52 protein-coding genes, 2 rRNA genes and 2 pseudogenes (1 of these 56 cut by a window edge) are annotated in these 56069 nt (G+C 63.8%); 31 read left to right on the top strand and 25 right to left on the bottom strand.

The genetic code is table 11. The features are described from left to right. The 5 genes from DK261_RS10070 to DK261_RS10050 all read left to right on the top strand — a co-directional run. A 23S ribosomal RNA gene (locus DK261_RS10070) occupies window positions 1-1369 on the top strand (it extends 1523 nt beyond the left edge of the window). A gap of 147 nt (window positions 1370-1516) precedes the next feature. After that, a 5S ribosomal RNA gene (gene rrf / locus DK261_RS10065) occupies window positions 1517-1632 on the top strand. Window positions 1633-1780: 148 nt separating this feature from the next. Further along, window positions 1781-2440 (top strand): paraquat-inducible protein A, encoded by a 660-nt coding sequence (locus DK261_RS10060; RefSeq protein WP_110175664.1) that lies wholly within the window; start codon window positions 1781-1783, stop codon window positions 2438-2440. After that, entirely contained in the window at window positions 2427-3050 is a 624-nt protein-coding gene (locus tag DK261_RS10055; protein ID WP_007930128.1) for a paraquat-inducible protein A, read from the top strand. Before DK261_RS10060 ends, DK261_RS10055 begins: the two co-directional genes overlap by 14 nt. Further along, window positions 3043-5346 (top strand): PqiB family protein, encoded by a 2304-nt coding sequence (locus DK261_RS10050; RefSeq protein WP_016703650.1) that lies wholly within the window; start codon window positions 3043-3045, stop codon window positions 5344-5346. Before DK261_RS10055 ends, DK261_RS10050 begins: the two co-directional genes overlap by 8 nt. A 151-nt stretch (window positions 5347-5497) precedes the next feature. Here the strand turns inward: DK261_RS10050 and mksF are convergent, their stop codons facing one another. Genes mksF through mksB form a run of 3 tightly spaced genes read right to left on the bottom strand, consistent with a single transcriptional unit; the run spans window position 5498 to window position 10315 of the window. Continuing rightward, window positions 5498-8341, bottom strand: coding sequence for an Mks condensin complex protein MksF (mksF, locus tag DK261_RS10045; protein WP_009050871.1), 2844 nt, complete (start codon window positions 8339-8341; stop codon window positions 5498-5500). Beyond that, window positions 8338-9045 carry an Mks condensin complex protein MksE gene (gene mksE / locus DK261_RS10040; RefSeq protein WP_016703649.1) on the bottom strand — a complete coding sequence of 236 codons (708 nt, stop codon included), beginning with the start codon at window positions 9043-9045 and terminating at the stop codon, window positions 8338-8340. The genes mksF and mksE overlap by 4 nt, the downstream gene beginning before the upstream one ends. After that, window positions 9035-10315 (bottom strand): Mks condensin complex protein MksB, encoded by a 1281-nt coding sequence (gene mksB, locus DK261_RS10035; protein ID WP_036985445.1) that lies wholly within the window; start codon window positions 10313-10315, stop codon window positions 9035-9037. The genes mksE and mksB overlap by 11 nt, the downstream gene beginning before the upstream one ends. A 181-nt stretch (window positions 10316-10496) precedes the next feature. On the opposite strand from mksB, the gene DK261_RS10030 reads away from it, so the two are divergent. Both DK261_RS10030 and rimI read left to right on the top strand, forming a co-directional pair. Beyond that, window positions 10497-11282 carry a hypothetical protein gene (locus tag DK261_RS10030; RefSeq protein ID WP_028684162.1) on the top strand — a complete coding sequence of 262 codons (786 nt, stop codon included), beginning with the start codon at window positions 10497-10499 and terminating at the stop codon, window positions 11280-11282. After that, window positions 11275-11727, top strand: coding sequence for a ribosomal protein S18-alanine N-acetyltransferase (gene rimI / locus DK261_RS10025; protein WP_007930137.1), 453 nt, complete (start codon window positions 11275-11277; stop codon window positions 11725-11727). The genes DK261_RS10030 and rimI overlap by 8 nt, the downstream gene beginning before the upstream one ends. Window positions 11728-11760: 33 nt before the next feature. On the opposite strand, the gene DK261_RS10020 is transcribed toward rimI, so the two are convergent. Next, window positions 11761-12156 (bottom strand): hypothetical protein, encoded by a 396-nt coding sequence (locus tag DK261_RS10020; protein ID WP_016703647.1) that lies wholly within the window; start codon window positions 12154-12156, stop codon window positions 11761-11763. A 150-nt stretch (window positions 12157-12306) separates the two neighbouring features. Between DK261_RS10020 and can the strand changes: the two genes are divergently transcribed. Then, the gene (gene can / locus DK261_RS10015) at window positions 12307-12951 is read left to right on the top strand and encodes a carbonate dehydratase (RefSeq protein ID WP_009050866.1); all 645 of its coding nucleotides are present in this window, start codon (window positions 12307-12309) and stop codon (window positions 12949-12951) included. 103 nt (window positions 12952-13054) lie between these two features. On the opposite strand, the gene DK261_RS10010 is transcribed toward can, so the two are convergent. The 3 genes from DK261_RS10010 to DK261_RS10000 all read right to left on the bottom strand — a co-directional run bounded on the left by DK261_RS10010 (window position 13055) and on the right by DK261_RS10000 (window position 17812). Then, entirely contained in the window at window positions 13055-14257 is a 1203-nt protein-coding gene (locus DK261_RS10010; protein WP_009050865.1) for a hypothetical protein, read from the bottom strand. Between the two features lie 141 nt (window positions 14258-14398). Further along, on the bottom strand, window positions 14399-16099 hold the full coding sequence (locus DK261_RS10005; RefSeq protein ID WP_110175663.1) for an acid phosphatase: 1701 nt from the start codon (window positions 16097-16099) through the stop codon (window positions 14399-14401). Window positions 16100-16393: 294 nt separating this feature from the next. Continuing rightward, complete coding sequence (locus DK261_RS10000) at window positions 16394-17812, bottom strand: short-chain fatty acid transporter (protein ID WP_009050863.1); 1419 nt, start codon at window positions 17810-17812, stop codon at window positions 16394-16396. Window positions 17813-17926: 114 nt separating this feature from the next. On the opposite strand from DK261_RS10000, the gene DK261_RS09995 reads away from it, so the two are divergent. Together DK261_RS09995 and DK261_RS09990 are read left to right on the top strand one after the other, a co-directional pair. Beyond that, a complete protein-coding gene (locus DK261_RS09995) occupies window positions 17927-18160 on the top strand; it encodes a Pathogenicity locus (protein WP_023967483.1) in 234 nt (77 codons plus the stop codon). Between the two features lie 4 nt (window positions 18161-18164). Continuing rightward, entirely contained in the window at window positions 18165-19547 is a 1383-nt protein-coding gene (locus DK261_RS09990; RefSeq protein ID WP_038575780.1) for a PLP-dependent aminotransferase family protein, read from the top strand. On the opposite strand, the gene panB is transcribed toward DK261_RS09990, so the two are convergent. Continuing rightward, window positions 19535-20350: a 3-methyl-2-oxobutanoate hydroxymethyltransferase gene (panB, locus tag DK261_RS09985; protein WP_038575781.1), complete on the bottom strand. Its 816-nt coding sequence runs from the start codon at window positions 20348-20350 to the stop codon at window positions 19535-19537. The genes DK261_RS09990 and panB overlap by 13 nt on opposite strands. 170 nt (window positions 20351-20520) lie before the next feature. Here panB and DK261_RS09980 point away from each other — a divergent pair, with 170 nt between their 5' ends. The 4 genes from DK261_RS09980 (at window position 20521) to DK261_RS09965 (ending at window position 24214) form a co-directional block, all read left to right on the top strand. Continuing rightward, the gene (locus DK261_RS09980) at window positions 20521-21843 is read left to right on the top strand and encodes an MFS transporter (protein ID WP_110175662.1); all 1323 of its coding nucleotides are present in this window, start codon (window positions 20521-20523) and stop codon (window positions 21841-21843) included. Window positions 21844-22127: 284 nt separating this feature from the next. Continuing rightward, entirely contained in the window at window positions 22128-22580 is a 453-nt protein-coding gene (locus tag DK261_RS09975) for a hypothetical protein (RefSeq protein WP_038635154.1), read from the top strand. 62 nt (window positions 22581-22642) lie between these two features. Next, window positions 22643-23191, top strand: coding sequence for a UDP-4-amino-4,6-dideoxy-N-acetyl-beta-L-altrosamine N-acetyltransferase (gene pseH / locus DK261_RS09970; protein ID WP_009050857.1), 549 nt, complete (start codon window positions 22643-22645; stop codon window positions 23189-23191). Window positions 23192-23308: 117 nt separating this feature from the next. Beyond that, window positions 23309-24214, top strand: a complete 906-nt coding sequence (locus DK261_RS09965; protein ID WP_028684166.1) for a cation diffusion facilitator family transporter — start codon at window positions 23309-23311, stop codon at window positions 24212-24214. Between the two features lie 153 nt (window positions 24215-24367). Here DK261_RS09965 and DK261_RS09960 read toward each other — a convergent pair whose 3' ends face one another. Further along, complete coding sequence (locus DK261_RS09960) at window positions 24368-25042, bottom strand: heavy metal response regulator transcription factor (RefSeq protein ID WP_009050855.1); 675 nt, start codon at window positions 25040-25042, stop codon at window positions 24368-24370. A gap of 402 nt (window positions 25043-25444) precedes the next feature. Between DK261_RS09960 and DK261_RS09955 the strand changes: the two genes are divergently transcribed. The 3 genes from DK261_RS09955 to DK261_RS09945 all read left to right on the top strand — a co-directional run bounded on the left by DK261_RS09955 (window position 25445) and on the right by DK261_RS09945 (window position 31354). Then, window positions 25445-26710, top strand: a complete 1266-nt coding sequence (locus DK261_RS09955; protein WP_110175661.1) for a TolC family protein — start codon at window positions 25445-25447, stop codon at window positions 26708-26710. 205 nt (window positions 26711-26915) lie between these two features. Continuing rightward, window positions 26916-28148, top strand: a complete 1233-nt coding sequence (locus DK261_RS09950; RefSeq protein ID WP_028684168.1) for an efflux RND transporter periplasmic adaptor subunit — start codon at window positions 26916-26918, stop codon at window positions 28146-28148. A 41-nt stretch (window positions 28149-28189) separates the two neighbouring features. Beyond that, window positions 28190-31354, top strand: a complete 3165-nt coding sequence (locus DK261_RS09945; protein ID WP_028684169.1) for an efflux RND transporter permease subunit — start codon at window positions 28190-28192, stop codon at window positions 31352-31354. 1185 nt (window positions 31355-32539) lie between these two features. Here DK261_RS09945 and DK261_RS32855 read toward each other — a convergent pair. Continuing rightward, window positions 32540-32737 (bottom strand): hypothetical protein, encoded by a 198-nt coding sequence (locus DK261_RS32855; RefSeq protein ID WP_146218526.1) that lies wholly within the window; start codon window positions 32735-32737, stop codon window positions 32540-32542. Window positions 32738-32915: 178 nt separating this feature from the next. Beyond that, window positions 32916-34244, bottom strand: coding sequence for an OprD family porin (locus DK261_RS09935; RefSeq protein WP_016703633.1), 1329 nt, complete (start codon window positions 34242-34244; stop codon window positions 32916-32918). A 333-nt stretch (window positions 34245-34577) separates the two neighbouring features. Between DK261_RS09935 and DK261_RS09930 the strand changes: the two genes are divergently transcribed. Beyond that, on the top strand, window positions 34578-34910 hold the full coding sequence (locus tag DK261_RS09930; protein WP_007928829.1) for a DUF2790 domain-containing protein: 333 nt from the start codon (window positions 34578-34580) through the stop codon (window positions 34908-34910). On the opposite strand, the gene DK261_RS09925 is transcribed toward DK261_RS09930, so the two are convergent. Beyond that, complete coding sequence (locus DK261_RS09925; protein ID WP_110175660.1) at window positions 34907-35416, bottom strand: RidA family protein; 510 nt, start codon at window positions 35414-35416, stop codon at window positions 34907-34909. The genes DK261_RS09930 and DK261_RS09925 overlap by 4 nt on opposite strands. A gap of 166 nt (window positions 35417-35582) precedes the next feature. Between DK261_RS09925 and DK261_RS33865 the strand changes: the two are divergent. From DK261_RS33865 to DK261_RS33850, 4 genes and pseudogenes are all read left to right on the top strand, one after another. After that, a pseudogene (locus tag DK261_RS33865) lies at window positions 35583-36407 on the top strand (PAS domain-containing protein); the annotation flags it as partial. A gap of 108 nt (window positions 36408-36515) precedes the next feature. Then, window positions 36516-36947, top strand: coding sequence for a methyl-accepting chemotaxis protein (locus DK261_RS33860; protein WP_232539795.1), 432 nt, complete (start codon window positions 36516-36518; stop codon window positions 36945-36947). Between the two features lie 240 nt (window positions 36948-37187). Further along, a pseudogene (locus DK261_RS33855) lies at window positions 37188-37961 on the top strand (PAS domain-containing protein); the annotation flags it as partial. Beyond that, window positions 37944-38504, top strand: a complete 561-nt coding sequence (locus DK261_RS33850; RefSeq protein ID WP_258258180.1) for a methyl-accepting chemotaxis protein — start codon at window positions 37944-37946, stop codon at window positions 38502-38504. The pseudogene DK261_RS33855 and the gene DK261_RS33850, both read left to right, overlap by 18 nt. 51 nt (window positions 38505-38555) lie before the next feature. Here the strand turns inward: DK261_RS33850 and DK261_RS09910 are convergent, their stop codons facing one another. Both DK261_RS09910 and DK261_RS09905 read right to left on the bottom strand, forming a co-directional pair. Continuing rightward, window positions 38556-39473 (bottom strand): LysR family transcriptional regulator, encoded by a 918-nt coding sequence (locus DK261_RS09910; RefSeq protein ID WP_016703628.1) that lies wholly within the window; start codon window positions 39471-39473, stop codon window positions 38556-38558. A gap of 214 nt (window positions 39474-39687) precedes the next feature. Continuing rightward, window positions 39688-40461: an SDR family oxidoreductase gene (locus DK261_RS09905; RefSeq protein WP_041984150.1), complete on the bottom strand. Its 774-nt coding sequence runs from the start codon at window positions 40459-40461 to the stop codon at window positions 39688-39690. A gap of 167 nt (window positions 40462-40628) precedes the next feature. Here DK261_RS09905 and DK261_RS09900 point away from each other — a divergent pair, with 167 nt between their 5' ends. Beyond that, window positions 40629-41243, top strand: coding sequence for a flavin reductase family protein (locus tag DK261_RS09900; RefSeq protein WP_110175659.1), 615 nt, complete (start codon window positions 40629-40631; stop codon window positions 41241-41243). Between the two features lie 756 nt (window positions 41244-41999). On the opposite strand, the gene DK261_RS09895 is transcribed toward DK261_RS09900, so the two are convergent. Further along, complete coding sequence (locus DK261_RS09895; protein WP_016703623.1) at window positions 42000-42884, bottom strand: LysR family transcriptional regulator; 885 nt, start codon at window positions 42882-42884, stop codon at window positions 42000-42002. 96 nt (window positions 42885-42980) lie between these two features. Here DK261_RS09895 and DK261_RS09890 point away from each other — a divergent pair, with 96 nt between their 5' ends. Beyond that, entirely contained in the window at window positions 42981-44390 is a 1410-nt protein-coding gene (locus DK261_RS09890) for an MFS transporter (RefSeq protein WP_110175658.1), read from the top strand. Window positions 44391-44583: 193 nt separating this feature from the next. Here the strand turns inward: DK261_RS09890 and DK261_RS09885 are convergent, their stop codons facing one another. The 3 genes from DK261_RS09885 to DK261_RS09875 form a co-directional block, all read right to left on the bottom strand. Beyond that, window positions 44584-44973, bottom strand: coding sequence for a cupin domain-containing protein (locus DK261_RS09885; RefSeq protein ID WP_009050842.1), 390 nt, complete (start codon window positions 44971-44973; stop codon window positions 44584-44586). Between the two features lie 88 nt (window positions 44974-45061). Continuing rightward, window positions 45062-45871: an AraC family transcriptional regulator gene (locus DK261_RS09880; protein WP_009050841.1), complete on the bottom strand. Its 810-nt coding sequence runs from the start codon at window positions 45869-45871 to the stop codon at window positions 45062-45064. 67 nt (window positions 45872-45938) lie between these two features. Beyond that, complete coding sequence (locus tag DK261_RS09875) at window positions 45939-46280, bottom strand: DUF190 domain-containing protein (RefSeq protein ID WP_009050840.1); 342 nt, start codon at window positions 46278-46280, stop codon at window positions 45939-45941. A gap of 154 nt (window positions 46281-46434) precedes the next feature. Between DK261_RS09875 and DK261_RS09870 the strand changes: the two genes are divergently transcribed. The 6 genes from DK261_RS09870 to DK261_RS09845 are packed head-to-tail and all read left to right on the top strand — an operon-like array spanning window position 46435 to window position 49930. Continuing rightward, entirely contained in the window at window positions 46435-46992 is a 558-nt protein-coding gene (locus DK261_RS09870; protein WP_023967450.1) for a DUF2975 domain-containing protein, read from the top strand. 7 nt (window positions 46993-46999) lie between these two features. Then, window positions 47000-47212, top strand: a complete 213-nt coding sequence (locus tag DK261_RS09865) for a helix-turn-helix transcriptional regulator (RefSeq protein WP_009050838.1) — start codon at window positions 47000-47002, stop codon at window positions 47210-47212. Between the two features lie 38 nt (window positions 47213-47250). Next, window positions 47251-47892: a LysE family transporter gene (locus DK261_RS09860; protein WP_110175657.1), complete on the top strand. Its 642-nt coding sequence runs from the start codon at window positions 47251-47253 to the stop codon at window positions 47890-47892. A 49-nt stretch (window positions 47893-47941) separates the two neighbouring features. Next, window positions 47942-48421 carry a GNAT family N-acetyltransferase gene (locus DK261_RS09855; RefSeq protein ID WP_038635125.1) on the top strand — a complete coding sequence of 160 codons (480 nt, stop codon included), beginning with the start codon at window positions 47942-47944 and terminating at the stop codon, window positions 48419-48421. Window positions 48422-48466: 45 nt separating this feature from the next. Further along, window positions 48467-49561, top strand: coding sequence for a D-alanine--D-alanine ligase (ddlA, locus tag DK261_RS09850; protein WP_016703618.1), 1095 nt, complete (start codon window positions 48467-48469; stop codon window positions 49559-49561). 15 nt (window positions 49562-49576) lie between these two features. Then, the gene (locus tag DK261_RS09845; protein ID WP_110175656.1) at window positions 49577-49930 is read left to right on the top strand and encodes a gamma-glutamylcyclotransferase family protein; all 354 of its coding nucleotides are present in this window, start codon (window positions 49577-49579) and stop codon (window positions 49928-49930) included. 10 nt (window positions 49931-49940) lie between these two features. On the opposite strand, the gene DK261_RS09840 is transcribed toward DK261_RS09845, so the two are convergent. Then, window positions 49941-50657 (bottom strand): polyphenol oxidase family protein, encoded by a 717-nt coding sequence (locus DK261_RS09840; protein WP_009050833.1) that lies wholly within the window; start codon window positions 50655-50657, stop codon window positions 49941-49943. A 108-nt stretch (window positions 50658-50765) separates the two neighbouring features. Beyond that, a complete protein-coding gene (locus DK261_RS09835; protein ID WP_009050832.1) occupies window positions 50766-51578 on the bottom strand; it encodes a GyrI-like domain-containing protein in 813 nt (270 codons plus the stop codon). 281 nt (window positions 51579-51859) lie between these two features. Between DK261_RS09835 and DK261_RS09830 the strand changes: the two genes are divergently transcribed. Further along, window positions 51860-52228, top strand: coding sequence for a hypothetical protein (locus tag DK261_RS09830; RefSeq protein ID WP_256597563.1), 369 nt, complete (start codon window positions 51860-51862; stop codon window positions 52226-52228). Window positions 52229-52261: 33 nt separating this feature from the next. On the opposite strand, the gene DK261_RS09825 is transcribed toward DK261_RS09830, so the two are convergent. From DK261_RS09825 to DK261_RS09805, 5 genes are all read right to left on the bottom strand, one after another. Further along, on the bottom strand, window positions 52262-52633 hold the full coding sequence (locus DK261_RS09825; RefSeq protein WP_016703614.1) for a type II toxin-antitoxin system HigA family antitoxin: 372 nt from the start codon (window positions 52631-52633) through the stop codon (window positions 52262-52264). Between the two features lie 5 nt (window positions 52634-52638). Beyond that, window positions 52639-52941 (bottom strand): type II toxin-antitoxin system HigB family toxin, encoded by a 303-nt coding sequence (locus tag DK261_RS09820; RefSeq protein ID WP_041984164.1) that lies wholly within the window; start codon window positions 52939-52941, stop codon window positions 52639-52641. Window positions 52942-53041: 100 nt separating this feature from the next. After that, window positions 53042-53338: a DUF3077 domain-containing protein gene (locus DK261_RS09815; protein WP_016703612.1), complete on the bottom strand. Its 297-nt coding sequence runs from the start codon at window positions 53336-53338 to the stop codon at window positions 53042-53044. A 472-nt stretch (window positions 53339-53810) separates the two neighbouring features. Further along, complete coding sequence (locus tag DK261_RS09810; protein WP_110175654.1) at window positions 53811-54305, bottom strand: GNAT family N-acetyltransferase; 495 nt, start codon at window positions 54303-54305, stop codon at window positions 53811-53813. Window positions 54306-54479: 174 nt separating this feature from the next. Continuing rightward, a partial coding sequence (locus DK261_RS09805) for a gamma-glutamyltransferase family protein (RefSeq protein ID WP_256597562.1) occupies window positions 54480-56069 on the bottom strand: 1590 nt, incomplete at its 5' end.

The raw sequence follows: 56069 nt of genomic DNA, 5'->3' as shown, positions 1-56069 counted from the left end.
TTTAGGTGACGAAGTGGTTGATGCCATGCTTCCAAGAAAAGCTTCTAAGCTTCAGATAACTAGGAACCGTACCCCAAACCGACACAGGTGGTTGGGTAGAGAATACCAAGGCGCTTGAGAGAACTCGGGTGAAGGAACTAGGCAAAATGGCACCGTAACTTCGGGAGAAGGTGCGCCGGTGAGGGTGAAGGACTTGCTCCGTAAGCCCATGCCGGTCGAAGATACCAGGCCGCTGCGACTGTTTATTAAAAACACAGCACTCTGCAAACACGAAAGTGGACGTATAGGGTGTGACGCCTGCCCGGTGCCGGAAGGTTAATTGATGGGGTTAGCTAACGCGAAGCTCTTGATCGAAGCCCCGGTAAACGGCGGCCGTAACTATAACGGTCCTAAGGTAGCGAAATTCCTTGTCGGGTAAGTTCCGACCTGCACGAATGGCGTAACGATGGCGGCGCTGTCTCCACCCGAGACTCAGTGAAATTGAAATCGCTGTGAAGATGCAGTGTATCCGCGGCTAGACGGAAAGACCCCGTGAACCTTTACTATAGCTTTGCACTGGACTTTGAATTTGCTTGTGTAGGATAGGTGGGAGGCTTTGAAGCGTGGACGCCAGTTCGCGTGGAGCCATCCTTGAAATACCACCCTGGCAACTTTGAGGTTCTAACTCAGGTCCGTTATCCGGATCGAGGACAGTGTATGGTGGGTAGTTTGACTGGGGCGGTCTCCTCCTAAAGAGTAACGGAGGAGTACGAAGGTGCGCTCAGACCGGTCGGAAATCGGTCGTAGAGTATAAAGGCAAAAGCGCGCTTGACTGCGAGACAGACACGTCGAGCAGGTACGAAAGTAGGTCTTAGTGATCCGGTGGTTCTGTATGGAAGGGCCATCGCTCAACGGATAAAAGGTACTCCGGGGATAACAGGCTGATACCGCCCAAGAGTTCATATCGACGGCGGTGTTTGGCACCTCGATGTCGGCTCATCACATCCTGGGGCTGAAGCCGGTCCCAAGGGTATGGCTGTTCGCCATTTAAAGTGGTACGCGAGCTGGGTTTAGAACGTCGTGAGACAGTTCGGTCCCTATCTGCCGTGGACGTTTGAGATTTGAGAGGGGCTGCTCCTAGTACGAGAGGACCGGAGTGGACGAACCTCTGGTGTTCCGGTTGTCACGCCAGTGGCATTGCCGGGTAGCTATGTTCGGAAAAGATAACCGCTGAAAGCATCTAAGCGGGAAACTTGCCTCAAGATGAGATCTCACTGGAACCTTGAGTTCCCTGAAGGGCCGTCGAAGACTACGACGTTGATAGGTTGGGTGTGTAAGCGCTGTGAGGCGTTGAGCTAACCAATACTAATTGCCCGTGAGGCTTGACCATATAACACCCAAGCAATTTGCTTAAGAGCGAGTTGCGGTGTGTGAAGACGAAACGAACCGAAAGTTTGCGCTGCTCACAAAAGCACCACAAAGCTATTACATACCCAATTTGCTGAAGCGTCGAAAGACGAGTCGGCACACCGAATTTCTTGACGACCATAGAGCATTGGAACCACCTGATCCCATCCCGAACTCAGCAGTGAAACGATGCATCGCCGATGGTAGTGTGGGGTTTCCCCATGTGAGAGTAGGTCATCGTCAAGATTAAATTCCGAAACCCCAATTGCGAAAGCAGTTGGGGTTTTGTTTTTGTGCGCAGAAAAACGGTTCTTATCTCCAAACAATTTTGCACAGTTATTTTCGGGACGGACCTCTAGAATAGCTCCACGCCTTTTCAGAGCCAGAGCCTTGTATGTCAGATACGGTTGACGCCCCCGGGCTGTCGGAGTTGCCGCTGGACGACCTGGTGGCCTGCCACGAATGCGACTTGCTGATGCGCAAGCCAGAGCTGGCCCACGGAGAAAAAGCCCAGTGCCCCCGCTGTGGTTACGAGCTATATGCACACCGCCATAATGTCGTGGACCGCAGCCTGGCATTGGTTATTGCCGCGCTACTGCTCTATGTCCCCGCGAACTTTTTACCCATCATGCAGCTCAATCTACTCGGACAATCCTCTGATGACACCGTGTGGAGCGGCGTCGTCGGTTTGTTTAATACCGATATGCAGGGCGTGGCGGTGGTGGTGTTTCTCTGCAGCATGGGTATTCCGCTGCTCAAGCTGATCTGCCAGTTGTTCGTGCTCCTGAGCATTCGCCTGGACATAGGTCGCAGTTACGGCCTGCTGCTGTACCGCATTTACCACCACTTGCGGGACTGGGGCATGCTCGAGGTCTACCTGATGGGCGTATTGGTCGCCATCGTCAAGCTGGCGGACCTGGCTGCCATGACGGTCGGCCTGGGGCTGGTATGTTTTGTCAGTTTGTTATTGGTTCAGGTGTGGCTGGAGGTGGTCATGTCGCCCCATCAGATATGGGATGCCTTGGCGGGGGAGGATGCGCATGAGAGCAATTGATGCGGGCATTCTGGTCTGTAACGAATGCCATGAGCTGAACAGGCAGGAACCCGATACCGATGAGCAGACCTGCACCCGCTGCGGGGCCCTGGTGCATGCTCGTCGCCCCAACAGCATCATGCGTACCTGGGCGCTGCTGATTACCGCGGCAATCCTGTACATCCCGGCCAATGTGCTGCCGATCATGACGGTCACGTCGCTCGGCCAGGGTGATCCCAGCACCATCATGTCGGGGGTGATCGTACTGGTGCAGCACGGCATGATCCCGATTGCCGCGGTGGTGTTCATCGCCAGTATTTTGGTGCCCACTTTCAAACTGGTGGGGATTGCCCTGTTGCTGTTTTCGGTCCAGCGCCACCAGCCGTTATCGGCGCGGCAACGCATTTGGATGTACCGCTTTATCGAGTTCATCGGCCGCTGGTCGATGCTGGATATCTTTGTGATCGCCATCCTGGTGGCGGTGGTGAATTTCGGTCGACTTGCCAGCATCGAGGCCAATCTCGGTGCGGTGGCCTTTGCCAGCGTGGTGATTCTGACGATGCTCGCCGCAGTAACTTTTGATCCCCGACTGATCTGGGATAACACGGAGTCGGACGACGACAATGAGTGATTTGCCTAAAGCTAAAACCCGTCCGGCTTCGAACTGGTCGGCCATCTGGGTCCTGCCCCTGATCGCGCTGGTGATCGGTGGATGGTTGGGCTGGCGTGCCTATAACCAGACGGGTATCGAGATCCAGGTGCGCTTTGAAAGTGGCGAGGGCATCCAGGCCAACAAGACCGAAGTGGTCTACAAAGGGATGTCGGTGGGCAAGGTCAAGGCCCTGGCCCTGGATGACGAAGGCAACACCAGAGGGGTGATTGCCACCGTCGAGATGAACAAGGACGTCCAGCAATACCTGAAAAGCAGCACCCGTTTCTGGCTGGTCAAGCCGAGCGTGACCCTGGCCGGGATCACCGGCCTGGAAACACTGGTTTCGGGTAACTACATCGCCATCAGCCCGGGCGAGGGCGAGAATGCGCGCAAGTTCAAGGCGCTGGCCGAAGAGCCGCCGCTATCGGATGCCAAGCCGGGTCTGCACCTGACCATCAAGGCGGATCGCCTGGGCTCACTGAACCGCGGCAGCCCGGTGTTCTACAAGCAGATCCAGGTGGGCCAGGTGAAAAGCTACCTGCTCTCCGAAGACCAGAACACGGTCGAGATCAAAGTCTTTATCGAGCCGACCTACGCCAATCTGGTGCGTAAACATACGCGTTTCTGGAACGCCAGCGGCATCAGTATCGACGCCAACCTCTCCGGTGTGAAAGTGCGTAGCGAATCCCTGGCCAGCATCGTCGCTGGGGGTATCGCCTTCGCTACCCCGGAGAATCGCCGGGACAGCCCGCCCACCGACCCGACCCTGCCGTTCCGTCTCTACGAAGACTTCGACGCGGCGCAGGCGGGCATCCGGGTCAAGGTCAAACTGAGCGATTTCGAAGGGCTCCAGGCAGGCCGCACGCCAGTCATGTACAAGGGAATCCAGGTCGGTAACCTGAAGGCCCTCAAGGTCGACCCCGATCTGTCCAGCGCCACGGCGGAGCTGACCCTGGACCCCTTGGCCGAGGATTACCTGGTACAAGGCACCCAGTTCTGGGTGGTCAAGCCTTCGATCTCCCTGGCCGGCATCACGGGTCTGGAGGCCCTGGTCAAAGGCAACTACATCGCGGTGCGTCCCGGTGACAAGGGCGGCGCTCCGCAACGCGAGTTCGAGGCGCGGCCCAAGGCGCCGCCGCTGGACCTGCGCTCCCCTGGCCTGCACCTGGTGCTGTTTACTGAAAACCTCGGTTCGCTGGAGGTGGGCAGCCCGATTCTGTACAAGCAGGTCAAGGTCGGCTCGGTGCAGAGCTACCAATTCTCGCGGACCCGCAAGCAGTTGGTGATCGGCGTGCACATCGAGAAGGAATACGAAGGGCTGGTGAACGGTTCGACGCGCTTCTGGAACGCCAGCGGCGTCACCTTGACCGGTGGCCTGACCGGCGGCATCCAGGTCAAGAGCGAGTCGCTGCAAAGCCTGATGGCCGGCGGTATCGCCTTCGACACGCCGGAACCCAATGTGCCGCTGAAAAAGCGTATCCCGCGTTTCCGCCTGTATGCCGACAAGGAGCAGGCGACGCAGAAGGGCACGCTGATCAGCATCAAGGTCGATCGCGCCGATGGCCTGCGTTCGGGCACGCCTATCCGCTTCAAGGGCCTGGATGTCGGCAAGGTCGAAGACGTTGACCTGAGCGGCGACCTGCAGTCGGTGCTGCTCAAGGCCCGGATCACCGAAGTGCCGGAGCGTATCGCGCGGGTTGGCAGCCAGTTCTGGGTGGTCAAGCCGGAGCTTGGGTTGATCAAGACCGCCAACCTGGAAACCCTGGTGACCGGGCAGTACATCGAAGTGCAGCCGGCGGCGAAGAACCTCGGCGCGCAAACCAGCTTTGTCGCCTTGCCCCAGCCACCGGAAGCCGCGGTCGCCGAGGCCGGCCTGAGCCTGGTGCTGAGCGCAGAGCGTCGGGGCTCGCTGAAGATCGGCGTACCGGTGACCTACCGTGAAGTGACGGTGGGCAAGGTCACGGGCTACGAGCTGGGCCAGACCGCCGACCGGGTCCTGATCCATATCCTGATCGAGCCCAAGTACGCGCCGCTGGTGCGTGGCGGCACGCGCTTCTGGAACAGCAGCGGATTCGGTATCGACATCGGCCTGTTCAAGGGCGCGACGGTTCGCACCGAGTCGCTGGAAACCCTGATCCAGGGCGGTATCGCCTTTGCCACGCCGGATGGCGAGCGCATGGGCAGCCCGGCGCGGCCGGAGCAGACCTTCCCGTTGTTCGACAAATTCGAGGACGAGTGGCTGACCTGGGCGCCGAAAATTCCATTGGCTAAGTAACCCTTGTAGGAGCGAGGCTTGCCCGCGATGGCGATCTGACAGATGCATCGCTATCGCAGGCAAGTCGGATCGCCATCCGCTCGTTCCTACAGAAGCAAAAAAGGCCGTGATCGAAAGATCACGGCCTTTTTGTTTTACGGCTTCGGGCGGGTTACACCTCGTCCAGCTCCGCCTCGGCTTCCGGCTCGACGTTCCGGGTGGCCTTGACCTGATCGTGACGACGGATGTACTTCCAGTCCGCCTCGTCGATGTAGATACCGTTCGGGCCGCTGCCGCCTTCCAGGTCGATGGCGACCTGGGCCGAGACCTGCGGCTTCACACTGGCCAGGATCGGCACGAAGCCCAGTTGCAGGCTGGTTTCCAGCAGCGCTGCCTGGTTCTTCTCGTCGATGTCCGCGGCCTCGTCGAGGTAGTACGGCAGGCGAATGCGCCCGGCCTGCTCGCGATCCATCAAGTGCAGCAACAGGTACATGTTGGTCAGCGCCTTGATGGTCATGGTGGTGCCGTTGGACGCCGCGCCATCGATATCGGTGTGGATCACCGGCTGGCCATTGACCTTGGTGATCTCGAACGCCAGCTCGAACAGGTCCTTCAGACCCAACTGGTTATGGTTGGCCGCTACCAGGCGCGCCAGGTATTCCTTGGCCTCTTCGTTCTTGTTGTCCTGCTCGGCGCTCTGGCTCAGGTCGAACACCGACAGGGTCTCGCCTTCCTCGTACTGGCCGGCGCTGTGGATGATCTGGTCGATGTGCTTGAGGGCTTCCTTGTTCGGCGCGAGCACGATGCGGAAGCTCTGCAGGTTGGACACCTGGCGTTTGTTGATCTCGCGGTTGAACAGCGCCAGCTGGTGCTCGAGGCTGTCGTAGTCGCTGCGGATGTTGCGCAGGGTCCGGGCGATGTCGGTGACGGCTGCGCGACGCGCCTTGCCCAGGGTCAGGGCTTCGTCGGTGCGGTGCGCATAGGCGTTGATCAGCAGTTGCAGGCGGCGCTCCATGTCGTCTTCGCTGTCGAACTTGGCCACGCCCTTGAGGCGCACCTGGGCGTACAGCGCCTCGATCTGGCCATCGACCCGCTGCAGACCCTGCCAGCTGTCCTGGTAGTCGTTGAGCAGGGGCAGCAGGTTGTCCATGGAGTCGTCCACTGGCTCCATGAACGGTGTGCCGAACGGCAGGTCCGCCGGCAACAGCTGACGACGGCGCAGGGCGTCGTCGAGGGTACGTTGCTTGGCTTCCATGTCGCTGATCTGCCGGCCTACCAGTTGCAGCTTGGCCGACAGTTGCTGGACGCGTTCGGTGAAGGCGTCGCTGGAGCGCTTGAGTTCGTCCTGGGCGGCCTCCATCTGTGCCAGCTGTTCCAGCTTCTCGCCTTCCTCGGCGCTCAGGGTCTGGGCGCGGCGGAAGTCTTCCAGGGCTTTCTGCGCATCCAGCACCTGCTGGTACAGCGCTTCGGTCTGGGTCTTGCTCGCGGCGCGGTCGGCGGCCACCGCGGCCTGGGTTTTCAACTGCTTGAGTTCTTTGTCCAGGCGCTCTTTCTGGTCGCGCAGCGCTGCGCGGTCAGCCAGGGCCTGCAAGGCCGGCGGTTCGATGTGGGAAATGTCGATGGACAGGCCCGGCACTTCGAAGCGCTCGCCCTTGAAGCCATCGAGGATCAGCTCCACGGATTTGACCCAGTCGCCGTTCTCGTCCAGGGCGATGCCGTGTTCGCCCAGCGGCAGACTGAACAATTGGCTGTTGAACAGGCGCATCAGGCGCTCGACGTCCTGCTGGGAGAACTCCTCGCGCAGGCGCGCATAGCTATTGTTGTCGGCGTTATCGAGCTGCTGCTTGACCGACTTCAGGCGTTTTTCCAGGTCGCGCAGACGCTCTTCCAGGTCCTCGGCGGAGAATTGCCGGGACTGGGCCAGGGCGCCGGCCAGTTCGTCGTGGGCATCCTTGGCCGCCAGCAGTTGCTGCTCCAGGACCTTGACGTCGTCCACCAGGGCGAAACGATGCTTGAGCACCGAGAGTTCGCCGAGCCAGCGCTGGGTGCCGGTGATTTCCCGTTCCAGGCGCATCATTTCCTGGGTGCTGCTGCGCTGGTCGTTCTGCAGCGCGTCCTGTTCGTTGCGGTAGTGCTCGGCCTGGACGGTCAGCTCTTCCTTGCGTGCACTGGCGTAGTCGGACCAGGTGCCCAGCAGCGAATCGAGCAGTGGTGACAGGCGATGCAGTTTGCCGCGCAGGATGTCGCGCTGCTTTACGCCGTTGCCCAGGGCTTCCACCAGGGGGCCCGCGGCCACCAGCGAGTTGTAGTCCTGCTCCATGCGGCGCACGTCACGGAAGGCTTCTTCGCAGGCGGCGATGTAGTCGACGCTGCCGGAGCGCAGGCTGTGCTCGAAGGCGTCGAGGAACAGTTGCTTGAGCTTGGCCGCGGTGATTTCGCGCATGTGCAGCAGGTTGATGAACAGCGCGCGGAAGGTTTTCAGGCTCTGCTCGCTGGTGGAGCGCAGCGGGATCAGGGTCAGGTCCAGCGGAATCGAGGTATGCCCGCCCACCAGCAAGCGACGCAGTTCATCCGGCTTGAGTTCATAAGCCTTCAGGCCCTGGCGCTCAAGGTTGGTGAACAGCTCTTTCAGTCGCAGGCAGGTGTCGTCCTTCTGGTAATGCGCCAGGTCCAGCGAGCCGGCATAGGCGAAGAACTGGTGACCGAAACTGCCGCCCGGACCGCGCCCGGCCACGCCGATCACGTGCGGGCCATGGGGCAGGGACACTTCCACCAGGATGTAGCTGGTATCGGTGGCGAAGTAGAAACGCCGCGATTGTTCCAGGCTGTACTTGCCGAAGCTCATGTCCGACATGCGCGCCAGGATCGGGAATTGCAGGGCGTTGATCGAAGCCGACTTACCCAGGTTGTTCGCGCCGTAGACCGACAGCGGCTCTTCCAGCGGGAACAGGCCCAGGCTGTAGCCGGCGGTGTTCAAAAGGGCAAAGCGGCGGATGCCGTAGCGTTCCTTGCTCATGCGTCGAGCTCCTGTTCTTCGGCAATGGCGCGGGCCAGTGCGTCTTCTTCACTTTCTTCGGACTCGACGAATTCGCTGAGGTCCAGCGGATCGTCGGTCTGCAGCAGTTTTTCGTCGCTGTCTTCGTCGATCAGTACCGGCGTCGGCAACGGCAGCACGCTGTGCAGGCTGGCGGCCAGGTCACGGTCCTGCTGCACCGACAGGCAGACGTCGAGGAAGCGGTGCATCGGCGGCAGGAAGCGGTAGATGCCCGGCTCCTCGCCGGCAAAACCCAGTTGGGTCATGCGCCGCATGATTTTTTCTTCCAGTTCTTCATGGGTCTGTACTTCGGCCTGGATGAACAGGTCGCGGTACTTCTCCAGCAACGACGGCAGTTCGTCGCGGGCGAGGCTGCCGCCGTCGAGCACGGCGACCGGGTCGCGGCCCTGGTCGGCCAGGTGTTCCACCAGGATGAAGGTGAACAGCGCCAGGCGCTGGGCGGTCTTGTTCACCTGGGCGGCGGCGTTTTCCGGCACGAAGTAGTAGAAGCCACGGGTGTCGCAGACCAGTTCGAAGCCCAGGGCCTTGAACAGGGTGCGGTACTGGTCCTGGAAGTTCGACAGCTGGGAATACAGCTCCGGGTCACGGCGGCTGATGTGATAGCCCTTGAACAGCTCGCGAAAGATCGGCGCCAGCTGGGACAGTTCGGAAAGATCAAGATGCATGGGGAGTGCTCGCAGAATTCTCGGCGGCGTCATCGCGGGCCGAGAGCAGGGCGAAGGAGCGCAGGCTGACCTGGTGCTCGTGGGTGTGGTAGTCGCGGCGTTCCAGACGCTCGCGCTTGAAGCGTTTTTCCCGCGACAGGCGGGAGAACCAGTACAGCAGCTCGTCGGTGGCGCCGTCCGGTTCCTGTTCCAGCAGCCAGGTCATCAGGTCCGGCATCGGCAGCGCGTCTTCGCAGCGGTCGAGCATCTCGCGCACCGTGCGCGGCGCCCGTGGCGCATCGCCACCCTTGTGGCTCTTGTGTGCCTTGGGGAAGCGCGTCGGCTTCGGCTCGAAGCTGGCCAGGGCGTAGACATAGGCCTCGACCTGGCCGGAGCTGCCGAGGAAGGTGCTCTGCGGGCGGGTGAACAGCGGCATGGCCGCTTGCGGCACGGCGTCGATGCCCTTGCGGCGGATGGCCGACAGGGCCAGGGCCGCGCCACGGGTCACGGCGTTGTGCCGGCGGGCTTCTTCACGCAGCGGCAACAGCAGTTCCCGGGCGTGACGCAGGGTCAGCTGGGCGCTGGTCTGCATTTCCAGGATCCGCGCGTGGGTGCGCAGCAGCATGTCGTCGTCCACCAGCTGGCCCAGGCGCTGCTGTTCGGTGAGCATGCGCAGCAGCACGTTCTCGACCTTGCGCACGCCTTGCTCGAAGGCGCCGTCGGCGTTCACCAGCTGGATCATCGGTTCGACGTATTCGTCCCAGGTGGCCAGTACCTCGGCGTACCGCTGGCGCAGGGGGATCTGCCGGTCGCTGGTCTTGGCCCGTTCGGCGACGGCCACCAGGGCCTGTTCGTCGTTGGCGAGCTTTTTCAGGACATCGCGCACGCGCATGTCCAGCAGGCGCAGCTGGCGGGCCAGGTCGTGGCCGTCGCGGATGTCGAAGGCGTCCTGGATATAACCGGCCAGGCGCTCGAGGTGGCGCAGGTAGGCTTCGATTTCCAGGCACAGGCCCAGGCGGTGCTCGCGCCGCAGGTAGGCGAGGAAGTCGTGGATCTGCGCGTTGAGCTCGAAACGGTTCGGGCTTTTCGCCACCGGAACCAGGATATCCAGGCGGATCCATACATCCAGCAGGCTGGTAATGTCCTGTGGCGTACTGTCAATTTGCTGTGCGGCCAGCTGTGAACGCAGTTCGGCGAGGCTCAGGGTGCCTTGGTCGAAGTGCTCGCACAGTGGCTCCAGAAGTGCCCAGTGTTCGGCGAGGGCGCGCAACACGCGCTTGGGTTCGATCATCGGAATGGCCGGCTGGTTGGCAATGAAAAGCGGCGATTGTACTGCATCGGAAGGCTGACGATTCACCCCTCGGTCTTGTCATGGGCTGGACGGGCGTTTTTTGTGGCGAATCAACTGCGGGCGATCTTCGACGAAGGACGGTAGAATCCCCCCACTTCAGTTATCCACAAGTGGCCGACCTTTGCTTATCGAGTCCCGCCGTCGCGCTTATCTGTCCGCCATGCAGGTGGTCAGCTGGCTGCCGCGCACCGAATTGCCCTTTGCGGCGCCGTCCCGTCCCGAGTTGCTGGTGATTGCCGAGCCCGTGGTCGAGGCCCCGGCAGCCCCTGCACCTGTGGCCAAAACGGTTGCCGAGCCTGTGGCCAAGCCTGCCGAACGACCGAAAATCGAAGTGCCGCGTCCCGGCAGCGCTGCCGTTCGTCCGGTCAGCAAGCCCGTGGAGGAGGCGGAGGAGGCCCCGGCACCGGTCAAGGCCCCGCCCGTGCCGCCACCGCGTTTCGCCTTGCAATTGCTGCGCGCCGGCCGTTGCCTGCTGCTGGTGGAGTTACCCACAGGCGAAGCCTTCCAGAGCCGCGACCCGGCCTACCTGCTGCTCAAGGACATGCTGCGCGCCGCCGGCCTGCCGGACAGCCCGCAGATCCTCGCCGAGCCGGTGCGCTGGCCGATGCTGACCCGCGGCAACCTCGACCAGGGGCCGGACGCAGCGCGGGATTTCGTCCAGGCCTTTGTCGGGGCGCGGGTCGAAGAAGAACCTTGCGTCTGCCTGTGGCTGATCGGCCTGCCGGCGGTACGTTTCGCGGGCGAGGCCGATGCGCAAGCCTACAACCGTGAACTCCAGGTCGAAGGCCTGGGCTCGGCCTGGGCGCTGCCCGGGCTGGAATTATTAATGGAAGAGCCACAGCGTAAGGCTGATGTCTGGCAAGCCATGCGTCGGCTGATGGCGCGTTGGAAAAGTAGCAATGAGTGACGCTTTATCGTTCCGCCAGGCCACCGAGGCGGATCTGGATGCCATCCTGAAAATCGAATACGCGGCGTTCAGCCATCCCTGGACCCGCGGCATTTTCACCGACGCCCTGAAGTCCTATGAAGTCTGGCTGATGTTCGAAGGCAGCCAGCAGGTCGGCCACGGGGTGATCCAGGTGATCATCGACGAAGCCCACCTGCTCAATATCACCGTCAAGCCGGAAAACCAGGGCCGCGGCCTGGGCCTGCGCCTGCTGGAAGAGCTGATGAAGCGTGCTTACCAGAAAGACGCGCGTGAGTGCTTCCTCGAGGTGCGCTCCAGCAACCAGACCGCCTATCGGCTGTACGAGCGCTACGGTTTCAACGAGGTCGGCCGTCGCCGGGATTACTATCCGGCGACAGGCGGGCGCGAAGATGCGCTGGTGATGGCCTGCACCCTGGTCGATTGACGAAGTATCAACCCGTTACGTAGGGCAGACGGGTCAGGGTTTGCCGTCCAGCGGGTCGCTATGGGCCAGTTCTGCTTCGTCCAGGCCATTGCCGCCGCCGATATCGTCTTCATCGACAATGCTCAGGTCCCAGTCGGCCGGCTGGTCTTCACCGGCTTCATGGGCGGAGCGGGCGCCGTCTTCGCGGATCAGGTTTTCCGGGGTCAGTTCATCGTCGTTGGGCTCCTCATCGGCGTTGCCGGTCAGGCTGGAGCCATGGATGTGCCGGTGGGGAGTACGATGCTCCACAGAGCTGGAAGCAGGGTCGCCGACCCTGGCGCCGGGTTCTTCTTCATCGAAGTCCAGCTCTTCCATGGAACCCATGCGGTCTTCGTTGTCGTCGATGGGCTCGGGCTGAGGCGCACCATAGGGACGTCGTGATTCAGTCATGACGGTTGCTCATACTTTCGGGCTTAAAGAGTGGACCCACCAGACCCTGCAAGATTCAAAGGGGTGGATAAGCGGTATCTGCATAGACGCGCGTGACCCCGATAGACGGTCGTCTGTCATAGCAACGCATCAATCCTGAGGTTTCACAGCATGAACGAACTACAAGACCTGATTGATAACAACGAGCGTTGGGCCGAAGCGATCAAGCAGGAAGATCCTGACTTCTTCTCCAAGCTGGCTCGCCAGCAGACGCCGGAATACCTGTGGATCGGCTGTTCGGACGCCCGTGTGCCGGCCAACGAGATCGTTGGCATGCTGCCCGGGGATCTGTTCGTACACCGCAACGTGGCCAACGTGGTGCTGCACACTGACCTCAATTGCCTGTCGGTGATCCAGTACGCGGTGGACGTGCTCAAGGTCAAACACATCCTGGTTACCGGCCACTACGGCTGTGGCGGTGTGCGCGCCTCGATGCAGGATCGCCAGCTGGGCCTGATCGATGGCTGGCTGCGCTCGATTCGCGACCTGTACTACGAACATCGCGAAGTGCTGGGGCAACTGGCCACCGAGGAAGAGCGGGTCGACCGCCTCTGTGAGCTGAACGTGATCCAGCAAGTGGCCAACGTCGGCCACACCAGCATCGTGCAAAACGCCTGGCATCGTGGGCAGAGCCTGTCGATCCACGGTTGCATCTATGGCATCAAGGACGGCCGCTGGAAGAGCCTGAACGCCACCATCAGTGGCTTCGAGCAACTGCCGCCGCAGTACCGCCTGCGTCCGGTCGGGGCGCTCTGAGGCGCTGAAAACCCATCGCGAGCAAGCTCGCTCCTACGGGCGATGTGCCGTTCTGTAGGAGCGAGCTTGCTCGCGATGGGGATGTACCGTTACCGCTTATCCGTCAGATATGCGGCGGTGCCTCGGTACTCATCGACGGTGCCGGCGCCTTCAACTGTTTCAGCTGGGTCTGTACCGGCTCGCTGGTGCACTTGGCCTGGGCCTGCTCCGGCGTCAGCTTACGGATCGAGGTGTAGAACAGAGCGCAGGTCTGCTCTTTGTTGGCCACCTGCCAGTTCTGTGTGCAGCTTTTGAGTTGTGCCGCCGGATCGCTGCCCGGCTTGCTGCCCATCCCGGCCTGCCAGCAGGCGGCGCTCAGGTCCTGCCCCATCACTTTCAAGCCGGCCGCATCGGCCTTGGCCTCGTCACCGTCGTAGTTCTCCGGGTCCGCCGCGTACCAGATGTAACTCGGGTGGTTGGAACCCAGCACCGGCACCTTCAGGCCCGCGCTCGGGCTGATCTGCGCCAGGCCCAGCACACTCACGGTGGCGCCGTACTGCTGCTTGATCCAGTTACGCACCGGCGCGCCGAAGGCCACCATCGGCAGGGCGCCGCCGCTGGCGTTCTGGCTGACCTGCTTGACCATGGTGGTCTGGTAGTCCTGGAAGTAGCCGTAGACGCCTTCCAGGTCCTTGCCGGCAGTGGCCGGGGCGGCGATCGGCGCGATGTCGATGATGGTCTGGTAGCCCGGGGTCTGCTCGGTGGGAATGCCATTGGTGGTGAGCAGGGTGGCCCAGCGGTCGGTGGTGGCCGATCTCAGGTAGTCCTGGGCTTGAGTCAGCGAGTAGTCCGGCGGGAAGTGCAGCAGCTCGACGCTCTTGCGGTTTTCCAGGGCCATGCCCAGGGGCAGGAACAGGTACCAGCTGTAGGTCCACTTGCCGTCGCTGTTGAGTTTGCTGGCGCCCTTGTAGGCCAGGTCGCCGGCATCCAGCAGGGCGGTCAGCGGCTTGCCATAGTCCTTCGGCACACCGCTGATGTTGGCGTACAGCTGGTTGTTATCGGTCTTCACCTTGACCTTGGCGGTGCTGTAGCCATCGCGCTTCACGCTTTGGGTCAGGTAGTGCTCGACGGTCTGTTCCAGCGTCCAGTTGCGGAAGCAGATCACGTTGCAGTTGTTGGGGTAGGAGAAGAGCTGGGTGACACGCTGGGTGTTGCCCAGCTTCAGATCGACGTTGGCCTGGGCTGCGGTGCTCAGGGTCAGGCTACTTAGGGTCAGGCCGCCCAGGGTCAGGGCGGCGAGGGGAAGGGACAATCCTGTGAGTTTCATGCTTGGCTCCTTGTCAGCGTAGGCCTCGTCTGGGCGAGGTAAGTTCCACCCTGAAACAGTAGCGGGTGACAAGGAAAAAGGTGGAATAAATCTTCATTTCTGCACCCGCAAACGGCCGCCCGGGCGGCCGCTGCCGCCGGTTCAGGCCGGGAAGTGCAGGGCATTGCTCAGGTCGCCCATGGGCGCCTGCCCCCGGGCGGTCATCGCCGCGTCCCGTTGCTTGAGGCCGTCGAGCGGTTCGAGCTGGAACACCCGGGTGATCAGCCGCAGGATCGACGCGGTGTCGTACACCGTATGGTCCACCGTGCCCTTGCGGGCGAACGGCGACACCACCAGCGCCGGGATGCGCGTCCCCGGCCCCCAGCGGTCGCCCTTGGGCGGGGCGACGTGGTCCCACCAGCCGCCGTTTTCATCGACCGTGACGATCACCACCATGTTCTGCCACTGCGGGCTTTCGCGCAGCACCTTCAGGACGCGCACGATATGCCGGTCGCCCGCGGCCACATCGGCATAACCGGCGTGCATGTTGAGGTTGCCCTGGGGCTTGTAGAACGCCACCGGCGGCAACTTGCCGGCCTTGGCATCGGCGAGGAAGCGGTTGCTGCCCGACTCATCGCCCAGGCCCGCATCGCGTAGATGGTGGTTGCGTTCGTTCGGCTGCTCGGGACCGAACTGCGCGAAGTAGTTGAACGGCTGGTGGTGGTACTGGAAGTTGGGGATCTTCGGAATCCCCGCCGAATCCTTGTAGGCGTCCAGCGTGACCTGCCAGGCGCCGGCGTACCAGGCCCAGTCGATGTCCTTGCGCGAGAGCTTGTCGCCGATGGTGTCGTGGCGTTGCGGCACCAGCACATTGGGCAGGTCGGCCTTGGCATAGGCCGGGCGCTGCGGGTCGCGGATCCAGGTCGGCCAGTACGGCGGGGCCATGGTATTGACCGCGTAGCCATCCGGAGTCAGCAGGCTCGGGCCGAATTGCGGCGGGCCGCTCATGGCGCTGGCCGGGGATGGCTCCAGCGGCTTGAGACGGCTGTCGAGCGGGTCGTCGCTCTGCAGGGTGGCGATCTGCGGCTTGGCCACCGAATTGGCCGCATCCGGATAAAACGGCACGGCGGCGCTGATCAGGTACTGGTGGTTGAGAAACGAGCCGCCGAAGGTGCCCTGGAAGAAGTTGTCGCACAGCACGAACTCCCGGGCCACATCCCACAGGCGCAGCTCATAGCGGCTCTGGGCGTAATGACCCATGGGCAGGCCGCCGGAGTCGGCCCAGGCGACGAAACCATCGTTCTTGCCGCCGTTGATCTGCATCTGGTTCTGGTAGAACACGTGCCACAGGTCGCGGGTGACCAGGCCCAGGGGCAGGTCTTGGCCATCGGGGCCCTTGAGGGCGAAGGGTGCGTTGGGCAGGTGTTCCTGGTATTGGGTGCCGACCGGGTAGGTCACGCCATCCAGGGCCTGGGGCCCGACCTGGGCGACACCGCCCCAGACCGGCGGCAAGGTCTGCAACAGGCTGCCGTCGCGGTCGCGCTGCTGATAGTCGGCGGGCTTGAGGGCCGAGAGCGGTTTTTCTAGGCCCGGGAAGTCGGCGAACAGGTTGTTGAAGCTGCGGTTCTCGGCATAGATCACCACCACGCTCTTCACGTTGTCGCGCAGCGCCCGGTCCAGCTCGGCGGGCGACAGCGGGCGCTCTACCGGTTTGCCCGGCGCCGGGTCGTTGTGGCCGCAGGCGCCGAGCGTCGCGCCGACACCCAGCACCGCTACGCCGCCGAGAAAACGCCGGCGGCTGGTGTCGGTGGGGGGCTCAGTGGCCTGGGAATGTTCTGGGTCTTTCGAGTGTTCGTCGCTCATGCCGGGTCCCTGATTACCTTTCGATCAATTCGTAACAAAGTATTTCGGCTGCACGGTAGCAACCGAATATGACGGAAAGACTACAGAAAAGGCTCTGGGACGGGGCTTAGAAGATAGTAGGGGGAGGCTGGAAAGCGTGTAGGGCTGCTTCTGTAGGAGCGAGGCTTGCCCGCGATGGCATCCATCCGGGCAATGATTTTCTCCAGGTAAAGCGCGGTGGCAGCTTTTGCGACCACTGCGCAGTCTGTCGCGAACCAGCTCGCTCCCGCAGAGAAACGAGCCGCCCGCAAAAGATTACGGCGCCACGGGTGGCATATAGCTCAGCGTGGTGCCCAATGCCCACAGCAGCACCAGCACCAGCGGCGCGTGCACCAGCAACTGGACGAAGGAAAAACCGATCAGGTCCCGCGCCTTGAGCCCCAGCACCCCCAGCAGCGGCAGCATGTAGAAGGGGTTGATCAGGTTCGGCAGCGCCTCGGCGGCGTTGTAGATCTGCACCGCCCAGCCCAGGTGGTATTGCAGGTCATTGGCCACCTGCATCACGTAGGGCGCCTCGATGATCCACTTGCCGCCGCCCGAGGGAATGAAGAAGCCCAGTACCGCCGAGTAGATGCCCATCAGCAGTGCGTAGGTGTCGTGGGAGGCGATCTGCACGAAGAAGGTCGAGATATGGTGGGCCAGGGTCTGGCCGTCGACACCCTTGACCACGGTCAGCAAGGCCGCAATGGAGCCGTACAGCGGGAACTGGATCAGCACCCCGGTGGTGGTCGGCACGGCGCGGGCCACCGCTTCGAGGAAGCTGCGCGGGCGCCAGTGCAGCAGCGCGCCGAGCATCAGGAACAGGAAGTTATAGGTGTTGAGCCCGGAAATCGCGGTGATCGCCGGCTTGGTGGCGAACTCGTGGTAGAGCCAGCCGGCCGCCAGCAAGGCCAGCAGAATGGTCAGCAGCGGGCTGTATTCCAGCCACTCGCCGGGGCGCGTGCGCGGTTGTGGCTTGGGCATGCTGAAGCTCGGGTCGATGCCGCAGGCCTTGGCGTCGCGCGCCGAGTTCGGGCCGGGCGCGGTGGCGTAGGCGATGACCAGCGAGACCACGACCAAGGCCAGCAGCAACACGCCGGACTGCCAGAGAAAGATGGTCTGGGTGAATGGAATCACCCCGGTGATCGACAGGATCGACGGCGGCAGGCTGCCGGGGTTGGCCTGCAATTGCGCGGCGGACGACGACAGGCCCAGGGCCCAGACCGCGCCCAGGCCCAGGTAGGCCGCGGCGCCAGCGGCGCGGTAGTCCATGCGCAGCTCGGTACGCCGGGCCAGGGCGCGCACCAGCAAGCCGCCGAACACCAGGGACAGGCCCCAGTTGAGCAAGGAGGCGACCATGGAGATCAGCGCTACCCAGGCCACGGCGGAACGGCCGTTCTTCGGGATGCGCGCCAGTTTGTCGATCAGCTTCACCGCCGGCGGCGAGCTGGCGACTACATAGCCGCCGATGACCACGAAGGCCATCTGCATGGTGAAGGGGATCAGGCTCCAGAAGCCGTCGCCGAAGGCCATGGCGGTGTCGGTGGGCTTGGCGCCCATGGCCATGGTGGCCAGGGCGACTATGACCACCGCCAGCGCGGCGAACACCCAGGAGTCGGGGAACCAGCGCTCGGCCCAGTTCGAGCAGCGCAGGGCAAAACGGGCGGAGCGGCTGTCTTCAATGTCTGTGGACACGTCGATACCTCAAGTCTTTTTATGATTGTCAGGAGGTCGGTCGCCTCAGGCTGGGGCGGCCGAAAACTGTGCAAGAATGCGGCAATTGGTACCCACTGCAAAGGATTGAAGTACATGCCATTCCCGCTCGAAGAACGCCAGGCGCTGCTCAAGGTCAAGGGTGTCGGCGAAACCGTGGTCGCCCGCCTCGAACAACTGGGCATCGATTCCCTCGCCCGGCTGGCCCGGGCCGATGCCCTGGATATCGTCACTCAGGCCTCGGCCCTGGTCGGCTCCAGCTGCTGGAAAAACAGCCCCCAGGCCCGCGCGGCGATCCAGGCGGCGATCGCCCTGGCCAAGGGCGCCTGAGGCGGTGAGCCGCGAAACGCCTTTCGCCTATCAGGCCGTCTACCGCTACCTGGTGGAGTGGCTGGATGGCGCCAGTGCGGCCGAGCAGCGCCTGCCGTCATTGCGCGCCCTGGCCCAGCGCCTCAAGGTCTCGGTCTCCACCACCAAGTACGCCTACGCTTTGCTCGAAGATGAAGGGCGGATCTACGCCCGGCCCAAGCAGGGCTACTTCAGTCGCCCCGTGCCGGCGCCAGGGCTGGCGCCGGATACGCACTTGCTGGACAGGGTCTATGCCTACGCCCGCCAGCCCGGAATGCTGGCGCTGTGCAGCGATGCGCCGGCGATGTTGCTGTCCCTGGACAATCCCCTGTTGACGGCCGAGCGCGAGCTGGTGCGCCAGTACCCGCGCTCCCAGGCGCCGCTGTACCAGCCGTTTGGCGAGGCGGAGCTGCGCACGGCGCTGGCCGAGCGTTACACCCGCTCGACCACGGATTACTGGCAGGCCGAACAGGTGTTCCTCGGCACCGACCTGCGCGCGGTGCTGGCGTTGTCGCTGGATGCCCTGGAGCTGAATGGCAGCGTCGCCCTGGTGGAGTCGCCTTGTTCCTGGGCGATCCTGCGGCAATTGCAGGCGGCGAAGATCCGCGTGATCGAGCTGCCGCTGGATGCCGAAGGGCGTTTCGATCGCCAGCGGCTGCATGAGGTGCTGCAACGCGAGCCGGTGCGCCTGGCGCTGCTGTCCTCGACCTTGAATACACCCCACGGCAGCCTGATGCCCGCGGCGGATAAACAGCAGCTGTGCCGCTGGCTGGGGGAGCGCGGCATCTGGCTGTTGGAAAATGACAGCTATGGCGAGTTCTGCTTCACCCCGGAGCCGGCGCGGTATCGCGATTACGCCGATCCCGAGCGGCTGCTGGTGTTTTCCACCTTCGACAAGCTGATCGGTTCCGAGGCTCCCTTCAGCTATGTGCTGTGTCGGGGCCAGGGCGCGCGCTTGCAGCGGCATTTTCTCGAGCGCGCGTTCCGCCTGTCACCGATCCGCCAGAAGGCCGTGGCCAAGCTGCTGGGCAGTGGTCGTGTCGATCAGCATCTGGTTCAGTTGCGTGGCCTGCTGCGCGAACGCCTGGGGCAGATGCAGGCGCTGCTGGCCGAACACGCCGCCGAGCAGCTGCGCGTGGTCACCCCGGCCGGCGGCGCGACCCTGTGGGCCGAGGCCACGCGCCCGGTGGATATGGCCCAGGTCTATGAACAGCTGCTGGGCCAGGGCATCGTCATCGCCCCGGGGCAGATGTTCAGCCAGCAAGGGCTCTGGCGCCATCACCTGCGCCTGAGCTTCACCCTCGACTGGCGCCAGGACATCGCTGGCGCCGTGCAACGGCTGGCCCGGGCCATCGATCAAACGCCGTAGCAGTGCCGCGCCTCGGGGAAGCGGCCGTCGCGCACCTCGGCGGCGAACTGCTCGCAGGCCTGGCTGATCAGCGCGCCGACATCGGCGTACTGTTTGACGAAGCGCGGCACCTGGGGCCCGCCCAGGCCCAGCAGGTCTTCGGTCACCAGCACCTGGCCGTCACAGGCGGGGGAGGCGCCGATGCCGATGGTCGGCATCGGCGAGAAGTCGCTGATGCGCCGCGCGAGGTTTTCCGCCACCCCTTCCAGCAGCAGGCTGAACGCCCCGGCTTCGAGATGGGCGCGGGCGTCGGCCTCGATGGCCTGGGCGGTGGTGTCGTTCAGGCCCTGGGCCTTGAAGCCGCCCATGACATTCACGTACTGGGGCATCAGGCCGATATGGGCCATCACCGGAATCCCGCGCTGCACCAGGAACTCCACAGTCGGCGCCAGGGCCTGTCCACCTTCGAGCTTGAGCGCATCACAGCCAGTGCGCGCCAGCACCTCGGCACAGTTGCGGTAGGCCTGTTGCGGCGATTCCTGGTAACTGCCGAACGGCATGTCGGCGATCACGCAGGCCAGCCGGGTACTGGCGACCACGGCGCGGGTGTGGCCGATGATCTCTTCCAGGCTCATGTCCAGGGTGGAGGTGCGGCCGTAGCCGACCATGGCCGTGGAGTCGCCGATCAGCACGAAATCGACGAACGGGTCCATCAGCCGCGCCATGTGGCTGGTGTAGGCGGTCAGGGAGACGATCTTCTGCTGGCCTTTCATGGCCACCAGTTGCGGCACGGTCAGGCGTTTGCTGCGGGTATGGATGCTCATGGCGGCTTTCCTGTTGCGGGTGGGAAAGTCGCCGATTATTGGCGTCCGCGGCGCCGATTCAATGCACAGGAAACCCCTAAAAACCGACCCAGGAGGGTGTTGCGGTTGTCCCTCGCGGCGTTTGCGTAGACCATGGGCGCCTTGAATTCTGCCCAAGATCGAGTGGCTTTATGTCCTTCACCCCTGACGCGCGGCCGGCGCCGTTTTCCCGGTCCGACTACAAGACCCTGGGCCTGGCGGCACTGGGCGGCGCCCTGGAAATCTACGATTTCATCATCTTCGTATTTTTCGCCCTGACCCTGAGCCAGCTGTTCTTCCCGCCGGAAATGCCCGAGTGGCTGCGACTGTTGCAGAGCTTCGGGATCTTCGTCACCGGTTACCTGGCGCGGCCGCTGGGCGGCATTCTCATGGCGCACTTCGCCGACCGCCTGGGGCGCAAGAAGGTGTTCAGCCTGAGCATCCTGATGATGGCCCTGCCGTGCCTGCTGATCGGCATCATGCCGACCTACGCGCAGATCGGTTATTTCGCGCCGTTGTTGCTGCTGGCGCTGCGGGTGCTGCAAGGCGCGGCGGTGGGCGGTGAGGTGCCGAGCGCCTGGGTGTTCGTCGCCGAGCATGCGCCGGCCGGCCATCGCGGTTATGCCCTGGGCTTTCTGCAGGCCGGGCTGACCTTCGGCTACCTGATCGGCGCGCTGACCGCGACCCTGCTGGCGCAACTCTTCACCCCGGCGGAAATCCTCGATCACGCCTGGCGTTATCCGTTCCTGCTCGGTGGGGTGTTCGGCGTGATCGGCGTCTGGCTGCGCCGCTGGCTCAGCGAAACCCCGGTGTTCATGGCCATGCAGGAGCAGCGCGACAGCGCCGTCGAGCTGCCGCTGCGCACCGTGCTGCGCGAGCATCGCCTGGCGCTGTTGCCGGCGGCGATTCTCACCTGCGTGCTGACCTCCGCGGTGGTGGTGTTCGTGGTCATCACCCCGACCATGATGCAGAAAACCTTCGGCATGAGCGCCAGCCACACCTTCGCCCTGAGCAGCCTGGGCATCGTGTTCCTGAATCTCGGTTGCGTGCTGGCCGGGCTGGTCGTCGACCGCATCGGCGCCTGGCGCACGGTGATGCTCTACAGCCTGCTGCTGCCGCTGGGCATCGGCCTGCTCTACGGCTGCCTGATCGGCGGCGGCGACTGGGTCGGCCTGGCCTACGCCATCGCCGGCCTCGGCTGCGGCGTGGTGGGCGCGGTGCCGTCGGTGATGGTCGGGTTGTTTCCGGCGCGGATCCGCGTGTCCGGCATCTCCTTTACCTACAACATCGCCTACGCGCTGTGGGCGAGCACCACGCCCTTGCTGCTGATCGGCCTGATGCCCTGGAGCCCGTGGGTCTGCGTGATGTACTGCGCGGTGATGGGCGCGGTCGGGGTCATCAGCGCCGGGTATTTCGGGGCGCGCATGCCGAGGCTGACGGGGAGTGCGGTGCCTGGGGTTTGTGCGGGGTCCTGAGGCTCTTTCGCGAGCAGGCGAGCGCTCCCGCAGGGGAAAAATTTCACCTCCGGAAATACCTGCAGGCGCCGGCGCGCGCGGGCTAGAGCCTTCGCCGCCAGCCTGCGGTTTAACCCGGGCAATACCGTTGAATGTTGTGCTTAGCCAAGGCCCATTTACCCGCTAATCTCTCGAAAAAAAGCGCGCGGTCCACGCGCCAGTTTTCGGGAGCTGCCTTGATCCGGTCCGTCCTTTGTTCCCTGCGTGATTTCTCCACGCTGCCCCCGCTGCTGCAGGCGGCATGGTTGTCCTTTGCCATTGGCCTGTTCATGACCCTGCTTCAGCTGTGGATCTTCAACTTTGTCGACTATGGGTTGGAGGGTGCCAACATCGAATCCCTCAGCGGCAAGGTGCTGTATGCCGACCGTGGCGGGATGCTGATAGAGGATGCGGACAGTGGCGAATACACCCGGCTCAAGGTGGTTCGTGGCATCAGCTATCTGAACGTCGGCCATGACCAGATCCTGGGGCGCACGCTGAGCTTCACCCACCTGCGCGATGCGGTGCTGAGCTGCACCCTCGATGGCGAGGAGCTGTGCATCGCGCAATGCGCCAACGCCATGGAATGCCTGGACAGCCGCCGCGAGCGCGAGACGCCGCAGGGCATATTGATCATGGCGTTCGGCACCAGCCTGGTGTGCCTGGGCCTGCATGCGCTGCGCCGGCGCAAGTCCGCGCCGGGTAGCGGGATCTTTTGAATTGCCGCCGGGCACCGTTGCCCCTAGGCTGTGCGGCATCCGTTTCAGACCAGGAGCCCCGCATGCAGGTCGTGCCGATACTCGAAACTTGCGCACAGGTGCAGGCGCGTGTGCGCGAGCTGCGCAACCAGCCGGACGTGCGCAAGTACATGTACACCTCCCACGAGATTTCCGAGGCCGAACACCGTGCCTGGCTCGACTCGCTGGTGGGCAATCCGCGGCAGTCGGTGTTCGTGGTGCTGCAAGAGGGAGTCGCCTGCGGCGTGGTGTCGCTGAACGCGATCAATGCCCTGCACAAGAGCGCCGACTGGGCCTTCTACCTGGACAGCGGCTTGCAGGGCAAGGGCCTGGGCAGCCAGCTGGAATTCTGGTTGCTCGACCATGCCTTTGGCGCGGCCGGCCTGGAAAAGCTCAACTGCGAGGTGCTGGCGCTGAACCAGGCGGTGATCCGCCTGCACCAGAAGTTCGGTTTCACCCTCGAGGGCGTGCGCCGGCAGAACGTCGAGAAGGACGGCCAGCGCATCGATGTGATGCTGCTCGGCATTACCCGCGAAGAGTGGGCCGCCCAGCGCCCGGGCATGCTCGCGGTGATGGCGCGCCTGGGGCGCTGAAAGCCGTTACGCATAACGCTCAGATGGCAGCGGCATGACCATTGCGTCATTTTGCCGGGGGGCGCTGCCCAGGCCGGCTATCATCAGCCACGACGATTTTCACAGGCGGGGGCTTTCATGGGCGCAGGGCACAGTCACGGACAGGTTCGGGCCGGACACGAACGCACGTTATGGATGGCCCTGGGGCTGACCGGCAGTTTCATGATCGCCGAGGTGATCGGCGCCTTTATCACCGGCAGCCTGGCGCTGCTGTCCGATGCCGCCCACATGATGACCGATGCGCTGGCGCTGGCGATCTCCCTGGTGGCGATCCAGGTTGGCAAGCGCGCGGCCGATCGCAAGCGCACCTTCGGTTATGCACGTTTCGAGATTCTCGCCGCGGCGTTCAACGCCATCCTGTTGTTCGTGGTCGCTTTCTACATCCTGTTCGAGGCCTGGCAACGTCTGTCCGCGCCGGCGGAAATCCAGTCCACGGGCATGCTGGTAATCGCGGTGCTGGGGTTGATCGTCAACCTGATCTCCATGCGCCTGCTGGCCTCGGCGAGCGCCGAAAGCCTCAACGTCAAGGGCGCCTACCTGGAGGTCTGGAGCGACATGCTCGGCTCCATCGGTGTGATCGTCGCAGCCTTGGTGATCATGTACACCGGCTGGGGCTGGGTCGATTCGCTGGTGGCCGCGGCCATCGGTTTCTGGGTGCTGCCGCGCACCTGGATGCTGCTCAGGGAGAGCATGAACGTGCTGCTGCAAGGCGTGCCGGACGGCATCGATATCGATGAGGTCGAGCAGGGCATCCGCGCCATCGACGGGGTGACCGAGGTGCACGACCTGCACCTGTGGGCCCTGACCAGCGGCAAGAACGTGATGAGCACACACCTGGTGGCCGACCTGGGGCGGCGCAGCGAACAGCAGATCCTCGCCGAGGTCACCGAGCTGATGCACGAGCGCTTCGATATCTCCCATGTGACGGTCCAGGTCGAACAGGCCGGCTTCCACGAACAGGGGCACGAAGAGCACGTTCATTGATTCCCCGGCGTATCGAGCTCCATACCCTGTAGCCGCTGCCGAGCCTGCGAGGCTGCGATCGACTGCGAAGCAGGCGCCGCTCTTGGGTGCGCCGGAGGTCCTGCGACCAGCGTGGCCCGGACCATCGCAGCCTGCGGCAGCGGCTACAGCGCTTCAGTCGCGCTCTTCGAGCACGTAGCCGACGCCGCGCAGGGTGTGGATCAGTTTGCTTTCGAACGGGTCGTCGATCTTGGCCCGCAGGCGGCGGATCGAGACTTCCACCACATTGGTGTCGCAGTCGAAGTTCATGTCCCACACGAACGAGATGATCTGGGTCCGCGACAGCACCACGCCGCTCTGGCGCATCAGCAGGTGCAGCAGGGCGAACTCCTTGGTGGTCAGGTCGATGCGCTGTTTGCCGCGAAACGCCCGGTGGCGGCCCTGGTCCAGTTCCAGGTCGGCCACCCGCAACACATCGGGCGTCGGCGACTGCTCGCTGCGCCGCAACAGGCTGCGCACCCGCGCCAGCAGCTCGGGGAATTCGAACGGCTTGACCAGGTAATCGTCGGCGCCCAGGTCCAGGCCCTTGATCCGGTCCACCAGGCGCCCCTGGGCGGTGAGCATCATGATCCGCGTATTGCTGTTCTGGCGAATGCGCTGCAGCACCCCCCAACCGTCCAGCTCCGGCAGATTGACGTCGAGAATCACCAGGTCGTAGGCGTGCTGGCGGGTCAGGTGCAGGCCGTCGGCGCCGTTGCTGGCGCAATCGACGACGTAGCCGCTTTCGCTCAATCCCTGATGCAAGTAGTCGGCGGTTTTCGGTTCATCCTCGATCACCAGAATGCGCATGCTGAATTAGCCTCGGTGTTTAATGCAGTGGGGAAGTCCAATAACTTCGTTGGAAGTAACGGGCTGGATGATTCAACGTTCAAAGTTCTTGATTTAAAACTTTCGAAGTGTCGTGCGGGGAGAAGTTGTTTCTCTATATTTCAAGTTGTTGGTTTATTGCACTTGCCCTCGGGTCGATGGCCCGGATGTTAATACACAAGCCCGTGCCAGAGCGTTTGCTAACGGATTTGTAATCTTTGCGCCACCCTGTCGATAAGTACCGACGGCTACATTTGGCCGGCACTAAATACTCACCTGTTAGTTGTTTTATGGGTGGAGTGTGGATGCGTCGTGCCGGTTCAATTTCCTCGCGCCGTCCAGCCTCCGCCGTCACTCTGTACCGGTAAGGGGCCAGAAAGCGTTATGCCAACCACCATCAAAAAACTTGCCTGGATAGTCGGGGCATTGTCCGGCGTCCTGTTGTTGGCCAGTGCCTCGCTGCAGGAAGCCGCGGCGGCCGAGAGCCGGGTGCTGAGCCTCGACAACGCCCTGGCAAGTGCCTTTGCCAACAACCCCGAACTGGCGGCCGCGCGCTGGGAAATCGACATCGCCCAGGGTGGCCGGCAGCAGGCGGGATTGATCCCCAATCCGGTGTTGTCCTGGGACGCCGAGGACACTCGCCGCAGCTCGCGCACCACCACTGTCAAGCTCAGCCAGACCCTGGAACTGGGCGGCAAGCGCGGCGCGCGCATCGATGTCGCCAGCCGTGCCCAGGACGCCGCGGCGCTGGAGCTGGAGCGCCAGCGCAACCAGCTGCGCGCCGATGTGATCGCGGCCTTCTACGGTGCCTTGCGGGCCCAGGAACGCAGCGACTTGGCCGGGCGCTCCCTGGCCCTGGCCGAGCGCGGGCTGACGGTGGCCAAGGGGCGGGTGAGTGCGGGCAAAGCCTCACCCGTGGAAGCCACCCGCGCCCAGGTTCAGCTCTCGGAAGTACGCCTGGAGCTGAGTCGCGCCGAGATGGATCGGGCCAACGCCTATCGGCAGCTGGCGACCGTGACCGGCGCTGCCACCACCGACTTCAGCGCCGTCGCGGAGCCGGCCAGCGGGCTGCCCTCGCTGCCGCCTTCGGCGCAATTGCTGGCGCGCCTGCAACAGACCACCGAACTGCGCCTGGCCGAAATTCAGGTGGTGCAGCGCGAAGCGTCCCTGGGGCTGGAAAAGGCCCAGCGCATTCCCGACCTCGATATCAGCGTGGGCAGCCAGTACGACGCCAGCGTGCGTGAGCGGGTCAACCTGGTCGGGGTGTCGATGCCGATTCCACTGTTCAACCGCAACCAGGGCAATGTGCTGTCGGCGGCGCGCCGTGCCGATCAGGCCCGGGATTTGCGCAACGCCGCGGAGCTGCGCCTGCGCAGCGAAACCAAGTTGGCGCTCGATCAGTGGAGCACCGCCAGCAACGAAGTGCAGTCGTTCAACCAGGTGATCCTGCCGGCCGCGCAAAACGCGGTGGATACCGCGACCCGCGGCTTCGAGATGGGCAAGTTCAACTTTATCGAGGTGCTCGACGCCCAGCGCACGCTGATCAGCGCCCGCACCCAGTACATCGCCGCGGTGGCCCAGTCCACCGACGCCTGGGTGCGCATCGAGCGCATCTACGGCGATCTCGCCGGCCCCGATCGCACGCTGTGAGAACCGCGTTGTTCGTCTTGCTGTGCCTGGGCGCACTGCTGGTCACCGATTGCAGCGGGCCAGTGCCGGGCCGGGTCGAGGAGGGCTCGTCCCACTGGTGCCTGCATGAGCTGCATCGAGCGCTCGGCGATTTCTTTTTTCCACAGACCTCATGACGCGCCGGTTTACCGGATGGCGTGTCGGGTCGATTTTTTCAGGAGCATTCATGGACAAGAAACGAAGCACAGCCCTGGCATTGGCCGTGGCGGTCGCGCTCGGCGTGGCCGGGTTGATGTGGCAGGACCTGTTCCAGGGGGCACCGGTGGCCGCGCAGGCGAAACCCGCGGCCAAGGCGGACACGCACCAGGACGGCGAGGCGCATCAGGAAGGTGAGGAAGGGCAATCGGAAGGCGAGGGGCATGCCGAGGAAGAGGGCAAGGTCGAGCTCAGCGCCGAGCAGATCAAGGCCGCCGACATTCAGCTGGCCGAGGCCGCCCCGCGCAATCTCAGCAGCTTGCTGACGCTGCCGGGGGAGATCCGCTTCGACGAAGACCGCACCTCGCACATCGTGCCGCGCGCGGCCGGGGTGGTGGAGTCGGTGGCGGTCAATCTCGGCCAGACGGTGAAGAAGGGCGAGCTGCTGGCGGTGATCGCCAGCCAGCAGATCTCCGACCAGCGCAGCGAACTGGCCGCCGCCGAGCGCCGGGTCGAGCTGGCGCGCACCACCTTCCAGCGCGAGCGCCAGCTGTGGGTCGACCAGATCTCCGCCGAGCAGGATTACCTGCTGGCGCGCCAGACCCTGCAGGAAGCCGAAATCGCCCTGAACAACGCCCGGCAAAAGATGAATGCCCTGAGTGGCAGCGCGGTGCTGGCGGGCGGCAACCGTTATGAGATGCGCGCGCCGTTCGACGGCGTGGTGGTGGAAAAACACCTGAGCGTCGGCGAGGTGGTCGGTGAGACCAGCGCCGCCTTCACCCTGTCCGACCTGTCCCGGGTCTGGGTCACCTTCGGCGTGTTTCCCAAGGACCTGAACAAGGTCCGGGTGGGCAAGCCGGTCCGGGTGCAATCCACCGAGCTGGGCACCCAGGTGCAGGGCACGGTGGCCTATGTCGGCAGCCTGCTGGGCGAGCAGACCCGGACCGCCACGGTGCGGGTCACGGTGCCCAACCCGGACGATGTCTGGCGACCGGGGCTGTTCGTTTCGGTGCAGGTGGCGACCGACACCTACCAGGCCGGTGTCACCGTGCCGCAAGAGGCGATCCAGACCGTGGAGGACAAGCCTTCGGTATTCGTGCGCGTCGCCGACGGCTTCCAGGCCACGCCCGTGGTGCTGGGCGGCAGCGAAGGCGGCTTCGTCGAGATCCGCGAAGGTTTGCCGGCCGGGGCCCAGGTGGCGACCTCCGGCAGCTTCATCCTCAAGTCCGAACTGGGCAAAGGCTCGGCCGAGCACGGCCATTGATCCGCCTCATTCGCGAGTGCTTCCCAGGAGAGTGATTTCCCATGTTTGAACGCATCATTCAATTCGCCATCGAGCAGCGCATCATCGTGCTGCTGGCGGTGCTGCTGATGGCCGCGGTGGGCGTCGGCAGCTACCAGAAACTGCCGATCGACGCGGTGCCGGACATCACCAACGTGCAGGTCCAGGTCAACGCCAGCATGCCCGGCTACTCGCCGCTGGAGACCGAGCAGCGCATCACCTATCCGGTGGAGGTGGCCATGGCCGGCCTGCCGGGCCTGGAGCAGACCCGCTCGACCTCGCGCTCGGGCCTGTCCCAGGTGACGGTGATCTTCAAGGAAGGCACCGACCTGTACTTCGCCCGGCAACTGGTCAACGAGCGCCTGCAAGTGGCCCGCGAACAGCTGCCCGAAGGCGTGGAGGCGAGCATGGGGCCGATCTCCACCGGCCTCGGCGAGATCTTCTTCTGGACGGTGGAAGCCGAGCCGGGCGCGCTCAAGGAAGACGGCACGGCCTACACCCCGACCGACCTGCGGGTGATCCAGGACTGGGTCATCGCCCCGCAATTGCGCAACGTGCCGGGGGTGGCCGAGATCAACACCATCGGCGGCTTCGCCAAGCTCTATCAGATCGCCCCGGACCCCAGGCGCCTGGCGGCCTACAACCTGACCCTGGGCGACCTGATGACCGCCCTGGAGCGCAACAACGCCAACGTCGGTGCCGGCTATATCGAGCGCAACGGCCAGCAGTTGCTGATCCGCGCGCCGGGGCAGGTCAAGTCCATCGAGGACATCGCCAACATCGTGATCAACACCGTGGACGGCACGCCGATCCGCATCAGCAACGTGGCCACCGTGGACATCGGCCGTGAACTGCGCACCGGCGCGGCCACCGAGAACGGTCGCGAAGTGGTGCTCGGCACGGTGTTCATGCTGGTGGGGGAAAACAGCCGCACGGTGTCCCGGGTGGTGGCGGAAAAACTCGCCGAGATCAATCGCTCGCTGCCCAAGGGCGTGACCGCAGTCACCGTGTACGACCGCACCAACCTGGTGGACAAGGCCGTGGCCACGGTGAAGAAAAACCTCATCGAAGGCGCGCTGCTGGTCATCGCCATTCTGTTTTTGTTCCTGGGCAATATCCGCGCCGCGCTGATCACCGCCATGGTGATTCCGCTGGCCATGCTGTTCACCTTCACCGGCATGTTCACCAACAAGGTCAGCGCCAACCTGATGAGCCTCGGCGCGCTGGACTTCGGGATCATCGTCGACGGCGCAGTGGTCATCGTCGAGAACGCCATCCGCCGCCTGGCCCATGCCCAGCAGCACCACGGGCGCATGCTCACGCGTTCCGAACGCCTGCACGAAGTCTTCGCCGCGGCCAAGGAAGCGCGACGGGCGCTGATCTACGGGCAACTGATCATCATGGTGGTGTACCTGCCGATCTTTGCCCTGTCCGGGGTGGCCGGGAAGATGTTCCATCCGATGGCCTTCACCGTGGTGATCGCTCTGCTGGGGGCGATGATCCTCTCGGTGACTTTCGTGCCCGCGGCGATCGCGCTGTTCGTCACCGGCAAGGTCAAGGAAGAGGAAAACTTCGTCATGCGCGGTGCCCGCCGTGGCTACGAGCCGGTGCTGCGCTGGGTGATGAGCCATCGTTCCCTGGCCTTTGCCCTGGCCTTCCTCAGTGTGCTGGTTTCGGGCCTGGTGGCCAGTCGCATGGGCAGCGAGTTCATCCCCAGCCTCAGCGAAGGCGACTTCGCCCAGCAGGCGATGCGCGTGCCCGACGCCAGCCTCACTCAGTCGGTGGAAATGCAGAAGACCCTGGAGAAGACCCTGCTGGCGCAGATCCCGGAAATCGAGCGGGTGTTCGCCCGCACCGGTACTGCCGAGATCGCCTCGGACGTGATGCCGCCGAACATCTCCGATGCCTACCTGATGCTCAAGCCCAAGGAGCAATGGCCAGACCCGGGCAAGTCGCGCGAGGCGATCATTGCCGACATCGAACGGGTCAGCAACAGCCTGCCGGGTAACGTCTACGAGCTGTCGCAACCGATCCAGCTGCGCTTCAACGAACTGATTTCCGGGGTGCGCAGCGATGTCGCGGTGAAGGTCTTCGGCGATGACATGGAGGTGCTGAACAAGACCGCCGAAGAGATTTCGCAGACCTTGCAGAAGATCGACGGCGCCGCCGAAGTGAAGGTGCAGCAGACCACCGGCCTGCCGGTGCTGACGGTGAATGTCGACCGCGACAAGGCGGCGCGTTTCGGCCTCAACGTCGGCGATGTGCAGGACGCCGTGGCGATTGCCGTGGGCGGGCGCAAGGCGGGCATCCTGTACGAGGGCGACCGGCGCTTCGATATGCTGGTGCGCATGTCCGATGCCCAGCGCACCGATATCGACGGGCTGTCGCGCCTGCTGATTCCGGTGGCGGCGGCCGCGGGCAGCGTCAACGGGCAACTGGGTTTCATCGCCCTCTCGGAGGTGGCCAGCGTCGACCTGGTGCTCGGTCCGGCGCAGGTCAGCCGCGAGAACGGCAAGCGCCTGGTGATCGTCAGCGCCAACGTGCGTGGGCGCGACATGGGCACCTTCGTCGAAGAAGCGACCCGGGCCATTGGCGACCAGGTGCAGATTCCGACCGGCTACTGGATCACCTGGGGCGGCCAGTTCGAACAGTTGCAGGAAGCCTCCAAGCGCCTGGAAATCGTGGTGCCGGTGGCGTTGCTGCTGGTGTTCGGCCTGTTGTTCATGATGTTCAACAACCTCAAGGACGGGCTGCTGGTGTTCACCGGGATTCCCTTCGCCCTGACCGGCGGGATCATGGCCCTGTGGCTGCGCGACATCCCGCTGTCGATCTCGGCGGGGGTGGGCTTCATCGCGCTGTCGGGGGTGGCGGTGCTCAACGGCCTGGTGATGATCGCCTTTATCCGCAACCTGCGCGAAGAAGGGCGGATGCTCGCGGCGGCGGTCAACGAAGGCGCGCTGACCCGCCTGCGCCCGGTGCTGATGACGGCCCTGGTGGCATCGCTGGGGTTCATCCCCATGGCCCTGGCCACCGGCACCGGCGCCGAAGTGCAACGGCCGTTGGCCACCGTGGTCATCGGCGGCATCATCTCCTCCACCGCCCTGACCCTGCTGGTGCTGCCGGCGCTGTACCACTGGGCGCACCGCAAGGAGGAAGAACAGGAGCTGCAAGACCTGCTGAACGACTGACCCGCGATAGGCCTCACCCAACCCCGCCTGCGTCATGCGCAGGCGGGGTTTTGTTTATGTGGCCCCCGTAGCCGCTGCCGAGCACCGCGAGGCTGCGATCAACCGCGAAACGGGCGCCGCTCTTGAACTCGCAGAAGGTCCTGCGGACCTATCGCAGCCTGCGGCAGCGGCTACACCGATCGCGTGCACCGAACTATCGGGTTGCACCTCTGTAGCCGCTGCCGAGCCTGCGAGGCTGCGATCGACCGCGCAGCGGGCGCCGCTCTTGGGTGCGCAGGAGGTCCTTCGGACCTATCGCAGCCTTCGGCAGCGGCTACATCGACTGCGTGTACCGAACTATAGGGTCGTTCCCTGTAGCCGCTGCCGAGCCTGCGAGGCTGCGATCGACCGCGCAGCGGGCGCCGCTCTTGGGTGCGCCGGAGGTCCTGCGGACCTATCGCAGCCTTCGGCAGCGGCTACACCGATCGCGTGCACCGAACTATCGGGTTGCCCCCCTGTAGCCGCTGCCGAGCACCGCGAGGCTGCGATCGCCTGCGAAGCGGGCGCTGCTCTTGGGCGCGCAGGAGGTCCTTCGGACCATCGCAGCCTTCGGCAGCGGCTACATCGACTGCGTGACCGGGCTATTGGGGCTATTTATTCCCCTGTAGCCGCTGCCGAGCACCGCGAGGCTGCGATCGACCGCGAAGCGGGCGCTGCTCTTGGGCTCGCAGAAGGTCCTGCGGACCTATCGCAGCCTTCGGCAGCGGCTACACCGATTGCGTGCACCGAACTATCGGGTTACCCCCTGTAGCCGCTGCCGAGCACCGCGAGGCTGCGATCGACCGCGAAGCGGGCGCTGCTCTTGAGCTCGCAGAAGGTCCTGCGACCATCGCAGCCTGCGGCAGCGGCTACACCGATCGCGTGTACCGAACTATCGGGTTACCCCCCTGTAGCCGCTGCCGAGCACCGCGAGGCTGCGATCGACCGCGAAGCGGGCGCTGCTCTTGGACGCGCAGGAGGTCCTGCGACCAGCGTGGCCCGGACCATCGCAGCCTTCGGCAGCGGCTACATCGACTGTGTGACCGGGCTACAGGGGGCGTCGGGGCAAAAAAAAGCGCCCCATGCGGGACGCTAAAAATTCATCTCTTTCCAAAGGAGCATTCGAAAAAACGCTTCAGAGATGAATGTGCTCGGGGTGGGCCGGTGTCAGCGGGAGGCTGTGCACGCCTGGGGCCCTGGGGTTCTGTGGGGGGCGGCGTTGGTTGCGCCGTCGTGGTTCTTTTCGCCGTTGTACTGTTGCTGGCCGAGCCAGAATTGTTCCAGGGCATGCCTGGCGCGTTCGCTGCCGTTGTCGCTGGGGAGCGTGCTGGGCTGGCCAGGCGGAGTCAGGTGGGCAGGCTTCAAGACATGATCTCCCGCAAGTGGCTGGCCGCTAGCGAAGCGCTGTCGGCTCGGGCATGGGGGCAAGTATACGAAGGCCAACCTGACGAGAAGGTGAGGGCGATATTACAGTTCTGAAAGATGGGCGTCTGTGAAGAAGTTTTAACGTCGGGCGGGCCTCGCACCCGCCCGGCGCAAAGGTTTAAAGAATGGCCAGCGGGTACTCGACGATCAGGCGGAATTCCTCCAGGTCGGACTCGAAGCTGCTGGAGCGTACGGTGGCCTGGCGGATGCGCAGCGACAGGTCCTTGAGGGTGCCGCCCTGCACCACGTACTTGGCTTCGATATCGCGTTCCCAGCGACGCTGGTCGGTCAGCGGATTGCCGTCCGCATCACGGCGCATGTAGACCGCGTTGGCATTGCTGTAGTCGGCGTCGCTGCCTTTGCCGTAGCGGGTCATGAACGACAGGCCGGGAATGCCCAGGGGCTGCATGTCGAGGTCGTAGCGGACCATCCACGAACGCTCCTTCGGCGAGTTGAAGTCGCTGTACTGGATCGAGTTGTCGAGGAAGATCGAGTCCGACTGGCGCAGGTAATCGAAGTCGTCGTCGCCGTTGTTGCGCTGGTGCGACAGCGACAGGGTGTGGGCGCCATAGGTGGCGCCGACCTTGGCGCTCCAGATGTTGTTATTGAACTCGCCGAGCAGCTTCTTGCCCTCGTCCACCGCCTTGTAATAGTTGAACCCGGCAAACAGCGAAAGCTCGTCGGAGATCGGCCAGGTGGCCGCGGTGCCGAAGTAGTACTGGTCCCAGGCATCCTTCAGGCGGCTGCTGTAGAGGCTGACGCTGAGGTGCTTGTTCAGGCTGTAGTCGCCGCCGAAGTAGGCGACCCAGGGCGAGTCGACCTTGCCGGCATAGAAAGTGGCGAAACCGTCGCGCAGGCTGCTGCTGTCGGGCTGGCTCATGCTGTGCAGGCGTCCGCCCTGGACACTCAGGCCGTCGATGCTGGTGTTCTCGAAGGTGGCCCCGCGAAAGCTCTCCGGCAGCAGGCGCGAATCACCGTAGTGCACCACCGGGGTTTTCGGGAAGACGTCGCCGACCTTGATCACCGTGTCGAGCAGGCGCATTTTCGCCGCGCCGCCGACCTTGCTGTAGTTGTCGGCCGGGTGGTTGTCGCTGTCCACCGGCAGCATGTTGAAGGATCCGCGTCCGCCGCTGCGGCCGGTGCCGGAGTCGAGCTTGAGGCCATACATGGCAAAGGCATCGAGGCCGAAACCGACGCTGCCCTGGGTGAAGCCGGATTCGAACTTGCCGATCAGCCCCTGGGCCCAGGCTTCGGAATAACCGTTGCCGGTGGGGCTGGACTGGCCCTTGCGATCGTCGCGATTGAAGTAGTAGTTGCGGGCCAGCACGTTGAGGCTGCTGCCTTCGATAAAACCTTCGGGCTGGTCGTCTGCCGCGTTCACGGCCAAGGGGCCGAGCCCCAGTACCGCGGAAAACACGGACAGGGACCAGCGGGTTTGAATGCGCATGTTGTTTGCTCCTGGATATGGGCAGCTATCAGCTGTTATGTCGCCTGGGGCGTTCTTGTTAGTTGTACTCGCGAACCGTCTGGTTAACGGCTGGAGTCAACATCGATAGTTGCAAACAACAGATAACGCGGAGGTGACCCGCTTATTACAATTCTGCAAGGATAAAAGTTGTAAGTTGTTCTTTGTTTTGGCTGGAGGCCTTGTTTTATATGGGGTTTGCTCAAGGGTAAGAAGTGGTCTGGGTTTTATTACATATAAGTAATGTACGCGTGATCTTCCTGACAGGGTCGTCTGGTTATCCTCGTTGCAACTAACCAAAACGAGGAAGCAGTCATGAAGTTATTTAAATTGAGTATCGCCGCGTTGGTACTTTCCATTTCGTCCCTGGCCATGGCCGAGGGCGGCGGCGACCGCACCTTCGACCGCGCCATGCAGGCGAACGAGAAGGCCATGGCGGCCTACGCGGCGAAGCAGGGCAAGGAGGCGCCGGTGGTGGAAAACTATCGCTACGGCATGCCCCTGGACATCCAGAAGGTGGTCAACGTGACGCCGCCGGCCAAGGCCTGCAATCCGGTGCCGTCACGCATGACCTATGAGGATTCGGCCGGACAGCTCAAGACCGTTGAGTATCAGGTGATGGGCCAGTGCCGCACCAATGGTAGTTAATCCTCGGTGTCCTCATGGGGCGCGGGAAGCGGTTCGAGGGCGACGATCATGTCGATTTCCACCGCGGCATTCTTCGGCAGTTGATAGACCCCGAGGGACGTGCGGGTGTGCACCCCGGCCTCGGCAAAGATCGAATAGAGCACTTCGGAGGCCGCGTCGGCGACTTCACTCTGCTGGGTGAAGTCGGCGGCGCTTTGCACATAGACGTTGAGCCGCAGGACTTTTTTCACCCGCTGCAGATCACCCAGCAACTGAGCGAGGATCGCCAGGGAGCGCATGGTGCAAATACGTGCGGCATATCGGCCGTCCTCCAGCGACACATCGCCACCGACCCTCCCGGTCACCCTTACGCTGTTGTCGATGCGCGGGATCTGCCCGCTGACGTATACCTCGTCGCCGTTCTGCACCGCGGGCACGTAGTTGCCGCCGATGCGCATTTCACCGTCGAAAGCGTGTCCCAGGCGGGCCGCCACCTGGTCGAACAGGGCCTTGCGTGAAGCCTCCATGGATTGCACTCCGTCGATTGCCGTTGATTTTCCAGAGCACGACTATAGCCCCTCTTCCGAACCTTTGAGCATGGGTTAAAGCCCAGCAGGGCCGGGGCCTGAGGCGTTTCAAAGTTTTTTGGTCGGATATGTCTTATAGGGTCTTCAGAAAAATACCCGAGCGCCGATGGCTAGAGACAATGCTGCCCACTATTACTGCCCATCGGTGCATCCCATGTTCAACAAAAGCTTGAAGCAAGAGCTGTCGGCTCTACGCGAAGAACTCTCGAGCCTCCAGCAAGTGAAGGACAGCCTCGACAGCGAGATGCTGGTGCTGATTCTCGATCCCGATGGACGCATTCTTTCGGCCAACGACAACTTCAACCAGGAAATGCTCTACAGGGGCAGCGAACTGGTCGGCCGCCACATCGAGGACATCGTGCCGGCCCACGTCAAGGCCGATGAGTTCCACCACCGTTTCAAGGCGACGCTGACCCGTGGCGAACACTTTGCCGGCGCAGTACGCCTGCTGCGCGGCAACGGCCAGGAAGCCTGGCTGCGCTCGATCTCCCAGCCGGTCCGCGATTCCCAGGGGCGGATCAAGCATTTTTCGATTTACTCCAGCGACCTGACCCGCACCATCGAAGCGTCGCGCGAGCACGAGAACCTGATCGGCGCGCTGGTCCGTTCCACGGCGGTGATCGAGTTCGACCTCAACGGCAACGTGCTGACGGCCAACGAGCGTTTCCTCAACGCCATGGGCTACAACCTGGCGCAAATCCAGGGCAAGCATCACCGCACCTTCTGCGAACCCGAGGAATACAACAGCGCCGAGTACCAGGCGTTCTGGAAGCGCCTGAACGCCGGCGAGTTCGTCGCCGGGCGGTTCAAACGCATCGACAGCTACGGTCGCGTGGTCTGGCTCGAGGCCTCCTACAACCCGGTGGTCGATGCCAACAACCGGCTCTACAAGGTGGTGAAGTTCGCCACCGTGATCACCGACCAGGTGAACCAGGAGCAGGCCGTCGCCGAGGCGGCGAACATCGCCTACAGCACCTCGCTGCAAACCGACAACAGCGCCCAGCGCGGCACCACCGTGGTGACCGAGGCGGTGAACGTGATGCGCGACCTGGCCAAGCACATGCAGCAGGCCGGCGAAGGCATCGAGGCGCTGAACGAGCAGTCGCTGGTGATCGGCACCATCGTCAAGACCATCAGCGGCATCGCCGAGCAGACCAACCTGCTGGCGCTCAACGCGGCCATCGAAGCAGCGCGCGCCGGTGAACAGGGGCGCGGCTTTGCCGTGGTGGCCGACGAGGTCCGGCAACTGGCCTCGCGCACCAGCAAGGCCACCGACGAAATCGTCGGCGTGGTGCGCCAGAACCAGGACATGGCGCGCGAGGCCGTGGCCCTGATGACCGATGGCAAGGCCCAGGCCGAGCAGGGCCTGGCCCTGGCCGCCGAAGCCGGCACGGTGATCGTCGAGATCCAGGACGGCGCGCAGAAGGTGGTGAATGCCGTCGGCCAGTTCGCCAGCCAGCTGTCGAACTGAGTCTTGTCCCTGATCCGGCGTCAGGCCTGTTCCAGGCCGTGACGTTGGGGGGCAAGTGGCCGCCAGGTCGGTGGCCACGATCTGCCCCGATGCCTGTGCGCTTTGCACCGGTGTGCCGTTAGGAAGTTTCCTGTCTCTATGGGAGACAAATCCTAAAGAGCCTTGAGCGCGTCAAGAATACTTCCCCAACGCCGATGGTGAGGCTCCAGCAGTCTCCAATCACGGGCTATCGGTGTATCCATGTTCAATAAACGTTTGAATCAGAAGCTCCTCGCGTTGGGCGAAGAGTTTCGTGCACTTGAGCAGGTCAAGGAAGGTTTCGAGCGCACCCTGCTCAGCATCGAACTCGATGCGCAGCGCCGGGTCCTGGTGGTGAACCGCAACTTCACCCAGTGCATGCAGTATTCCTCCGAGGCGCTGCTGGGCTCGCCCATCGACAAGCTGTTGCCGGACGATGCCCGGCCCGAAGAAGCACACAGGCGTTTCATGACCGCGCTCGCTTGCAGCGAGCCTTTCGACGACACCCTGCGCCTGCGTCGCGGCGACGGCCATGACGCCTGGCTGAGGGTGATCCTGCAGCCGATCTTCAACACCGAGCGGCAACTCAGGTCCTTTTCCCTGATCGCCAATGACCTGACCGAGACCGTGGAAACCACCTGCGAGCACGGCAACCTGATCGCGGCGCTGCTGCGTTCGACCGCGGTGATCGAGTTCGACCTCAAGGGCCGGGTACTGACCGCCAACGAGCGGTTCCTCAGCTGCATGGGCTACAGCCTCGAACAGATCCTGGGCCAGAACCACAGCCTGTTCTGCGAGTCGCAGGAGTACAACAGTCCGGGTTATCAGACATTCTGGGCGCGGCTGAACGCCGGCGAATACGTCGCCGACCGCTTCAAACGCATCGACAGCCACGGCCGCGTGGTCTGGCTCGATGCCTCGTACAACCCGGTGGTCGATGCCAACGGCAAGCTCTACAAGGTGGTGAAATTCGCCACGGTGATCACCGAGCAGGTCAAGCAGGAGCAGTCCGTCGCCGAGGCCGCGGAAATCGCCTACACCATCTCGCAGCAGACCGACAGCAGCGCCCAGCGCGGTTCCTCGGTGGTGACCGAGGCGGTGGAGGTGATGCGCGACCTGGCCACGCACATGCAGCAGGCCAGTGACGGCATTGAGGCGCTGAACGAGCAGTCGCGGGTGATCGGCAGCATCGTCAAGACCATCAGCGACATTGCCGAGCAGACCAACCTGCTGGCGCTCAACGCGGCCATCGAAGCGGCCCGCGCCGGTGACCAGGGGCGCGGCTTCGCGGTGGTCGCGGACGAGGTCCGGCAACTGGCCTCGCGCACCAGCAAGGCCACCGACGAAATCGTCGGCGTGGTCCGGCGCAACCAGGACATGGCCCGCAACGCGGTGGTGCTGATGGCCGACGGCAAGACCCAGGCCGAGCAGGGCCTGGCCCTGGCCGCCGAAGCCGGTACGGTGATCGTCGAGATCCAGGACGGCGCGCAGAAAGTGGTGAGCGCCGTCGGCCAGTTCGCCAACCAATTGTCCAGCTGATGTCCAGGCTGCCTCGGCCGGCGTGGGCGTCATGACCGGGCGGGGCGGTTGTCAGCCCTGCCGGTCGTTTTCGAGGTGGGGGGCGACCAGGGTTTCGAACCATTCGATAAAGGCGTTCAGTCGGCGCGAGCGATGGTTGCGATTGGGGTAGAGCGCGGAGATTGCCATGGACGCAGGGCGAAAACCGGGCAGGACTTCCACCAGCTCGCCGCTGTCGAGCAGGTACTGCACGTCGAAGCGCGGGATCTGGATCAGCCCCAGCCCGGCCCGGCAGCAGGCGATGTAGTTTTCGGCGTTGTTGACGATCACCCGGCTGGGCAGGTTCAGTTCCAGCTCGTGCCCGTCGGCCAGGTATTCCCAGGGCTGTTCGCGGCCCGTGCTGGGGGAGCCGTAGCCGACCATCCAGTGACCATCGGCCAGGTCGCCCGGGGTTCGCGGCTGGCCGTGCTCCGCCAGGTAGGCGGGGCTGGCGCAATTGATCAGGGCCAGGTGGCCCAGGCGCCGGACGATCAGGCTGCTGTCGCGCAGGGTACCGACGCGGATCGCGCAATCCACACCCTCCTGCACCAGGTCGATGGAACGGTCGGTGGAGCCCAGCGCCAGTTTCAGGCTGGGGTAGCTGGCGAAAAGCTCGGGCAGGGCGGGGGCGATCAGGCGCCGGGCGATCCGGCTGGGTACGTCGACATTGAGGCGGCCATAAACGTCCAGCTGACGGGTGTGAAACAGCTGCTCGAGTTCCACCGCATCGCTCAGCAACAGGCGCGCGCGCTCCAGCAGGACCGCGCCGTCGGCGGTCAGTTGCACCTGGCGCGTGGTGCGGTGCAACAGGCGCGTGGCGAGGGCGGTTTCCAGTTGCTGCACCGCTGCCGAGACGGTGGCGCGGGGCAGTTCCAGGGCATGCGCGGCCTTGATGAAACTGCCCATGTCGGCGACCTGGATGAACACACGGTATTGCTCGAGCTTATCCATGGATGGGGCGGGGTCCGAAGCGTGCGGTGCGTGTTTTTCGTAGGAGCGAGGCTTGCCCGCGATAGCGTTGTATCAGACAGACCTTGATCGCGGGCAAGCCTCGCTCCTACGGAATCATCTCGCACCTGATGGCGATCTTTTCCAGACGCCAATCTACCTCGCCCCTTGGCGGATTACTCGGGTCGATGACAACCGTCGATCAGAAGGCCGGGCCTCACTTGGTGGTGTAGCCGCCGTTGATCAGCAGGGTCTGGCCGGTGATCCACCAGCCGTCGGTGACCAGATGACGGATGAAGGGCACCACGTCCCCGATGTCGGTCAGGCCGGTCTTGCTGAAGCCGGACAGCGCCGCGGCGGTCTTGTGGTAAGCCACGGCGTCCGCGCCTTCGGCCGGGTAGAAGAACGGTGTGTCCATCGGTCCCGGGCCCACGGCGGTCACCGAGATACCGCGGGCGCCGAACTCCTTGGAGGCGGCGCGGGTGAAGTGTTCCACCGGGGCCTTGGCCCCGCCGTAGGCGGCATAGAACGGCGTGTAGGCGCCTAGCAGCGAGGTCACCAGTGTCACCAGCTTGCCGTGGTCCTCCAGGTGTTTGCCGGCTTCCTTGATAAAGAAGAACGCGCTCTTGGCGTTGACCGCGAACATGTCGTCGTACTCGGCCTCGCTGATCTCGACTATGGGTTTTTTCAGGACCTTGCCCACGGTGTTGATGGCGATGTCGATCTTGCCGAAACGGGCCTTGGCGTCGCTGAAGAGTTGCTCCACGGCCGCGGCGGTGGTCAGGTCGGCCTGCCAGGCATGGGCGTCGACGCCCAGGTTCTTGATCGCCGCCACGGTCTGCTCGGCGTCGGCCTTGCTGGCGCTGCTGTTGTAATGCACGGCGATGGCCTGCACGCCGTGGGCGGCCAGGTCCCGGGCGATCAGGCCGCCCAGGTTCTTCGCGCCACCGGCGATCAATGCGACCTTGTTTTTCAGAGAGTGGTCTGCCATGGGAAAGCTCCTTCAGCCTGTGAGGTGAAGGCCCAGTCTAAGCAGCCGCGAGTCAGGGATAAGCCCGGTCAATCTGGATGGATTGTCCAGGAAAAATGCCCAATCCCGGCTGCTGCCCAGCACCGGGATGTCGCTACAATCGACTCTTTTTCCCCGGAGCCTTACCCATGAGCGCATCCCATCGTCGCCCGGTTTCCCTGGCCAAGGCCTATCGCCTGCTCAACCACGGGCCGACCGTGCTGGTCAGCGCCACCCATGGCGGCCAGCGCAACATCATGGCCGCGGCCTGGGCCATGCCGCTGGATTTCGATCCGCCGAAAGTCGCGGTGGTGCTCGACAAGTCCACCTGGACCCGCCAGTTGCTGGAGGCCGCCGGCACCTTTGTGCTCAACGTGCCGTGCGCCGCCCAGGTCGATATCGTGCAGACCGTGGGTTCCACCTCGGGCCTGGAGCTGACCCGTGACCAGGGCCGCGACAAGTTCGAGCGGTATGGCCTGCCGACCTTCGCCGGCGAGCAGGTCGACGCGCCGTTGCTCGATGGCTGCGTGGCCTGGCTCGAATGCCGGCTGCTGTCGGAGCCGGACAACCATGAACGCTACGACCTGTTCCTCGCCGAAGTCATCGCCGCCCAGGCCGATGACCGGGTGTTCAGCGAGGGCCGCTGGCATTTCACCGGGCACGATGCCTTGCGCACCTTGCATCATGTGGCGGGCGGGCATTTCCTGACGATTGGCGACTCGCTGGATGGCAAGACCCTGCCATCCCCTCAAGAAATGTCGTAACCCTGTAGCCCTGTAGCCGCTGCCGAGCGAAGCGAGGCTGCGACAGGTCCGAAGGACCTCTTGCGAACTCAAGGGCGGCGCCTGCTGCGCAGTCGATCGCAGCCTCGCGGTGCTCGGCAGCGGTTACAGGGGCACACGATCGATGTAGCCGCTGCCGCAGGCTGCGACAGGTCCGAAGGACCTCTTGCGAACTCAAGGGCGGCGCCTGCTGCGCAGTCGATCGCAGCCTCGCGGTGCTCGGCAGCGGCTACAGGGGCACACGAACGATGTAGCCGCTGCCACAGGCTGCGATAGGTCCGCAGGACCTCTTGCGGACTCAAGGGCGGCGCCTGCTGCGCAGTCGATCGCAGCCTCGCGGTGCTCGGCAGCGGCTACAGGGGCACATGATCGATGTAGCCGCTGCCGCAGGCTGCGACAGGTCCGAAGGACCTCTTGCGAACTCAAGAGCGGCGCCTGCTGCGCAGTCGATCGCAGCCTCGCGGTGCTCGGCAGCGGCTACAGGGGCACACGATCGATGTAGCCGCTGCCGCAGGCTGCGACAGGTCCGAAGGACCTCTTGCGGGCTCAAGGGCGGCGCCTGCTGCGCAGTCGATCGCAGCCTCGCGGTGCTCGGCAGCGGCTACAGGGGTACACAATCGATGTAGCCGCTGCCGCAGGCTGCGATAGTTCCGAAGGACCTCTTGCGAACTCAAGAGCGGCGCCTGCTGCGCGGTCGATCGCAGCCTCGCGGTGCTCGGCAGCGGCTACGGCGGCTGCTTACCAGCTGACGGTGTTCAGGGCGTCGGCGAAGACCTTGAGTTTGGGCGAGTACTGGCGCGACGGCGGGTAGACCAGCGACAGCGCCCGGCTGCGTCCGGAAAAGGCCTGCAGGATTGGCACCAGGCGGCCATCGGCGAGGGCGTCCTCGACGGCGAAGTTCATCAGTTGGGCGATGCCGAAACCTCCCAGCACACCGTCCACCAGCGCGTCGCCGATATCGAAGATCAGTCGGCTGGGCACGCTGACATCGCGCACCTTGCCGTCGAGCATGAACTGCCAGTCCACCAGGCGCCCGCTGCGCAGGTTACGCACGGTCAGGCAGTTGTGCTGTTGCAACGCCTCCACTGTCTGCGGTGTGCCATGGCGCGCCAGGTAGGCCGGGGACGCCACTGTGACCCAGCGCAGCGGCGCCAGGGGCCGGGCGATCAGGCGCTGGTCCTGGATCTCGCCGGTGCGCAGGATGGCGTCGAAGCCTTCGTCGACGATGTCCACCAGGCGATCGGTCATTACCGCCTCGATGCTCAGGTCCGGGTATTGCTCGGTCAGGCGGCCGATCAGCGGCATCACCACCTTGCGCCCGAACAGCGACGGCGTGCTGATCTTCAGCAGCCCGGTGGGCGAGTCGCGGCGGTCCAGCAGCAGGCGTTCGGTCTGCGCCAGTTCGGTCAGCAGCGGTGTGGCGCGCTCCACCAGCAACTGGCCGTCCGGGGTCAGGCTGACGCTGCGGGTGTTGCGTTGCAGCAGGCGCACGCCCAGTTGCTGCTCCAGGCGAGAAATGGCCCGCGACAGGCCGGACTGGGTCAGCCGCAGATCGCCGGCGGCACGGGTGAAGCTGCGGGTCTCGGCGACCCGGACCAACAAACGAACGGCGTTCAGATCAATGATTAAAGTCATCACTGAAAGAGCAATGACGGTATTTATCATCAAATTGGCATCAAAGAAACTGAGGGCCCTTTATTCACGCAAGGACTCGACACGATGCCCGCCACCTCTTCAGCCAGGCCATCCGGCTGGATGCTGCTCCTGCTGGCCAGCGCGCAGCTGATCATTGCCCTGGACGCGACCATCGTCTTTGTCGCCTTGCCGGAGATCGGCAGCCACCTGGGTTTTTCCGCACAACAACTGCAATGGGTGGTCAGCGCCTACAGCGTGGCCTTCGGCGGCTTTCTGCTGCTGGGAGGCCGGGCGGCCGACCTGCTGGGCAAGCGCCGTTTCTACATCGTCGGGCAAAGCCTGTACGCCATGGCTTCGCTGGCCGGCGGCCTGGGTGGCAGCTCGCTGCTGCTGGTGCTGGCGCGGGCGGTGCAGGGTGTCGGCGGGGCGATGCTGTTCCCGGCGACGCTGGCGCTGATCAACAGCCATTACCCCGAAGGGCCGGCGCGCAACCGGGCGTTCGCGGTGTGGAGCGCGGCCTCGGCGGCGGGCCTGGCCCTGGGCGCGTTGCTGGGGGGCGTGCTGACCCAATGGTGGGGCTGGGAGGCGGTGTTTCTGGTCAACGTACCCTTGGCTGGCGCTTGTGCCCTGTTGGCTCGGCGCTGGATTCCGGCCGATGGCGAGCGCGAGCGTGGCCGGCGTTTCGACCTCAGCGGCGCCTTGACCGTGACGGTGGGCGGCACGCTGCTGGTGTTCGCCATTGTCCAGGGCCCGGAATGGGGCTGGAGCGCACCGGCGACCCTGGGCTGTGGCGCGCTGGCGCTGCTCCTGCTCGGCGTGTTCGCCTGGATCGAACAGCGCGGCCACGACCCGCTGATGCCGCTGCGCCTGTTGGCCCATCGCGAGCTGCGCCTGGCGATGTTTCTCACGGCTTTGTTCATGAGCAGCTTCGGCGTGCAGTACTACTTCCTCGCGTTGTACTTCCAGCAGGTCTACGGCTATAGCGTGCTGCAAAGCGGCGTGGCGTTTTTGCCGGCGACGCTGCTGTGCACCGTGGGCATCTGGCTGGCCGAACGTTCGTTGCTGCGCTTCGGGCTGCGGGCGACCCTGGTCAGCGGTCTGCTCCTGGGGGCGCTGGGCATCGGCGGGGTGTATGTGGCGCTGCCCGACGGGGCGGGGTTCTGGAGCCTGATGCCGGGCATCGTGGTGCTGAGCATCGGCCAGGGCATGACCTGGACTGCCATGTGGGTCTCGGCCGGCCAGGGCATCGCGCCGGGCGAGCAGGGCGTGGCGGCGGGCATGGCCTCCACCAGCCAGCAGATCGGCGGGGCGCTGGGGCTGGCGCTGCTGGTGTCCCTGGCCAATGCCGGGCTGGGTGGCTCGCAGGCGGCCGGCATCGAACAGGCGGTGGGCGCCAGCGCCTTGCTCGCCCTGCTGGGGGCGTTGCTGGCCTTGCGTTTGCGGGGGCCGGCGTCTGGCTCCGAGGGCCTGGCGGCAACTGCCGAGCGCGGCTGAGGGGCAGCCGATGACGGTGTACCTGTAGCCGCTGCCGAGCACCGCGAGGCTGCGAACGAGGACGCAGTCCTCGCCAAACCTGCGCATGCGGTTTGCCTTGAGGAACGTATTGTCCGCCTTTACGGCCGCTGCGCTGCCGATCGCAGCCTCGCTTCGCTCGGCAGCGGCTACAGAGGCTCAACCCCGGGGCAACTCAGATCCACACATCATTGGCCGCCGTGCGTTCGCCGCCTTCTTCGCCGGTGTTGCGCACGCCCTTGGGTTCGATCAGCAGCAACTTGACCTCCTGCTCGGCGTACGGCTTGTGCTTCATGCCCTTGGGCACGACAAACATCTCGCCCTGGTTGATCGTCACCTGGCCGTCGGCAAAGTCGATGCGCAACTGGCCTTCGAGGACGATAAAGGTCTCGTCGGTGTGCGGGTGGTCGTGCCAGATGAAGTCCCCTTGCAGCTTCACCAGCTTGAACTGGTAGTCGTTCATTTCGGCGATGACACGGGCTTGCCAGTGATCGTCGAACAGGCTGAGTTTGTAGGCGAAGTTCAGGCTCTGGTAGGGGATGGGCGTGGTGCTGGCCGGGTTCATGGTGCGGCTCCGTAAAGAGGTGATCGGGCCTCTACGGTAATCAGCGCGGTGCTGCGGTTCTTGTACGATTGTGCGTGCCGGGCGGCGTTCAGCGGCCGTGCATTTTCAGCCAGCGGGCCGGCGGCAGGCCGTAGGTCTTGCTGAATTGCCGGGTCATGTGGCTCTGGTCGGTGAAGCCGGCCAGCAGCGCCGCGCTGACCAGCGACTGGCCTTGCAGCAGCAGGGCCCTGACCAGGTCCAGGCGGCGCATGGTCAGGTAGCGATAGGGGCTGGTGCCGAACAGCAGGCGAAAGTCTCGCGACAGGCTCCAGCGGTCGCGACCGCTGTGGGTGGCCAGTTCGTCGAGGGTGATGTTCTGGTCCAGGGCGCTGTGCATGTATTCCCGCGCGCGCTCCGCGGCCTGATAGTCAAAACGCTGCGCCGGCCGGGAAACCCCCGACACGGCATTCAGCGCATGGGCCAGGTCGAACAGCGCGTCTTCCTGTTCCAGCGGGTCCAGCGGGCTTTCCATGCTGCGCAGCAAGGTGTCGGTGGCGGCGAACAAGCGTGGGTCGGTGGACAGGCCGTTCTTGATGAAGGGCAGCGGCTGGCCGCCGAGGATCTGCTGGATCAGCGCCGGCTCGATATAAAGCATGCGGTAATGGAAGCCGTCCTGGGTGCCGGCTTCGCCGTCGTGGACTTCATCCGGATGCAGGACCATGGTCCCGCCCGGCAGGTTGTGGCGCCAGCCGCCGCGGTACTGGAAGCTCTGCACCCCCGACAGCGTGCGGCCGATGGCGTAGGTGTCGTGGCGGTGCAGGTCGTAGCCATGACCGGCGAAAAACGCCTCGATACGCTCCAGCCCCCGGGTGGGAGGCGCGCGGTGGACCCAGTCTTTACGGGGGGCGGGCTTGCCCATGGAGCTGTCCTCGACACAACGTCAGGCCCGTACGGTAACCCAGGCGCGTGCGACTGTCTTCAGCGCGTCATCCGCCCGCGTCCGCTTTCTTGGCCTCTTTGCCAAGGGTGCCGAACTCGATCGGCGTCTTGATGTAGAACAGCGCAATGTCCTCGTCCTCCAGGCGTTCGAACAGCCGGGCTGACTCCTCTTCGGTGAGTGCCAGGCGGACCTCGATGGGTTGGTCGGCGAGTTCGAAAAAGTGTGCGGAGTGCAGCCGGCCGGTGTGGCCGAAACCTTCGATGGCGGTGCTCATGGTCGCGCCGCGCAGGCCCAGCTCGTTGGCCAGGTCGACGAGCCAGTCACCGACCATCTTGCCGTGATAGCGGCGATTTTGCTGGGTGAAGAAAATCACCAGGAAACCGTTCATGAGCGTTCTCCAATGGCCTCCATTACTTTCAGCATAGCCCCGGGGGTATTGCTGGGCTTATGAATTAAATGATCGAAAAGCAGAAATTAATTATTGTTTTACGATAATTAATTCTTTATGGTTTCTCCCACATTCCTTCCTCTGGAGCCTTCCCATGACGTCCCAAGGTCTTGCCCGGTTCAGCCAGCGCATGTCGGCTGTCACCCTGTTATTGATCATTGCCATGTTGCTGCTCAACGCGGCGCTGTGGCTGTTTCCGCAGTTGAGCGCGGAAAGTGGCTACGGGTTCGGTTTTGGCCTGAGCAATAGCCTGTCGAGCTATCTGGCTGCCGGTGCTGTCTTTCCCTGGTGGCAAACCCTGGGCGGCATTCTGCTGTCGAGCATCCCCCTGCTGGCGCTGGCCTTTGGCTTGAGCCATCTGCGCCAGTTGTTCCAGAGCTATGCCCGCGGCGAGTACTTTTCCAGCGCGGCGGCGGTGCATTTGGGCAAGGTCGGGCGGGGCGTGGCGTTGTGGGTGTTGCTGGACTTTCTCTGCGAGCCGCTGCTCAGCATCTGGGTCACCCTGAACGCGCCGGTGGGCGAGCGCCTGATCAGTCTCAGCATCACCGCCCCGACCTTTGTCGCGCTGTTTTTGGCTGCGTGTATTTCCATCATCGCGCGTATCCTCTGGCAGGCCAGTGAAGTGGATTCGGAAAACCGCGCCTTCGTGTGAGATCAGTATGTCAATTGTCATTCAACTGGACGTGATGCTGGCCCGACGCAAGGTCAAATCCAAGGACCTCGCGGCGGCGATCGGCATCACCGAGGCCAACCTGTCCCTGCTCAAGCAGGGCAAGGTCAAGGGCCTGCGGCTCGCGACCCTGGACGCGATCTGCCAATACCTGGAGTGTCAGCCGGGCGACCTGTTGATCCATGAGCCCGAGGTGGAGTAGCGTCGGCCTCCCTTAACGCGATAAAGGCGGTCTGTGTCATGGCGCTCGAACATTTGCTGTATGCCGGCCCGCTGCTGTCGCTGGCGCTGCTCTGGACCGTGGCCGTGGTCACGCCGGGGCCGAACTTCTTTACCACGGCGCAATTGGCCGCCAGCTGTTCGCGTCGCCATGGCATGATCGCCGCGCTGGGCGTCGCCACCGGCACGGTGCTCTGGGGGCTGGCCGGCGGCCTGGGGATCAAGTCGCTGTTCAGCGCCGCCCCGGCCCTGTACCTGGCCTTCAAGATCGCCGGTGGCTGCTACCTGATCTACCTGGGCCTGAAGCAGTTCAGGCGCAAGCCGGCGCCGACCGGGGCGGGCAACGGTTTGCCTGGCGAGTCGGGCCGCAGCCTGTTCTCGGCCTATCGCCTGGGCTTTCTCGGCAACATGACCAACCCCAAGTCGGCGCTGTTCGTCGCCACCATCTTCGCCACCTCGATGCCGGCGTCACCGCCGCCGTTGCTGCTGGTCCTGGCCGTGCTCACCATGGCCTCGTTGTCGTTCACCTGGTACTGCTGCGTCGCGCTGTTTTTCGCCAGCAACCGCATGGCTGCCGTCTATAGTCGTTCGCGCAAATGGCTGGACCGCTTTGCCGGCAGTTGCTACCTGCTGTTCGGCGCCCATCTGGTGGCCAATCGCTGAAACCGGGGCCGGGCGCACGCCATGGATTTCCAGGGTCAGGAGACAGGACATGAGCTTCACTTTTCGCCCCGTGCAGGATCGGGATATTCCACGGATCTGCGGTTTTGCCGGTAATCCCGAGGAGCTGTTTTTCTTTTTCCCGGCGGCCAGCTGGCCGCTGACTCATGAGCAACTGCGCGACTCCATTGCCCAACGCTGCGATTCGACAGTGATCGAGCGAGACGGCCAGGTACTGGGTTTCGCCAACTTCTACCGGTGGGAAACCCACGGCACCTGCACCATCGGCAATCTCATCGTCGATCCCGAGGCCCGCGGCGCGGGCGTCGCCGGGCAGTTGATCGGCGAGATGCTGCGCATCGCCCGGGACAAACACCAGGCCGCACAGGTGACCCTGTCCTGCTTCAATGACAACGTGGCGGGCCTGCTGCTGTATCCGAAGCTCGGGTTCGTGCCGTTCGCCATCGAAGAGCGCCGGAACAAACAGAATCAGCGGGTGGCTGTGATTCACCTGCGACATCAGCCGGCTTGAGCGGTCCGATACAAGCGCTGAACCACTTTTTAACGGGAACAAACCATGAGCAAGCTGCGGGTCGGGATTATTTTTGGTGGCCGTTCGGCCGAACACGAAGTGTCGCTGCAATCGGCGCGCAACATCGTCGATGCGCTGGATCGCGAGCGCTTCGAACCGGTGCTGATCGGCATCGACAAGAACGGCCACTGGCACCTCAACGACACCTCGAACTTCCTGATCAACCAGGAAAACCCGGCGCTGATCGCCCTCAACCAGTCCAACCGCGAACTGGCGGTGGTGCCGGGCAAGGCCAGCCAGCAACTGCTGGAAACTTCCAACCAGGAACTGCTGGGCCACGTCGATGTGATTTTCCCCATCGTCCACGGCACCCTCGGCGAAGACGGTTGCCTGCAAGGCCTGCTGCGCATGGCCGACCTGCCGTTCGTGGGCTCTGACGTGCTGGGTTCGGCGGTGTGCATGGACAAGGACATCAGCAAGCGCCTGCTGCGCGATGCCGGCCTGGCGGTGACGCCCTTTATCACCCTGAACCGAGCCACCGCGGCGCGCACCGACTTTGCCCAGGCGCAAAGCAAGCTGGGCCTGCCGATGTTCGTCAAACCGGCGAACCAGGGCTCGTCCGTGGGCGTGAGCAAGGTCACCAGCGAGGCGCAATACCACGCGGCCATCGAGCTGGCGCTGGGTTTCGATGAAAAGGTCCTGGTGGAGTCGGCGGTCAGTGGGCGCGAGATCGAGTGTGCGGTGCTGGGCAACGACCAGCCGATCGCCAGCGGTTGCGGGGAAATCGTCGTCGGTAGCGGTTTTTATTCCTACGACAGCAAATACATCGACGACCAGGCGGCCCAGGTGGTGGTGCCGGCGGACCTCAGCGAAGAGGTCAGCGAACGCATTCGCGCCCTGGCCGTCGAGGCGTTCCAGGTGCTGGGCTGTTCGGGGCTGGCGCGGGTCGATGTATTCCTGACCCAGGGCGGCGAAGTGCTGATCAACGAGATCAATTCGCTGCCCGGCTTCACCCGCATCAGCATGTATCCGAAGCTGTGGCAGGCCGCGGGCATGACCTACAGCGAACTGGTCAGCCGCCTGATCGAGCTGGCGCTGGAGCGCCATGCGGCGCGCCAGGCGTTAAAAATCAGCCGCTGACTTCTGGAGGGAAAAATGAGCGTTACCACTGGAGCGTCGCAGTATCTGTTTTCCTACGGCACCTTGCAGGACAAGGCCGTGCAACTGGCCAATTTCGGTCGCGAACTGCAGGGGAGCGCGGACGCGCTGCCGGGTTATGAACAGGCCTGGGTGGAGATCACCGACCCCGAGGTACTGGCCACCAGCGGCAAGACCCATCACCCGATCCTGCGCCCGGGCAGCGCGGCCAGCGCGCCTATCCCGGGGACGGTGTTTCGCATCACTGCCCAGGAACTGGCCGCGGCGGACAGCTACGAGGTGGCGGACTACAAGCGCGTAAGCGTGGTGCTGCAGTCCGGGATCGAGGCGTGGGTGTATGTGAGCGTTTGAGGCGCCGGGCTCAGGCCCGCCCTATCCAGGAATACTGAAAGGATTTTTCCTCTCCCCGGTGGCCGCGTCGGCGATAGCTGGCCAGGGTCGCGCTGGAACAGTAGGTGCAGTGCTCGCAGTGTTCGATCTGTTCATCGCTGATACCCGCCGCGCGTAACAGGTGCAGCGCATAGCCGCTCAGGTCGAACCACAGCGAGTCCGGCCGGGTCGGTGGTGGCGGGGCAATTTCTGGCGGCAACTGTGGCGTGGGGCGTTCGTGGCTCCAGGGTGCCTGCTCCTCTGGCCACAGGTGACCCTGGGTGGCCGACAGGGTGTCGATGAACTCCGGGCTGACTTCGTAGCAGCAAGGCTTGATCGAGGGGCCGAACGCCACGCGCAACTGAGGGGCAGCGATGCCCTTGGCAGCGAAGTGTTGCAGCACGTTGTCGATGATGCCGCCGTGCAGACCTTTCCAGCCGGCATGGACCGCGGCGACCCACGAGGCGTCTTCACTGCTGATCAGCAGCGGCAGGCAGTCGGCTGTCATCACCGCTATAGGCCGGCCGGTGCGGGTGAACACCGCATCGCCGCGGATGATGCCGCTCGGCAGCGTGGTGCTGGCCTCGACCACCTCGCCGGTGTGGGCCTGGGAGCAGAAGAACAGGTTGGCAGGCAGTGGTGCCCCGATCCGAGAAAACTCGTGACGGATGCCTGGTATCTGTTTCAACACTGGCGCCTGGAAACTCATCGGACCTTCGCTCTGTTGCTGTGGATTAGCTACAGAGCATAGCGGGATCATGAGTCCTTTTGCTGACAGAGACCTGTCATCTGGTCGGCTGCTTGTCCGATCGGGGCATCAGCTTTTCAGCGGGATATAGAGTTCGACCACGCTGTCCGGGTGCATCGGCCCGAAAAAACGCTCCCCGGTATATTCGAATTCCACCCCCTCATCGGCCCGCATCCCTGCGGCCGGCAGCCATTCGCTGTAGGCGGCGCGGAAGGTTTCCGGCAGGGTCTGCACCGTGCCCCGGTGCTCGACCCGGGCGTACTGGCGGGCGGGGATTTCCAGTTCCACCATACCCTCGACCAAGGGCGCCTCGGCGCTGACCGGCAGTCCGGCGACGTAACGCCACTGGCCGTCGCTCAAGGGCTGGCAAATACCGTAAGTGCCGACCGGTTCGGCCAGGCGCTGGATCTCCTGCTCCCGTGGTTCGAAACGCTGCCACAACTCGGCAATCGAGCCCTGGTCATCCTGCTGCCAGGCCATGCCGATGATGCGCTGCGCCGCCAGCGTCACCCGCACCGGCGTCTGCGGCGCCGGCAGGCTGCGCTCGGGCTGCGCCAGATAACGCTGCAACTGGCCGAGCACGTTCTGGCTGCGGGCGATCTGCGTTTCCAGCTCACCGGCATGGGCCTGCAACGCCTGGCGCAGACTCAAGACACTGTGCAGCGCACCGCTGTCCGCCAACCCGCGAATCTCCTCCAGCCCCATGCCCAACTGCCGCAACCAGACAATGCGCCCGAGGATGCCAATCTGCTCCGGCTTGTAATAGCGATAGCCGTTGTCCTGCCCGGTCAGTGCCGGAGTGAACAGACCGATGCTGTCGTAGTGGCGCAAGGTCTTGGTGGTGAGGCCATGGCAGCGAGCCATTTGACCGATGGTGAGCATGCAAACGTCCTTTTTTGTGGTGAGGTCGAGCGGCACTTTAGGGGTTTACCTAGGGGCAAGCTCAAGGCTGTTCCACGGTATTTTTTAAGTGTCCAAGAATCTTTCAGAGAAGTCTGGAGGGTAAATAGGCGCGGGATGACAGCCAGGTTAGATGGGTAAATCTATAAGGCAGAGCTGCCGAGAAGAAGGCTCGGCGCCAAGTAAGGAGCGGTAATGTTTTTTTCAGGAAGCTGAGCCGGACCCGGATCTGGCAGTTTTGGGGCGGGCTCGATGCGCTCTATTTGTTGTGGTACGTCACGAGCAGTGTACGGCTGGGCAAGACCCCGTTCTGGGATGACCTGACTGTGGCGACTGAAGTGCTCAAGGATCATGGAACCACTGCTGTGGTTATGGTGATGATCAATTGGGGTTTGCAACTATCGATAGTCGTCAGCGCTTTCCTGTTTTTGTTTCAGCGCAAAGAAGCCAAGTGGCTGGGGCTTGCGCAAATCCCTTTGCGTTTGGTGTTTGTCGTGCCGTCTTTTTCCGTGCTTCTGATCGGCGCGTATTTTTTTCCGAACTGCAACCCGCTGATGATGCTGGGGATGATTGTGCTCTCTGAAATCACCAAGGGCTGGAGTTTATGCGCGATCAGGAATGACCCCCGCTAAGGGCGAGGGTGCAAGGCCTGAATCAAGAACCGCTCAGACCGATTTCACCGGCTTGATCAGGCTCTCGGCGGGGATGCCGAACAGCTGGTGCAGCTTCCAGATCATTGGCAGGGTCAGGGCGCGTTTGCCGTTGAGCACTTCGTAGACCCGGTTGGTTCGGCCGATGGCCGGGGCCAGGTCGGCGGCCGAGAGGCCCGATTGCTCCATGCGGAACTTGATGGCATCGATCGGGTTGGGCAGGTCGATGGGGAAGTGCTTGGCTTCATAGGCTTCGATCAGGGTGACCATCACGTCGAAGTAGTCGCCTTCGGCGGTGCCGGGTTCGGGCTCGTTATCGAACAGCGCCGACACCTGCTTGAGTGCCGCGCGGTAATCCTGGTCGGTGTGAATGGGGCGAATCTGCATGCTCGTTACTCCATTTCAACGCTGTCGGCGTCGATGGCATCGTACTGCTGGTGAGTGCCAACGAACTTGATGTAGAGGGCGCCAAAGCGGTAAGCCACGGCGACTACCAAGCGGTAGTCATTGCCTTTGATGTTGAACACCACGCGACGGCTTTTAAGAAGGCTCGCGCTGCAAAACTGGTCCTTGATCTGCGCCGGGGTGGACCAGTTGGCATTGCGTGCTTCATCGATCCAGGCCAGAAGCGGTTGTTCGACATCCGGGTGCTTGTCCCAGAACGTCTTCAAATGACTGACGGCGATAATCCTCATGGCTCGAAATCCTAGTCCCACCCTGGGACTTAAGCAAGGGAGTGAGAGAGGAAGGCGATGGACGGACAGCCATCGAGGCTACCCGTCCCGCAGGTGCGGCTCAGTGTCGATCAGCACCTGCTGTCATCGCGGTGTGCACATCATCCATCACCGCTTTACCCATCTCACCCAGGTAATGTGCCGCCCAAGCATAGCGGTCCGCCTGCGGTTCCATGGCCGCATCCAGGGTCAACTGTTTTGCCAGATGTAGCAGCAGCGAGGCGTGTTCCAGGGCATCGGCCAGGGGGACGTCGGCATTGACCCGCAGCAGCGGGCGTTTGCCTTCGCCACAATTGGCAAAGGTTATTTCGCCGAGGGTATGCAGGGAGGAAGGGGACGGATTGAGGGTGTGTTTCATGGTGACGAATCCTTTCGTTTGAGGGGATCACCACCGTCTGCCGCCAAGCAGGTTAGGGTGGCGAATTGCACAAGGTTGGCGGACCGGCACGAAAGGAACCGGCACCCCCGAAGGGGTCCCTGCGCAATTCGCCATGACACAGAAACGCGGGCACAAAAAAAGCGCCTGCATTCGTGTTTTGGCGCTGTTGCGCCTTTCGTGGTTCGGGCCGCCAAGCCCGTTCGCTGATATTGCAGCGACGGGGCGAAGAATAGCGGGCGGGGAAGAGCGTCGCAACGGCATTGCTACGACATTCTGTGACTATGAGAGAAGGGCAGGCCAGCCATGGAAAAATGCATTGGCCGAAGGTACGTGGGTCCCTGTAGCCGCTGCCGAGCCTGCGAGGCTGCGATAGGACCGAAGGTCCTCCAGCGGTCGCAAGATCCCTGCGCCCCCTGCGGGGTCGATCGCAGCCTCGCAGGCTCGGCAGCGGCTACAGAATCAGAACCTTCGCCATTTCCGTGGTGGCCGCCCAGCCCAATCCGGCATACACCGGCTTGCCCACTTCGGTGGCATGCAGCACGGCGAAGCTCAGCCCGCGCTGGATGAATTCGGCTTGCGCCAGCTTCATCAGGGCCGAGGCCAGCCCCCGGCGCCGGTAGGCGGGTTCGACGTAGACGTTGAGCACATAACCGCGCTGGTCCTGGGTCGGATGGGACGGGTGGGGCGGCCAGTCGATGCTCATCAAGCCAATGGCCGCCACCGGTTGCTGGCCGTCCAGCAGGGCAAAGCCGTAGTAGCGGCCATCGGGCAAACGCTCGCGCAGCCAGGGGCGAAAGTGCTCGGTCATCCGTTGCAGGGCCGCGGGTTCTCCTCCGGCTTCGAGGAACATCGCCTCGCGGTGGCGGCAGACCAGTTCGAGGTTGTCGGCCTCCAGCCTACGCACGGCCAAACCTGAAAAATCGATACCGCCGGGAATCTCGTTCATCGCCTGCCCCTCGGCCAAAAAAGTGATGCTAGGAGGGATCAAAAGATCGCGTCAGACACAGAGCGCCGTAAAAATCGGCATACAGCCTTGGCCCCGCATGCCGGTGCTTCTTTGGCGTGAACAATAAAAAGGGCCTGCCTAGCGGCAAGCCCTTCTGGTTTTCCGGCGTTGGCCTCAATCCCCCAACGCGGCCCCTTCACGGCGTGGGTCGGCGCCACCGGCCCACGAGGTTTTACCCTGGGCATCGCGCACTCGCACGATCGCCTGGGTGCCGCTGGTCATGTCGATGTCGGTCAGCTCATGCCCCTTGGCTTTCAGCGCCGCTTTCAACCCAGGTGTGAACTGGCCTTGCTCCAGTTCGGTCGGGCCGTTGCGGCTGCCGAAGTTGGGCAGGCTGATGGCGGCTTGCGGGTCGAGGTTCCAGTCGAGCATGCCGATCACCGACTTGGCCACGTACTCGATGATCTGCGAGCCACCCGGCGAGCCGACGGTGGCCAGGAATTCACCGCTGTTGCGGTCGAAAATCAGGGTTGGCGCCATGGACGAGCGTGGGCGCTTGCCCGGCTGCACACGGTTGGCCACTGGCTGGCCGTTCTCCTCGGGGATAAAGGAGAAGTCGGTCATCTGGTTGTTGAGCATGAAGCCCTGGACCATCAGATGCGAGCCGAAGGCGGCTTCCACGGTGGTGGTCATGGACACCGCGCCGCCCTGGTCATCCACGGCCACCACTTGCGAGGTGGAGATGCGCATCGGTGAGCGATCCGGGGCGTAGGCCACCTGGATGCCCTGGGGCTTGCCGGGCTCGGCCTTGGCCATGCTGCGCTCGCCGATCAAGGCGGCACGCTGCGCCAGGTACTGCGGGGCGACCAGGCCGGCGATCGGCACCGGGGCGAAGTCCGAATCCGCCACGTACAACGCGCGGTCGGCGTAGGCCAGGCGCTCGGCCTCGGCGATCAGGTGCACGGCTTCAGGCGCCGGTTCCAGGCCGGCCAGCAGGCTGGTCTTGACCGGTTTCAGCGGTGGCAGTGCATAACGCGGGTCGCGGGCTTCCAGCGCCTGCAGGGTGCCGAGGATCTGCGCCATGGCGATCCCGCCCGACGAGGGCGGCGGCATGCCACAGACCTGCCAGCGCTTGTAGTCGGTGCACAGCGGTTCGCGCTCCTTGGCGCGGTAGCCTTGCAGGTCGTTGAGCGACAGGCTGCCCGGGTTGGCGTGGCCTTGCACCTTGGCGACGATTTCCCGGGCGACCGGGCCTTGGTACAAGGCGTTCGGGCCTTCTTTGGCGATGCGCTCGAGCACCGCGGCCAGCTGCGGGTTTTTCAGCAGGGTGCCGACGGCTTTCGGCGTGCCATCGGCATTCAGGAAGTAGGCCGCCATGTCCGGCGATTTCGCCAGGTACGGGTCGGCGACGATCATGCTGTGCAGGCGCGGGGAGATCGGGAAGCCCTGGTCCGCCAGGCGGATCGCCGGCTCGAACAGCTGCGCCCACGGCAGGCGGCCGTGTTTTTTATGGGCCAGTTCCAGGGCCCGCAACACCCCAGGCGTACCCACCGAGCGGCCGCCGATCTGCGCCTGGGGGAACGGCATGGGTTTGCCGTCGGCCTGCAGGAACAACTTCTCGGTGGCCCCGGCCGGCGCGGTTTCGCGACCGTCATAAGTGCGCACCGCCTTGCCGTCCCAGAGCACGATCAAGGCCCCGCCGCCGATACCCGACGACTGCGGCTCCACCAGGGTCAGCACCGCTTGCATGGCAATCGCCGCATC

The organism is Pseudomonas sp. RW409, assembly GCF_003184125.1.
In the GTDB taxonomy this organism is placed as follows: domain Bacteria; phylum Pseudomonadota; class Gammaproteobacteria; order Pseudomonadales; family Pseudomonadaceae; genus Aquipseudomonas; species Aquipseudomonas chlororaphis_I.
Note: the sequence above shows the minus strand (reverse complement) of the source record. Positions and strands in the feature narration are given on the sequence as shown.

Coding starts and splice junctions, on each gene's coding strand:
- DK261_RS10060 (WP_110175664.1), top strand. CDS start 1,781: ATGTCAGATACGGTTGACGCCCCCGGGCTGTCGGAGTTGCCGCTGGAC.
- DK261_RS10055 (WP_007930128.1), top strand. CDS start 2,427: ATGAGAGCAATTGATGCGGGCATTCTGGTCTGTAACGAATGCCATGAG.
- DK261_RS10050 (WP_016703650.1), top strand. CDS start 3,043: ATGAGTGATTTGCCTAAAGCTAAAACCCGTCCGGCTTCGAACTGGTCG.
- mksF (WP_009050871.1), bottom strand. CDS start 8,341: ATGAGCAAGGAACGCTACGGCATCCGCCGCTTTGCCCTTTTGAACACC.
- mksE (WP_016703649.1), bottom strand. CDS start 9,045: ATGCATCTTGATCTTTCCGAACTGTCCCAGCTGGCGCCGATCTTTCGC.
- mksB (WP_036985445.1), bottom strand. CDS start 10,315: ATGATCGAACCCAAGCGCGTGTTGCGCGCCCTCGCCGAACACTGGGCA.
- rimI (WP_007930137.1), top strand. CDS start 11,275: ATGAGTGACGCTTTATCGTTCCGCCAGGCCACCGAGGCGGATCTGGAT.
- DK261_RS10020 (WP_016703647.1), bottom strand. CDS start 12,156: ATGACTGAATCACGACGTCCCTATGGTGCGCCTCAGCCCGAGCCCATC.
- can (WP_009050866.1), top strand. CDS start 12,307: ATGAACGAACTACAAGACCTGATTGATAACAACGAGCGTTGGGCCGAA.
- DK261_RS10010 (WP_009050865.1), bottom strand. CDS start 14,257: ATGAAACTCACAGGATTGTCCCTTCCCCTCGCCGCCCTGACCCTGGGC.
- DK261_RS10005 (WP_110175663.1), bottom strand. CDS start 16,099: ATGAGCGACGAACACTCGAAAGACCCAGAACATTCCCAGGCCACTGAG.
- DK261_RS09995 (WP_023967483.1), top strand. CDS start 17,927: ATGCCATTCCCGCTCGAAGAACGCCAGGCGCTGCTCAAGGTCAAGGGT.
- panB (WP_038575781.1), bottom strand. CDS start 20,350: ATGAGCATCCATACCCGCAGCAAACGCCTGACCGTGCCGCAACTGGTG.
- DK261_RS09980 (WP_110175662.1), top strand. CDS start 20,521: ATGTCCTTCACCCCTGACGCGCGGCCGGCGCCGTTTTCCCGGTCCGAC.
- pseH (WP_009050857.1), top strand. CDS start 22,643: ATGCAGGTCGTGCCGATACTCGAAACTTGCGCACAGGTGCAGGCGCGT.
- DK261_RS09965 (WP_028684166.1), top strand. CDS start 23,309: ATGGGCGCAGGGCACAGTCACGGACAGGTTCGGGCCGGACACGAACGC.
- DK261_RS09960 (WP_009050855.1), bottom strand. CDS start 25,042: ATGCGCATTCTGGTGATCGAGGATGAACCGAAAACCGCCGACTACTTG.
- DK261_RS09955 (WP_110175661.1), top strand. CDS start 25,445: ATGCCAACCACCATCAAAAAACTTGCCTGGATAGTCGGGGCATTGTCC.
- DK261_RS09950 (WP_028684168.1), top strand. CDS start 26,916: ATGGACAAGAAACGAAGCACAGCCCTGGCATTGGCCGTGGCGGTCGCG.
- DK261_RS09945 (WP_028684169.1), top strand. CDS start 28,190: ATGTTTGAACGCATCATTCAATTCGCCATCGAGCAGCGCATCATCGTG.
- DK261_RS09935 (WP_016703633.1), bottom strand. CDS start 34,244: ATGCGCATTCAAACCCGCTGGTCCCTGTCCGTGTTTTCCGCGGTACTG.
- DK261_RS09930 (WP_007928829.1), top strand. CDS start 34,578: ATGAAGTTATTTAAATTGAGTATCGCCGCGTTGGTACTTTCCATTTCG.
- DK261_RS09925 (WP_110175660.1), bottom strand. CDS start 35,416: ATGGAGGCTTCACGCAAGGCCCTGTTCGACCAGGTGGCGGCCCGCCTG.
- DK261_RS33860 (WP_232539795.1), top strand. CDS start 36,516: ATGCGCGACCTGGCCAAGCACATGCAGCAGGCCGGCGAAGGCATCGAG.
- DK261_RS09910 (WP_016703628.1), bottom strand. CDS start 39,473: ATGGATAAGCTCGAGCAATACCGTGTGTTCATCCAGGTCGCCGACATG.
- DK261_RS09905 (WP_041984150.1), bottom strand. CDS start 40,461: ATGGCAGACCACTCTCTGAAAAACAAGGTCGCATTGATCGCCGGTGGC.
- DK261_RS09900 (WP_110175659.1), top strand. CDS start 40,629: ATGAGCGCATCCCATCGTCGCCCGGTTTCCCTGGCCAAGGCCTATCGC.
- DK261_RS09890 (WP_110175658.1), top strand. CDS start 42,981: ATGCCCGCCACCTCTTCAGCCAGGCCATCCGGCTGGATGCTGCTCCTG.
- DK261_RS09885 (WP_009050842.1), bottom strand. CDS start 44,973: ATGAACCCGGCCAGCACCACGCCCATCCCCTACCAGAGCCTGAACTTC.
- DK261_RS09880 (WP_009050841.1), bottom strand. CDS start 45,871: ATGGGCAAGCCCGCCCCCCGTAAAGACTGGGTCCACCGCGCGCCTCCC.
- DK261_RS09875 (WP_009050840.1), bottom strand. CDS start 46,280: ATGAACGGTTTCCTGGTGATTTTCTTCACCCAGCAAAATCGCCGCTAT.
- DK261_RS09870 (WP_023967450.1), top strand. CDS start 46,435: ATGACGTCCCAAGGTCTTGCCCGGTTCAGCCAGCGCATGTCGGCTGTC.
- DK261_RS09865 (WP_009050838.1), top strand. CDS start 47,000: ATGTCAATTGTCATTCAACTGGACGTGATGCTGGCCCGACGCAAGGTC.
- DK261_RS09860 (WP_110175657.1), top strand. CDS start 47,251: ATGGCGCTCGAACATTTGCTGTATGCCGGCCCGCTGCTGTCGCTGGCG.
- DK261_RS09855 (WP_038635125.1), top strand. CDS start 47,942: ATGAGCTTCACTTTTCGCCCCGTGCAGGATCGGGATATTCCACGGATC.
- ddlA (WP_016703618.1), top strand. CDS start 48,467: ATGAGCAAGCTGCGGGTCGGGATTATTTTTGGTGGCCGTTCGGCCGAA.
- DK261_RS09845 (WP_110175656.1), top strand. CDS start 49,577: ATGAGCGTTACCACTGGAGCGTCGCAGTATCTGTTTTCCTACGGCACC.
- DK261_RS09840 (WP_009050833.1), bottom strand. CDS start 50,657: ATGAGTTTCCAGGCGCCAGTGTTGAAACAGATACCAGGCATCCGTCAC.
- DK261_RS09835 (WP_009050832.1), bottom strand. CDS start 51,578: ATGCTCACCATCGGTCAAATGGCTCGCTGCCATGGCCTCACCACCAAG.
- DK261_RS09825 (WP_016703614.1), bottom strand. CDS start 52,633: ATGCAGATTCGCCCCATTCACACCGACCAGGATTACCGCGCGGCACTC.
- DK261_RS09820 (WP_041984164.1), bottom strand. CDS start 52,941: ATGAGGATTATCGCCGTCAGTCATTTGAAGACGTTCTGGGACAAGCAC.
- DK261_RS09815 (WP_016703612.1), bottom strand. CDS start 53,338: ATGAAACACACCCTCAATCCGTCCCCTTCCTCCCTGCATACCCTCGGC.
- DK261_RS09810 (WP_110175654.1), bottom strand. CDS start 54,305: ATGAACGAGATTCCCGGCGGTATCGATTTTTCAGGTTTGGCCGTGCGT.